Here is a 41939-nt window from a genome sequence, read left to right as displayed (position 1 = left end):
GGTAAAAGAGCGATGGTAGGAAATAACGTTTCTCACGCTATGAATAAAACTAAGAGAAAATTTTCTGTAAACTTAGTTAAGAAGCGTTTTTATCTTCCAGAAGAAGATAGATGGATTACTCTTAGAGTAGCAGCATCTACGATAAAAACAATTAACAAGAATGGAATAGATGCAGTTTTGAAGAAAGCGCAATCTAAAGGATTTATCAAATAATCTTTATCCACTATCAAATATAAAGCAAAATGGCAAAAAAAGGTAATAGAATTCAGGTAATTTTAGAATGTACTGAACACAAAACAACTGGTGTTGCAGGAACTTCAAGATATATAACTACAAAGAACAAAAAAAACACTCCTGATAGATTAGAGATTAAGAAATTTAATCCAGTTTTGAAGCGTGTAACTGTTCACAAAGAAATTAAGTAATAATTAAATATTTTTATTTTTATTAAAATTTAAAGAGAATATCTTAGAGGTTTAATAAAAATAAAGATTTAAATAACATTTGAATCATGGCAAAGAAAACAGTAGCATCGTTACAAACATCTTCTAAGAGATTATCAAAAGCCATCAAAATGGTGAAATCTCCAAAAACGGGTGCGTATACATTCGTAGAAACTATCTTAGCTCCAGAAGCTGTTGATGAGTTCTTGAAAAAGAAGTAATTAAAAGACATTATATAAAAAAGCTACTTTCCTATCGAAAGTAGCTTTTTTATTTTCTATCTTTAACTAATTAGAAATTATAGTAAGCAGTTGATTCACAATTCATTTTTATTATTAGTACTATGAGTTTTTTCAAAAAAATATTTTCATCCGAAAAAAAAGAACCTATCCTTAATAAACAGGAAAAACAATCATTAGATAAAGGTCTTGAAAAATCAAAAACATCTTTCTTTTCTAAGCTAGGGAAAGCCATTGCTGGAAAGTCAAAAGTAGATGATGATGTTTTGGATAATCTGGAGGAAATTTTAGTTTCTTCGGATGTTGGGGTAGATACTACTTTGAAAATTATTACGCGTATTGAAAAACGTGTTGCCGAAGATAGATTTCTAGGTACAGATGAATTAAACCGAATTCTTCAAGAAGAAATCGCTGCTTTATTGTCAGAAACCAATTCTGGTGAGGCAACCGAATTTGTGATTCCTGTTCAAGCCAAACCATATGTTTTGATGGTCGTTGGTGTCAATGGAGTGGGTAAAACCACTACTATTGGTAAACTAGCTTATCAATTCAAGAAAGCAGGTCATAATGTAGTTCTAGGTGCGGCTGATACTTTTAGAGCAGCAGCAATTGATCAATTACAAATCTGGGCAGATAGAGTAGGCGTGCCTATTGTTCGTCAAGACATGGGTAGTGATCCAGCTTCTGTCGCTTTTGATACTTTACAGTCAGCTGTGGCTCAAAATGCAGATATTGTTATTATTGATACCGCAGGACGTTTGCACAACAAAGTCAATTTGATGAATGAATTATCCAAAGTCAAACGCGTGATGCAAAAAGTAGTGGGCGATGCTCCTCATGATGTATTATTAGTTCTAGATGGTTCTACAGGTCAAAACGCTTTTGAACAAGCCAAACAATTTACTGCCGCTACTGAGGTGACTTCACTTGCTGTTACTAAACTAGACGGAACTGCTAAAGGTGGTGTGGTGATTGGTATCTCTGACCAATTCCAAATTCCTGTAAAATACATTGGCGTAGGCGAAGGTATTGAAGATTTACAAGTCTTCAATAAATATGAGTTTGTAGATAGTTTTTTTAAATAGACAACCATGAATTTTTTCCATAAATTGACGTCATTAAATCTTTATCTTTTAAGTATTTTGTGTTTTGTGGCTGCAAATCTGATTCGCAACAATAGTATTGAAGGCTATTATATGTTTTTAGTTTTCGGTGTTATCTGTTTTATTTTAGGTTTGACTAAAAGAATAAAAAACAAATAGGGTAAGCCTATTTAGTATAATTGAACTAAAAAACCTTAGCGTTTACTAAAACAAAATGTCCTTATTAACCTGTCAAAAGTTTTTTAGGATATATTTTGACATGTTGGAGTGATAATTCTAAAAATTAGTTAAAATAATGACACTTTAAGATGTTCTATTTTAGGTGTAGAACGTTTGAGTTTTAATTAATGTTTTTCATCTATCCTGTAGATGTAATGATATTTTAAAAAGTTGTAAAGGAATAAAAGTAAGCTTCATATATTATATATTATTGTAATTTAAAGGTGAGTAAAAATATTCAATTTACTGGTTTTTAATATGTTGTGTTTTTTTATTTTTTTCTTGGCAGTTTTTAAATTTTCTATTATTTCGCTATCACTTCTGATTTTAAAAACTTGGTTTATGGAATTTCACCTAGTGAAATTGCTGTTGTAGTAACTTAAAATTATTACGGTAAATTTTAAGACTAAATGGTATTTGTTTCATTAAATCTTTATGACTATATTAAAAAGATTAGCTTATTTTCTTTAAATTATCTTAAAAGGGAAGTAATTATTTTTTACTGTATGTTTTTATTTCAACGAAGCAATAATTGGCCTAATACAATTTAAGCTTGCTTCAATATTTTAATAATCTCCAAAAGAAGAATATCAGAATCAGGTAAACTGTCTAAATCTGATAGGAAATTATTTTTTAGGTATGTGATATCTAAACTCGTTTTGTCTCGGGCAATGATTCCTTTGTGTTAAAAACGTTCTCAAATGCTTTTATGTATTTGTTAGGATATGATATGTTTCTTTACACTTGTATCGGTTTTCTGGATTGAATATCTTGATGGAATCTTTTAAATCTCTTTAGTTTTAAAGGTTTTTTTAAAGATATGACAAACATTAGTTCTATAATCATATCCTTGATTTTCTTTTATCTAAATGTCTTTACTAGACGATTTTTCCATCAAAAAATGTTGGCTTTTACTCCCTTAGTATGTGATTTCCTTGTTGTTAACGTAAAATAGTATGTAAATAGGTTATTTCGAAAAAAGCTTTTACCTACTTTTTCAATATTATCTCATACAAAATATTATCGTGTAATATAGCTACAGCTTGTCCTGTGGATTTTAAAGTATTGTTGTAATAGAAGAAGCTATTTTGAAAACTAGGGTGTTTGGTGTTTAAAAAGTCACTCTTAAAAGTCGCTCTAATAAAAAAAGGACTTACGAAAAAACGTAAGTCCTTGTATTTTATGTAGCGAGAACGAGATTTGAACTCGTGACCTCAGGGTTATGAATCCTGCGCTCTAACCGACTGAGCTACCTCGCCAAATGCAGTAAGAATTATATCCCTCATTGCGGGTGCAAATATAAAACTTTTATTAAAGGAAACAAGTATATTTGAAAGAAAAAAAAATATTTTTAAAAACGTTTTTTTATCGGAGTTATATTCTATATATTCGAAAAAAATTAATAAGTCTCATGGATCAAAAAGTGCGTTACGAAATAGAGTTCCCTATCAATTCATCTCCTCAGTTATTGTACCAATATATTTCGACGCCTTCAGGTTTGTCAGAGTGGTTTGCTGATAATGTAAATTCACGTGGTGAGTTTTTTACTTTCATTTGGAATGATTCCGAAGAGAAAGCAAGATTAGCGTCTAAGAAAACCGGTGAAAAAGTAAAATTCAAATGGGTGGATAATAATAATAAGGATACTGATTTGTTTTTTGAAATTCATATTTTAGTAGATGAGTTAACCAAAGATGTTTCTTTAATGATAGTTGATTTTGCTGATAGTGATGAATTAGACGAAGCAAAATTATTATGGGAGAATCAAATCTCAGATTTGAAACATCTACTAGGTTCAGTATAGTAAAATAGTTTATTATAACATATATTTGCCCTGAACAAAATTCAGGGCTTTTTTTATGATTAATTTTAATGGAACAATAGTGTCTGAGGATGCTAATATATTGACTCAAAACCGTGCCTTTTTATATGGTGATGCTGTTTTTGAAACAGTAAAAGTGTTAAGAGGTACGATTCTTTTTCTAGAAGATCATTACTTTCGATTAATGGCTTCTATGCGTGTTGTTCGAATGGAGATCCCAATGAACTTTACCATGGAGTACTTCGAGGAACAATTATTGTCGGTAGTGACTTCAAATGGTTTTTTGGCTTCTGCTAGAGTTAGGATTACGGTATTTAGAAATGATGGAGGGTATTATTTACCAAAATACAATACCGTTTCTTTTTTAGTGCACGCAACTAAATTACCAGATACGCAATATGCCTTTGAGACAAAGGGATATGAAGTAGATTTATTTAAAGATTTTTACATTACCAAACAGTTGCTATCTTCTATAAAATCAACAAATCGATTATTGAATACTACTGCTAGTATTTTTGCCTATGAAAATGGTTTAGATAACTGTTTGCTTTTAAATGATAGCAAAAATGTAGTAGAAGCAATTCAGGGGAATATTTTTATGCTTTTGGGGAATAAATTAATTACGCCTCCAGTTTCTGAGGGTTGTTTGAATGGAGTGATGAGAAAGCAAATTTTGGCTCTAGCCTCAAAAATAGAAAAGCTTGAAGTAATTGAGCAAATCATCTCGCCTTTTGATCTTCAAAAAGCAGATGAATTGTTTATTACCAATGTAATTAAAGGTATTCAGCCGATTACAAAATACAAAAAGAAAAATTTTGAAACGCAAACGGCACAGTTGTTATTAGGAAAATTAAATGAGTTGTTGTTAGTCAAAAAGTAATGTCAATTAGAAAGAAAAAAGACTTGAATGCATTTGTAGAGATTGCGTTTAAGTCTTTTTATAATCGTATTAATTCAAATACGGGTTTTCAGGAGCATTAGACCAAATTAAGTAATCACCACCTAATTCTTTGATTTGATCTTTCCAAAAATGAGTAGGTGACTTACCTATAATTTTATTTTTGTAATTATTAGTAGTTACAATCCATGAGTTAGCATTCATTTCTGTTTCCAACTGGTTTTGATGCCAACCAGAATACCCTAAGAAAAAACGAATGTTATCTTTAGTAATGGTTCCCTCGTTAATTAAGTCTTTTGTAGATTCAAAATCACCTCCCCAATAAATTCCATTTGAAATTTCAATACTATTTGGGATTAATTCAGGTACATTATGTATGAAATAAAGGTTGTCCTGTTCAACAGGACCTCCATTGTAAATTTTAAATTTGGAATTAATCTCAGGGATTAAGTCACTAATAGTATATTTAAGTGGTTTGTTGATGATAAAACCTACAGAACCTTCATTATCATGATCCGCTAATAAAATTACAGATCTATTGAATGATAAATCTCCAATTATAGAAGGCTCAGATATAAGCAGTTGACCTTTTATTAATTTTTCTGAAATCATAACACTGTAGTTTTTTTATTAAATTTAAGAAAAAAAACAAAAAACACCCAAATTTTATCGTTTAAATGTAAAAAAAAACCCTCCGTAAGGAAGGTTTTGTTTCTTTTAAGGGGATAAACGTGTAATTAGTTTACTGCTCCTTCTAATTCTGCACCAGCTTTGAATTTTACAACATTTTTTGCAGCGATTTGGATAGTTTTTCCTGTTTGAGGATTTCTTCCGTCTCTTGCAGCTCTAGCTGATACTGACCATGATCCAAAACCTACTAGAGATATTCTACCACCTTTTTTCAAAGTTTCTCCTACGTTTCCTAAAAATGATTCTAAAGCTAATTTTGCAGCAGCTTTAGTAATTCCTGCATCAGCAGCGATAGCATCAATTAATTCTGATTTGTTCATAATAAAAGTTATTAATTTGTTGGTTAAAGAATTCTTGTACACAAATTTAGCAGGAAATCCTTACTGAGCAAGTGTTTTCTATGAATTTAAACTATTTTGTTGATAACTTAGGTTATTTGTTGATAAAACAATGGTTTTTTATTGGGAAATACTCCACCCTTACTGTTTTATGGGGTTAAAAGGCTTTCGCTTCAGGTGTAAAGGTAATTCCGTTTAATAATTCGGTAGTTGTCATTCTTTTTTTACCAGGAAATTGCAGACTTAATATCTGGATAAAACCATTTTCCACTGCAATTTTCATTTCTTTCTTAGTGCAAATAATGGTTCCTGTTACATGTTGGTGTTCTTCAATACTAATTTTAGAATCGTATATTTTAATGTTCCATTCTTCATTTTTGTCTGATACGTTGCACCAAGCCGCTGGATATGGACTTAATCCTCTAATGAGATTGTGAATGTTGGTTGCGGATTGTGTCCAATCAATTTTACAATTTTCTTTGTTTAGTTTATAAGCAGTTTTGATATCAGCAGAATCTGTTTGAATCGTAGTGACTATATTGCCTTTTTCTATCAAGGTTAATGTATCTATAACAGTAGTGCTGCCTATGTTTATTAGTCTGTCGTGAAGTTGACCTGCATTTTCATCAGGTACAATCTCTGTTTCTGAACTCAAAATCATAGCACCCGTATCTATTTTGTCGTCAATAAAGAAAGTAGTTACTCCTGTTTTTTGTTCACCATTAATGATAGCCCAGTTAATAGGAGCGGCTCCGCGGTAATTAGGTAGGAGTGAAGCGTGAAGGTTGAATGTCCCTAAAGCAGGCATTTCCCAAACAACTTTAGGAAGCATTCTAAAAGCGACTACAATTTGTAAATTAGCATTCAATGCTCTTAATTCCGTTAAAAAACCTTCATCTTTAAGATTTGTAGGTTGCAATAGCGTAAGGTTATGGGTTAAGGCATATTCTTTAACGGCTGAAAATTTTAGTTTTTGTCCACGACCAGCGGGTTTGTCCGCAGCGGTGATTACACCTACTACCGTATAGTTGTTTTGGATGATAGTATCAAGAATCCCTACTGCAAATTCAGGAGTTCCCATAAAAATAATTCGTAATTTTTCCATTATGATTTTAAAGTATAGGTGTTATTAGGATTCACTATTATAATTTCATTTTCTAATAGTTGTTGGAGTACAAATATAATAGTGTCATTGTTAGTATGGGTTCTGTTTTCTATTTCTCTTGAATTTAAAGCCTCTATTTTTAGTAATTTTAAGATTTGTTTTGATAGCGTTTCAATATTGGTTGTTTTTTGCTTATTACTAATACAATAAGAGCAGATACCGCAATCAGTTGTTTGCTTTTCGCCAAAATAACTTAATATCAATTTACTTTTACAAATGTTATTTTCGGATACATAATGTAAAACCGATTGCAATTGGTCTTTTTTAAGTTGGTTTTGATTCTCTAAATATTTAGCGACTCTACTAATGGTTCTTTCGTCTTCGCGAATTTCGTTAAAAGTAAGGGAAGTGTCATTGCCTTTAGAATGATAAGTAATGATTTTTTTTTCTTGAAGTTTTTCTAAAAGTTTCAATACTTCTTTTTCAGAATGATGTGATTTTTTAGCAATTAAAGCACTGTTAAAAGCGGTTTCTATTTCATAAATCCCTGGATAAGTTCTGAGGATGGCGAGAACAATTTCTTCGTCATATCTATTCATACTGATATAGCGTAATACTTCTTTGGAGGAAATAATAAACTGCAAACTGATTTTTTCTGAGAATTCTTGAGATAAACTAAGGACTCCTTGTCTATCTAAAAACTGGATAGCATTGTAAGCTTTTAATACAGGAAAATTATATTTAAGACAAAAGTGATTTAGGTTAAAAGAAAACGTTTCATTTATACCTTCGCCATATGCAATCTGAAAAAAACTATTCAGTTTTAAATAAACGAGGTTCAAAAAAGACTTATCTGGCAGCGTGTTTATAAACTGACTTTCCGCTTGAAGTTTGTCTGATGGACTGGTTAATAAAATGGCAAAAGCTTTGTTGCCGTTTCGTCCTGAACGTCCTGCTTCTTGATAATAGTTTTCTATGTTTTCAGGTAGTTGAATATGAATGACGGTTTTGACATTCGCCTTGTCAATTCCCATTCCAAAAGCATTAGTGGCAACCATAACTTGTGCTTTTTCTTCCATCCAGAGTGCCATGTTTTTGTCTTTTTCTCTAGAATGCAGACCGCCGTGATAATAAGTTGCTTTGAAGCCTAAATTTTGTAATTGAGAGGAAATTTCTTTGCAAGATCTTCTGTTTCGTACATAAATGATAGAAGACTGTGGGTTTTTCTTTAAAATTTGTTGAATTTTATAGATTTTATCCTCGGCTTCAAAAACCATATAAGCTATATTTTTTCGAGCAAAAGATTGGTGAAACGAAACTGGTTTTTCTAATCCTAATTCTTTTAGAATATCTTCTTTTGCGCGATCCGTTGCTGTTGCTGTTAAAGCAAGAAAAGGGACTTTTGGAAAAGTCGTTTTTAGATTGGATATTTTTAAATAAGCAGGTCTAAAGTCATGTCCCCACTGAGATACACAATGTGCTTCATCTATAGCGATAAGGTTGATATCGATGTTTTTTAGTCGTTCTAATATCCAGTCAGACTGCAAACGTTCTGGAGATAAATAAAGAAATTTATAATTTCCAAACTGACAATTGTCTAAAAGATCAATCATTTCGTTTGATTTTATTCCTCCTGTTAAAGCAATGGCTTTGATATCCCGACTTTGTAAGTTGGCGACCTGATCTTTCATTAAGGCAATCAATGGTGAAATTACCATGCAAATTCCTTTTTGCATCATTGCGGGAACTTGGAAACAAATCGATTTACCTCCTCCTGTTGGTAACAAAGCAAAAGTATCTTTTCCGCTCAAAACAGAATCAATGATTTCATTTTGTAGCGGTCTAAAACGGTCATGTTGCCAATATTTTTTTAGGATTTCTAAAGCTTCTGACATAGGGTGGAATCAATATTTAAGATTCTTGATGGATAGATTTTAATATAAATTGAATTCGGTTTTCGACACTGTCTCTAGGGACTTCGATTGGAGTGTATTGAAATTTTTTATAGGAATTAATAATGTATTGATGAACAGTACTAGCTTGTTCAAAATTTTCATAACGAACTTCATCACTTTTATAAATTTCTTCCCACGGAGGTAGAGAAAATACTTGAGTATATAGATTTTCTTCACAAGGTTTGGAGAAAAAATCAGAGTAATCTGTGCCTATATAATCTAAATAACCAGTAATATCTGGGAGTCCGCGATCGATAAAAATAAGATCAGTTGGTTCTTTTAAAGCATTTTCAAATTGCTCTTTTCTTCCTTTGAGTAATAATTCACTAAAAAGCAAAGGTCTTTGGAGGAATAATTGTTCAATTCCTTCTTTTTGAGCTTCTAGGGTAATGGCTCTCGAAATTTCAGGATAACAACAAAACCCCATGGTTTTCAGTCCATTCAGGATAGTCGTTTTTCCTGTTCCAGGTCCACCAGTAATTATAATTATTTTTTTCTGCACTTTATTTTCGATAGAATTCAAACTTACTGAATCTATTTGGCATTTTAAAACAAATGCTTCTAAATTAAACCAAACACATTGTTTTTTAAACCGCATGATACTTCACATATTCGCTACTGGATCATCAAAAATAAGTTAGTTTTGAATGTACTTAAGTCATCTTAAACTGAATGAACATAAACGGATTTATTACATAAATCATAATTCATAGTTTTAGTGAAAAAAAAATCTGCGAATTTGCGGTTGTTTTTTAATTTATGCGTTTGTCTTGTATGTCTAAAATATTATTTTGATTTTGGCAAAAAATCATATTCTATTAGTTACTATTTTACATTTGAAACCGTATATTTGCTTTTATTTTAATAGTAAAGATGGATAAGAAGACAGAAGAATTTTATGAAAGACTAAAGGGGGAGCTAGAGAAAAGTAATTCATGGCCTGCTTTATATTTATACAAATTTATAGTACCTACTGATAAGGAAAAGATTGAGCAAATACAAAAGGCTTTTGATTGTCTAGGAGCTGTTATTAAAACGACCCAATCCAAAACGGCTAAATTTACTAGTGTATCCGTTGATGTTCAAATGGAAAGTGCACAAGCAGTTATTGAAAAATACCAAGAATTGTCCACTATAGAGGGGATTGTTTCCTTATAAAAAGCATACTTCTTTGGCTGTAGCCAAATTGTTGATATTAGAAGAAAATGGGCATTCCCATTCAAAATATAATTCACTTATGAATTCAAAATACCAAAAAGAAAATGCCAATGATGTAGTACATCATATGGAGTATAATGCTGAAAGATCTCATTTAATCATTCCTGAGTATGGTCGTCATTTGCAAAAATTGATTGATCAAGCTACATTGATAGAAAGCGATGAAGAGCGTAATAAAGCGGCAAAATACATTATTCAGGTAATGGGAACTTTGAATCCTCATTTGCGTGATGTACTTGATTTTCAGCATAAATTATGGGATCAGTTGTTTATTATGTCTGACTTCAAATTAAATGTAGAGTCGCCTTATCCGATTCCTTCGAGAGAAGTATTGCAGTTGAAACCCGATGTATTGCAGTATCCTCAAAATTTCCCTAAATATAGATATTATGGCAACAACATCAAATACATGATTGATGTGGCTAACGGTTGGGACGAAGGCGAAATGAAAAATGCTTTAGTGAAAGTTATTGCTAATCACATGAAGAAATCGTATTTGAGTTGGAATAAAGATACCGTGAAAGATGATGTGATTTTTGAACATTTATATGAGCTTTCTGATGGTAAATTAAATTTGCTACAGAGTTCAGAAGAGTTGATCAATACCACTGATTTATTGCGTACTAACAAACGCATATCAAATAAAATTAATGTTGGTGCTGGGCAACCTAAGATTCAGAATAAAAAAAATACAATTGGTAAAAAACCATTCAATAAAAATAATAGCCAAAAATAAGTTGATTGACTTATGGAGGTATAAAAAGTACTAAAAACTAAAAACATAAATTTAACTCGCAAATTAATATGGGAATATTTAAAATAGAAGGAGGTATTCGTCTTAAAGGTGAAATTACACCACAAGGAGCTAAAAACGAAGCATTACAAATTTTGTGTGCAGTACTTTTGACTCCTGAAAAAGTAACTATAAACAATATTCCTGATATTATTGATATCAATAAATTGATTAAACTCTTAGGTAATTTAGGAGTTAAAATACATAAAAATGGTCACGGATCGTATGATTTTCAGGCTGATGAAGTGAATGTAGACTATCTTGAAACGGAAGCTTTCAAAAAAGAAGGAGGAGCGTTAAGAGGTTCTATTATGATTGTTGGGCCACTTTTGGCTCGTTTTGGAAAAGGATATATTCCTAAACCAGGAGGAGATAAAATAGGAAGAAGAAGATTAGATACGCATTTTGAAGGATTTATCAATTTAGGAGCTAAATTTCGTTATAATAGAGAAGATCATTTTTATGGTGTTGAGGCTTCTGATGGTTTAGTAGGGACTTATATGTTATTAGATGAGGCTTCGGTTACTGGTACGGCTAACATTGTAATGGCTGCTGTATTGGCTAAAGGAACAACAACAATTTATAATGCTGCCTGTGAGCCTTACTTGCAACAATTATGTAAGATGTTGAACTCGATGGGGGCTAAAATCACTGGAGTAGGTTCTAATTTATTGACTGTTGAAGGAGTAAAAAGTTTGGGTGGTTGTACGCACCGAATTTTACCTGATATGATTGAAATTGGTTCATGGATTGGATTAGCAGCCATGACTAGAAGTGAAATTACTATCAAAAATGTAAGTTGGGATAATTTAGGATTGATTCCTAATACGTTTAGAAAGTTAGGGATTACTTTAGAACGTAGAGGAGATGATATATATATTCCTGCTCATAATGATGGTTACGAAGTGAAAACGGATATTGATGGTTCTATCTTGACAGTTGCAGATGCACCTTGGCCTGGATTTACACCAGATTTATTGAGTATTCTACTAGTAGTGGCAACTCAAGCAAAAGGGGATGTTTTGATTCATCAAAAAATGTTCGAAAGTCGTTTGTTCTTTGTGGATAAATTAATTGATATGGGGGCTAAAATTATGTTGTGTGATCCCCATAGAGCAGTAGTTATGGGACACGATTTTAAATCAACATTGAAAGCGACTACGATGTCTTCTCCAGATATTCGTGCAGGTATTTCTTTATTGATTGCGGCACTTTCAGCAAAAGGAACGAGTATTATTCAAAATATAGAGCAAATTGATCGTGGATATGAAAATATTGACGAAAGATTAAGAGCAATTGGAGCTAATATTATAAGAGAAGAATAAAGCTTAAAACTTATTTTGTAAATCGTTTAAATATCCTTTTTTAAGTTTTAAAGAAGTTTGTTTAAACGATTTTTATTTACATGTAAGTATAATTTAAAAGTCATAAAGTCAAAAGCGCTAACATCATAATAAATAATTAAAATTCAATAATTTGATTTATTTATATGCAATTTTAAAAAATGACATTAAACGGCGTTCGTTACTTATTAAGTAGTGATTTTTTTAAAATTATATAAAATGATGAATTGTTGGTTTTAATCGACAATATTCTTTTAAGTTTATACTTACTATTATTGTATTTTGAAAATATTTATTGTTGATTTTAAAACTATACAATACTTTTTATTTTACGACTTTTAAACTTTAGACTTATTATATGTCAGATCAAAATAAAGCAATTCAGGCCACATATTTTAGCATTATAGGAAACACAAGCTTAGCAATTATTAAAGGATTCGCTGGTTTTTTTGGTAATTCTTATGCTTTGATTGCTGACGCTATTGAATCCACAACGGATATTTTTGCTTCTTTTTTAGTCTTATTCGGTATTAAATATTCTAGTAGACCTGCTGATAAAAACCATCCTTATGGTCATGGTCGTGCGGAGCCATTAATTACATTTATAGTAGTAGGTTTTTTGATTACTTCAGCAACCGTTATTGCTTATGAGAGTATTGTCAATATAAATACACCCCATGAATTACCTAAATCATGGACTTTATTTGTGCTGGGTGCAATTATTATATGGAAAGAATATTCGTTTAGACTTGTCATGAAAAGAGGGATTGAAGCTAATAGTTCTTCGTTAAAGGCAGATGCTTGGCATCATAGGAGTGATGCTATTACCTCAATTGCTGCTTTTGTAGGAATTACAATAGCTTTAATTTTAGGAAAAGGATTTGAAGCTGCTGATGATTGGGCAGCGCTTTTTGCTTCGGTATTTATTATTTATAATAGTTATATGATCTTTCGTCCTGCTCTTGGTGAAATAATGGATGAACATTTGTATGACGACCTAGTTGAGAAGATTCGTTTAGTTGCAACCACGGTTAATGGAATTATTGCAACTGAAAAATGTTTTATTAGAAAAGCAGGAATGAAATATCATGTTGATTTACATGCTATTGTTAATTCAACGATTACAGTAAAGGAAGGGCATGATTTAGCCCACAAATTGAAAGATACTTTGAAAAAAGAAATGCCATATATAGGAAACGTCTTGATTCATATTGAACCTGATTAGATTTTTGATTGAAGAGTAACGTTTTGGTGCATTAAAATCTACAATCAAAAATCATTCATCAAATAAATTTCAATTAAAGTTTTACATTAAAGGAAATGGACGAGTCCATTCTTAAATGGTCTTAAATCTCTTAAATGTTTTAAAATAAATGAGGTGCTAAAAAACTTAAATGGTTGATATGATTAAAAAAATCCCATAAAGATTTTAAAATCTACAATCTTTTTTATAAAAACGATTGAATCGCTAAATCATAACTTTTTAATCCAAATCCCAGAACAACTCCTTTTGCATTTCCAGAAATATAAGACTGGTGTCTAAAACTCTCTCTAGAAAAGGTATTTGAAATATGAACCTCAATCACTGGTGTTGTGATCCCTTTAATAGCATCACCAATACCAATAGAAGTATGAGTATAAGCCCCTGCATTTAAGATGATTCCATCGTAATTGAAACCGTATTCTTGAATTTTATCAATTAATTCACCTTCAATATTACTTTGGTAATAGACAAAATCAATAGTAGGATATTTTATTTGTAAGTTGGTAAAGTATTCTTCAAAAGTTTGACTACCATAAACTTCTGGTTCACGCTTCCCTAATAGATTAAGATTAGGGCCGTTAATGATGCATATTTTCATATTTTTTTTGTAAAAATAAAAAAACCGTTCCAATATAGAACGGTTTGTTATGAAATTTCTTTGAAGATTTTTAGAAAAGAAATCCAGCAGAAATTTGAAAATTTGAATTTTTAATTTCGGCATTTTTACTAGCTTCCGTAAGTCCGAGTCCGTAACGCGCTTGTAAAAATAAATTCTCAGTAATATTAAATCCTAGTCCTCCTACAACTGCAAATTCAAAGGTTTTTGATTCTTTATAGTCAAAGTTGTTTCGTTCACTCAATAAGAAAGACGCTTGAGGTCCTAAATCAAGAGTCAAACTCTTATTTAAAGAAAACTTGGCTAACACTGGGATAGATACATATCCTAATTCATTTTTAAATTCTTCCGCAGCATTTTTGTAGGTAGCTCCTTGAGTAGAATAGATAAGTTCAGGTTGAATAGCAAAATTTTCTAATAATTTGATTTCGGCTACTACCCCAGCATGGTAACTAGTAATTCCCTCTTCTATACTATAATTCTTTGAAGCGACAGTAATATCAGTTCCGCTTTGATTAGCAAAGTTAACCCCTGCCTTAACTCCAAATTTAACTAATTGTGCGTGAGTAATAGTGGATACTCCTAATAGTAATGAGGCGATTAAAATGGTTTTTTTCATGATGTTTATTTTTGAAGGTTTATTGAGTGCAATTTAAAACTCTTTATAGTGAACTTTGTTGTAATTTAATGAATTTATTTTATATAATATCCATTTATATAATCGACGAGTTTTTTTTGTTTTTAATAGTGAAGCATATTTAGTGCTGTTGTTAATAAGTCTGTTGACAATTGATTTTTAAGTATATTTATGATAATATGATAATTTTTTATATTTGATTATATTAATTTAAAAATTATTTAACATGAAAAAAATTATTTTAACAACTGTATCAATTTTTGCGTTCGGTTTTGCAAATGCACAAGAAGGAAATTTTAAGGTTGGAGCTCATTTGGGATTACCTATTGGTGACCTTAAGGACTCACATTCTTTGAATATTGGAGCTGATGTTGCTTATGTTTGGGGTATCTCAGATAAATTTGAAGCTGGTATTGCGTCTGGTTATTCTACCTATTTAGGGAAAACAATTGATATCCCAGGTGGAAGTTATAAAGTTGAAAGTATTGGTTTTATTCCAGTTGCAGCTACAGCAAAATACAATATTGCAACGGATTGGTTTTTAGGAGCTGATTTAGGATATGCAATTGCAACTAGTAAGGATGGTAAAGGAGGACTTTTGTACCAACCAAAATTTGGATATAACGGTGATACTTTTGAAGTATATGCAGGTTACAAAGGAATTTCTGTTGAAAATGGTTCAGTTAATTCTGTTAATTTAGGGGTTAACTTTAAATTATAAAATTTTTAAAACAAATAGGAAAGAGGTTATTTCACTGCTGTGAAGTAGCCTCTTTTTTATTGGAACTTTTATTATTATGTACATTAACTACATTCAATTGTTAATGTTTAGTTTTAGTTTGTTTTATTTAATGCTAGTTTTTAATATTTTGTAAGTTTTTTATTTCTTTACAGAAAAAAACATTACTTTTTTATTTTTTTAAATAGATTGATTTTTAGTATTTTATGTTTTTTAGCCATGTTTTTTATGTTAAAAAACAATCTCCTTTTACATGTAGTGTTATTTTTATTGAAGAATATTTTTACATTTGTTTCTTCAAACAAAAAAAAAGAAAATTTATGAAAAAAATTATTTTTACTGTAGCAGCTATTTTTGCTTTTGGAGCAATGAATGCACAAGATTTAAAATCTAAAAGAGGAGAAAACTTTTTACCAGAAGCTGGTGACTGGGCTATTAGCTTTAATGCTGATGGGATTTTTAGCTATGTTGGAAACTCTTTCAATGGTAGTGCTGGAAACGGTGCACCGTCAGTTGGTTTTGTTAAAGCTAATAGTTTTGTTGGAAAAAAATTCTTAACAGATAAGGAAGCATTAAGAGTTGTTGCTAATCTTGGTTTTGGATCAAATAATGAGACTGAAGTTGTAGGGGCAAATAATGTAGAAACTAAAACAACAGGTTTTGATTTAACAGCTGGTTTAGGTAAAGAATGGAGAAGAGGTAACACAAGGTTACAAGGTTTTTATGGTGCTGATGCATTAGTTACAATTAGCTCTAAAACAACTGATGCTACTACAACTGCTACTACAACTGGAACATTTGTTTCTAGTACAGAAGTTAAAGATGGTTTTGGATTAGGTTTAGGAGTTCAAGGATTTTTAGGAGCTGAATATTTTATTTTCCCTAAATTTGCTATTGGAGCACAATATACTTACAGAGTAGGTGTTGATTTGAAAGGTAAAAGCGAAACTACATCTCAAGTAGGAACGGCACCAGCTGTAACTACTGAAGGTGGTAAAAGTACAAATTTCGGAATCGGGAATGTTGGGATTACTTCAATCAATCTTACTTTGCATTTCTAGTATAAAAAATGTTATTTTATTAAAACCTCTCAATTCGAGAGGTTTTTTTTGTTTTTGGTCAGACTGAATTAAGAGTTATTTTTTTTTGATAAAATAAGTCTGTATGTTTATCAAAAATTATACTATTGATTATGAAGAAAATTATTTTGCCATTGTTCATTCTTGTTTTTACAATTTCTCATGCCCAGGATCTTAAATTTGGTATTAAGGCAGGTCTCAATACGTCTTTTTCTAGTAATGATGTAAAATCAAAGATTGGTTATCAATTTGGAGGTTTTTTAGAAACTAAAATAAATGACAAATTTTCAATTGAAAATGAAGTGATGTATCGCATTCAAGAAGTGAAAAAAGATAATATTCAATTAGAATATGGAGGCGTTAATTTTACGGGCGAAGGACAAGTTAAATTGTCCTACCTTTATTTCCCTGTCCTTTTGAAATATTATGCAACCAAAAATACTTTTATAAAGGCTGGGCCTCAAGTAGCAATTTTACTGAATGCTAATGCTAAAGGAGAAGTGTTAGGTAGTACTGTTGAAAGAGAGGTCAAACAAGAGTTTGAAAACTTGGATTTTGGTTTAGATTTTGGAGCAGGTTATGAATTTAAAAATGCTATTGCCATAGAAATTCGATATTATGTGGGGCTTACTAAAATGACTCATTCGGATTATGTTTCGGATTTTTACAATCGCAACAGTCTTTTGTCTTTAATGGTGGGGTATACTTTTAATTGATTTTATATCATTTATTTGTCCTTAAATCCTTTTCTTTGTGGGTATGAGTTGGACAACTTTTATTAAAAATTTTCAGTCGTACCTTAAAATCGAAAGAGGATTATCTAAGAATACCGTAGATAATTATTCTTTTGATATTGAACGTTTGTGTCAGTATCTTCAAGAGAACAATATTAATATCTCTCCTTTGAAAATAAATGAAGAGATCCTTCAGCAGTTTATTTACGCTGTTTCTTCTCAGGTAAACGCTCGTTCTCAAGCTAGAATTATTTCAGGTTTGAAGAGTTTTTTTAGTTATTTGATATTTGAAGATTACCGAACAGATAATCCTTTAGAGTTAATTGAAAGTCCTAAGATAGGCAGGAAACTCCCGGATACTTTATCATTGGACGAAATTGACGCACTTATTAGTGCCATTGATTTATCCTCAAATGAAGGAGAGCGCAATCGTGCTATACTTGAAATGTTGTATGGTTGTGGTTTGCGAGTTTCTGAATTAGTTTCGTTAAAAATATCTGATTTGTTCTTTGATGAAGGATTTGTAAAAATTACGGGTAAGGGTAATAAGCAACGCTTTGTTCCTATTGGTGATTTGTCTCAAAAATACATTGCAATTTATAGAGAAACGGTTCGTACGCATCTTGCTATTAAAAAAGGATGTGAGGATACGCTATTTTTGAATAGAAGGGGCAATCAGTTAACGAGAGCCATGATTTTTACTATTATAAAAAAACTGGCAGTCGAAATTGGTTTAAATAAAAAAATAAGTCCCCATACTTTTCGCCATTCGTTTGCAACGCATTTACTCGAAAATGGCGCCGACTTGCGTTCTATTCAATTAATGTTAGGACATGAGTCCATTACAACTACTGAGGTATATTTACATCTTGATAGGAAATTTTTGGCTGAGGTTGTCAATACGTATCACCCTAGAAAATCATTTTAGTTAAAAGCAGGGAGTTAGAATTTAGAAGTTTGTCTTTCGACTTCCAATAAAAAAAATCCAAATCCTAATAAACAAATTAGAACTTGGATTTTAAATATTTTAAATTTAGTTTTTACTTCGCAATATTCACTGCTCTGGTTTCTCTAATTACGGTTACTTTAACTTGACCTGGATAAGTCATTTCAGTTTGGATTTTTTGAGATATTTCAAAAGATAAAGTTGCTGCATTATCGTCAGAGACTTTTTCACTCTCTACAATTACACGAAGTTCTCTACCTGCTTGAATAGCGTATGCGTTTTTAACACCGCTAAAACCAAAAGCAACTTCTTCAAGATCTTTCAAACGTTGGATGTAAGAATCTAAAACTTGTCTTCTTGCACCTGGTCTTGCACCAGAGATTGCATCGCAAACTTGAATAATAGGAGATAATAATGATTTCATCTCAATTTCATCGTGGTGAGCACCAATAGCGTTACAAACTTCTTCTTTTTCACCATATTTTTCCGCCCACTGCATTCCTAATAAAGCATGAGGTAAGTCGCTTTCTGTATCTGGAACTTTACCAATATCATGAAGTAAACCAGCTCTTTTAGCTAATTTTACATTCAATCCTAGTTCTGCGGCCATTATTCCACAAAGTTTAGATACTTCGCGAGAGTGTTGTAGTAAGTTTTGTCCGTAAGAAGAACGGTATTTCATACGTCCAACTACTTTGATTAATTCTGGGTGTAAACCATGAATTCCTAAGTCGATAACGGTACGTTTTCCAACTTCAATAATTTCATCGTCAATTTGTTTTGCTGTTTTAGCAACAACTTCTTCGATACGCGCTGGGTGAATACGACCATCAGTAACTAATTTGTGTAGTGCTAAACGAGCAATTTCTCTTCGAACAGGATCAAAACATGAAAGGATAATTGCTTCAGGTGTATCATCAACAATGATTTCCACTCCTGTAGCTGCTTCAATAGCTCTAATATTACGTCCTTCACGACCAATAATGCGTCCTTTTACATCGTCAGATTCAATGTTGAATACAGATACACAGTTTTCAACAGCTTCTTCTGTACCAACTCTTTGAATCGTATTGATAATGATTTTTTTAGCTTCTTGTTGCGCTGTAAGTTTAGCTTCTTCAATAGTATCTTGGATATGAGACATTGCTGATGTTTTGGCCTCTGCTTTCAATCCTTCTATTAATTGATTTTTAGCTTCTTCTGTAGATAGTCCAGAAATAACTTCTAATTGTTGTAGTTGACTTTTGTGTAATTTGTCAACTTCAGCTTGTTTTTTTTCTAAAGTTTCAATTTTAGTACTAATTTCAGCTGTTTTATTTTCAAAATCGTCATTAATTTTTTTTGCTTTCGAAAGTTCGTTAGAAATTTGAGATTCTTTGTCTCTCGTTCTTTTTTCAACTTCGGCAACCTTTTTATCTCTAGCTAGAATTACTTGTTCATGCTCTGATTTTAATTCAATAAATTTTTCTTTTGCTTGAAGAATTTTATCTTTTTTTATGTTTTCTGCTTCAAGATTAGCGTCTTTTAGTATAGAAGTTGCCTCTTTTTTAGCATTTTTGATTAAATTAGAAATATTGCTTTTTTCTATGATTTTTGCGATGCTGAAACCACCTGCGATTCCTATTATCCCTGAAATGACGATTGTTACTATGTCCATGTTTGTTTAAAATTTATATATAAAAAAAGCCTACATTAATTGCTTGAATAAACTCGAAAAGACAAGTTTTGAGCTAACTCGTTGTTCAAGCTTCCAAACTGAATTGGCTTGCTATAGTAACGATGATTCGCTCATTCTAATTTGTTAGTGTTGAGTTTACCAAATGTGAACTAATGTAGGCAGTATCTTAGTTTCTGTAAAGAACGTTTAATTGTCGAGATATTGATCTAACAATGCATTGATTTTTTTAATTCGTTCAATAGTTTCTTCACCATTAATCGTATTATCAATTTGTTTCTGTTCTACTTGAGAGGCAAATTGTAAGGCACACATGGCCAAAACGTCTTGCTTATCACGAACAGCATAATTTTCTTCAAATTGCTTAATCATCACATCAATTTTCTTGGAAGCACTTCTAAGTCCTTCTTCTTGCGGGAGTTCAACCGTTAAAGGGTAAACTCGATCTGCTATTGATATTTTTATTTTAAGCTTATCGTCCATATTTATTATTAATCTGATAGCTGTGCTATGCAATAATCAATTTCCCGAATCAATGAATTTATTTTAAGCTTTGTATCTCTTTTATTTTCGTCACTGCCTAGTAATGAGTTGGCTAGTTTTAGTGTTTCATATTGTGCTTTTAAAGCTTCAATCTCAGTAGATTGATGTTCTATGGTTTGTGCAGATTTTGTTAATTCGATCTTTAATTCTTGAGAATTTTTCTCTAAATTTTGTATTTTTAGAATCAGTTTTCCAACTTTATTTTCAAGAGTATCAATTATTTCTACAATTACACTCATTCTATTTCCTAATTCATTACTTAATATTACAAATTTAGTATTACTTTTTATTATTGCAATATTTTATGGGTTTTTTTATTATAAAAATATCAAATTGTAGTTAAGTAGTTGGTTATGATTTATAAAAGAAAATTATAACACTAAATTATTTAATGTTACGTTTTTGTAATTCAAGATTTAAAATTTTTTATAATGCAATACAAATTACTTTTTTATCTTAGCAAAAATGTAAAGAATGAGATTTTATAGTTTATTGTTACTGTTTTCAACGGTTATTTTGGCTCAGACAAATTACCCGAAAGATTATTTCGGAGTGCCTTTGGATATCCCCATGTTGGTATCAGGTAATTTTGCTGAACTGAGACCCAATCATTTTCATGCTGGTTTTGATTTGAAAACATTAGGAAAAGAAGGAGCGGAAGTGCATGCAGTTGCTGACGGCTACGTTTCTAGAATTAAAATTTCACCTTTTGGCAATGGTAATGCTGTTTATATTAACCATCCTAATGGGTATACATCGGTTTATTGTCATTTACAACAAGCAGTAGGGGATATTGGTGACTATATTAAAAAAACACAATACAAAGAAAAGTCTTTTGAAATTGAAGTATTTTTAAAACCAAGTGATTTAGTGGTTACTAAAGGACAATTGATTGCTCTATCTGGTAATTCAGGTTCTTCCGAAGGGCCTCATTTACATTTTGAATTTCGCGATACAAAGTCTGAAAAAATCATCAACCCATTGCTTTTTGGTTATGATAAATATTTTAAGGATACAAAAAAACCGTCTCTTTCAGCAGTATACGTTTATCCGTTGGATGAGAAAACGGTTGTAAATCAATCCAAACGTCCTCTTTTACTAAATTTATCATTACAAAAGGATGGAACTTATTTAGCAAATAGAGTATTGGCTAATGGTAAAATAGGTTTTGGAATCACCGCCATTGATTATGATACTAATTCAAATAGTACAAATGGTGTCTATAAAGTGCAGTCTTATTTGAATGGAAAAGAAAGTTTCGGGTATCAAATGGACACTTATTCTTTTGATGAAATGCGGTATATAAATGCTTTAGTTGATTATTCTAAATACAGAAAAACGGGGCAACGCGTTCAAAAGTTATTTATGACGACACCTTATGCGTTAAGCATTTTGAAAACAGATGCAGCTAATGGAGTAATTACAGTAGTTCCTAATTTGAGTTCTGTATATCGCATCGAGATTGCTGATTTTTTTGGAAACACCACGATTGTGAATGTTCCGATAGGGTACGATGCTTCTACTCCAATTGTTGAAAAGGAAACGGTAAATTCTAATTATTATGTAAAAACCAATCGTGAGAATAATTTTGCTAAAAATAATTGGTCTGTGTTTTTTCCTGCTGGGACTTTTTATGAGAATTTTAATATCAATTTTGATGTACGAAATGATAGCTTATATCTTCATGATGGATATACACCAGTCCATTCGAGTTTTACGATTACGGTTGAAGATTTTAAATATACAGAAGAGCAACGGGATAAAGTATATATAGCTGATGTAGATTCAAAAGGACGCTTGGGGTATAATTATACAACAAGAAAAGGAAACGTTTTTACAACAAAAGTTAAATCTTTAGGAAAATATACTTTAGCTAGAGATACTACTAATCCTTCTATTTCGATTGTAAGTTCTATTGAGGGAAAATGGTTAAGTACCCAAAAAACAGTACAGTTGTCAATTAGCGATAGTGGTTCTGGAATTAAGTCCTATAATGGTTACTTGAATGGTAATTGGGTCCTGTTTGAATATGATTATAAAACTCGAAGAATTACTCATACCTTTAGTGATGGTGTAGTTGCCGAAGGAGCTAATGAATTAAAAGTTGTTGTGATGGATGAAGTAGGAAATTCAACTACCTTTGAAACGCATTTTTATAGAAGTCAAAAATAAAATTCTCACAATTTTGAATATTACTAAAATTTTCTTTGTTTTTATTGCTTTAGGACTAGGTTTCTCCTCTTTTGGACAAACTGCAGTTGTAAAAGGAATTGTTCTGAATAATAACAATCAGCCGGTTGTTAATGTCAATGTCACTTCGATGAATGCTAATACCTACTCGAATAACGATGGTTTTTATTCATTAAAAATACCAACGAATCAAAAAGTTACTATAGAGTTTTCTCATATTTCTTTAAAAAGAGTATCCGTAACCCTTAGTTTAAAAGCTGACGAAGAATATGAGTTTAATGTTGTAATGAATGACCAGCAGGAACAAATGGGAGAAATCATTATTACTAATTCAAACAGAAGACGGGTACAAGGGGTCACTTCGATAGAGCCTGAACTGATTCGGAAAATGGCTGGAGCCAATGCGGGTATCGAAAATATTTTGAAAACGTTACCAGGAGTTAATTCAAATAATGAACTGAGTACGCAATATGCAGTACGAGGTGGAAATTATGACGAAAACTTAGTTTATGTTAACGAAATTGAAGTATATCGTCCTTTTTTGATTCGTTCAGGGCAACAAGAAGGATTGAGTTTTACCAATACAGATTTGGTTCAAAATGTCGATTTTTCCGCTGGAGGATTTCAAGCTAAATTTGGTGATAAATTATCTTCTGTTTTAGATATTACCTATAGAACACCAACACATTTTGCAGGAACTTTTGAAGCTAGTTTTTTAGGAGGAAGTATGTCCTTAGATGTTATTTCTAAAAATAAAAAATGGACAGCAGTTACAGGTGTTCGTTATAGAAACAACAGTTTGTTAGTCAATAGCCAAGATACTGAAACGAATTATACCCCCTCTTTTGTCGATGCACAAACCAATGTGAATTATAATGCTTCGAATAAATGGAATTTTAACTTCTTGGGAAATATTTCTCAAAATAAATACAACTACCAACCTTTATCCCGACAAACAAAATTTGGGACCATTGACAAACCAATGGCATTAACCGTATATTATGAAGGTCAAGAAAAAGATAAATACGAAACGTATTTTGGTGCTCTCAAAACCACCTACAAAGCAAGTGACACGTTTACGATGAAATTTATTGGTTCTCTTTTTCATACTACTGAGCAAGAGCATTTTGATATTTTAGCCCAATACCGTTTGAGTGATGTAGATGCTGAAATTGGTTCAAACGCTTCTGAAAATGTTAGTTTCACTAAAGGTATAGGTTCGCAATTGAATCATGCTCGTAATGATTTGGATGCTTTGATTATCAATGCAGAAATAAAAGGATTTCACGATTGGAAGCAAAACTTAGTGGAATGGGGTGCAAAATTTACCCGAGAATCTATTCGTGATCGCGTAGTGGAGTGGGAGGTAATTGATTCAGCTGGATTTTCGATCAATCCGCCTAAAGATTTTGTCCTTAATAATCAACCAGAAACGGCGTATACAGGACCGTTATTGCCTTATCGAAATATTCGTACTCAAAATATTAATGCGATTAATCGTTTTTCAGGATACCTTCAATGGAGTCGTAAAGATAAAATAGGAGATATAGATGTTTGGTATAATGCTGGAGTACGTGCTCATAATTGGGCTGTTTCAGGAACAAATGCTAACGGAGATTCGCAAACAACAATTAGCCCTAGAGCACAATTTGCTATTAAACCTAATTGGGAAAAAGATATGATGTTCCGGATTTCTGGTGGAATTTATTATCAACCTCCCTTTTACCGGGAATTGCGTGATTCATTAGGAGTAGTACAGCCAAAAGTCAAAGCGCAAAAATCTGTTCATTTGGTTTTTAGTAATGACTATAGTTTCAAGATGTGGGGACGTCCTTTTAAATTAATTTCTGAATTGTATTATAAATCTTTGACGGATGTAAATACCTATACAATAGATAATGTCCGAATTCGATATGTAGCAAATAATAACGCTATTGCTTACGCACAAGGTTTGGATGTGCGATTGAATGGAGAATTTGTTCCAGGAACAGAGTCCTGGTTGAGTTTTGGTTATTTAAAAACAGAAGAAAATAGCGATGATAAAGGATATATTGCAAGGCCGACAGATCAAAGGTTAAAGTTCGCTGCTTTATTCCAAGATTATATGCCAAATATTCCTTCTGTAAAATTGTATTTGAATTTAGTTTACAATACAGGTTTGCCTGGAGGTTCGCCCTCTTATGTTGATCCGTATAAGTATCAAAATAGATTAAACGATTACCGTAGAGTTGATGTTGGTTTTTATAAGGTTTTTATTGATGAGACTAGAGCTAAACCAAAAAATAGGATGTTTAGAAATTTTAAAGAATTATCTCTAGGATTTGAAATATTTAATCTTTTCAACAATCAAAATGCCATTACTAATACTTGGGTAAGGGATGTTTATACTAAAGCGGAATATGGTATTCCAAATTATATGACCACTCGTGTGTTTAATATTAAGTTAATAGCGAAGTTATAGTGGTTTTTTAGTCAGTTAAAATAGGTAAGAAATGCCAAAGCATTTTTTAAATTCATTACATTTGGTTTTGTTTTAATATTTATAGGTTATGAAAAATTTAAAGATAGTGTTTTTGTTTGTTTCGGTTTTGATTCTTGTCAGTTGTAAAGAAGAAGTTGAAAAACCCAAAGTGATTTATGATGGAGCAAGTAAAGAGAAAACTTTCGCAAAAATTGATTCTACTCAAATAGCTATTGCTGATTTACCTATTCAAATAGAAGGGACTGATTATTTAATTCACCCGGTTGGGGATTTAAGAGTGTATGAAAGAGGGACTAAGTCTCGTTACGGTTCATCTAGCGTGATAGATTTAAGTTTTACTATTTCGAATTATAGTGAAAACGAAATTACAGGTTATTTACAAAATTTAAAATTCCAAAAAGTAAATTCAGACTCTATAAAACCATTGACTGATAAACAAGTATTGATTCAAACAGCAAGTTATTTAAAAGGAATAGCTGATAAAACGAGAAAGAAAATAATGGTTTATACCTTGTTTGATATCGACTCCAATAGAGATGGGAAATTAGATACAAGTGATATTAAAAGTTTGTATTTGAGTGATATTAGCGGAGATAATTTCACTAAAATTTCTATAAACTTCCAAGAGTTAATTGATTGGAGTTTGATTGAATCTCAAAATCGTTTGTACTTTAGAACAGTAGAAGATACCAATAAAAACGGACAGTTTGATAAAAATGATGTTGTTCATTACAATTATATTGATCTGTCTAATAATGATTGGAAAGTAGCTAGTTATGAACCTATTTAAATTATTGAATTTATAATTACTACTCATGAATACCTTTTAGTTATCGTAAATAAAATAATAAAAAAATCTGTTTAGCAAAGAAAGAATGTTAACCAAATTTTTTAAATTACTTAGAGCTAGATTATAAAATTTGTACCTAACTTATTTTGGCTGTGATCAGTGCTTTTAATCATACTTTGTCTAGTGTCTCACTACTCTATAAATGAATGCGCCAATGGTCATTGATAGCCATTAAATAATTTTCTTCGTCTCAAGTTATTTTCCTAAAATTTCCAGACTAGGAATAGTTGCAAGGAGATAATGTTTTAGTCTTTGGAGCATTTTCCAGCTATCATTCCAATCTTTTTTATCTTGCGAAAAAACAAGATAAAAAAGGATTTTCCCTTCTATCTGGGCTAGAATAGTTGTTTGTGAAATCAGCATTCCGTAAATCATACAAATTCTATAAAATAACAAAAAAAGCAACAAAATTTTAGGGTAAAAGCATGAGTTATTATAGCCTCAGATTTGCTAATTTTTAAATTTATCTTGATTGTAAATAGACCTCCTAAGTGGTATTATCCTACATTTATTTGCTACTACTAATAAAATATAAGTTAGGAAAAAAAATAAGCAAATTAGTAGTGATTATTTACCTCATGCGTTTTCCATGCCAACTTTATTGTTTTTAATTTCCGCATCAAGATCAGTAAAAGGGTAATGGTTTTATTTTTTTATTCTTTTTATTTATCAATTTTCTTTGTGCTCCAGAAAAGAATTCGGTAGTGGGACGAATAGCAGGAATAAGGCACTAAAAAAGCCAAGTCTTAGTGTGAAACCTTTAAAATAAAAACACAATTGGGGGATGGAATTTGTTTATTATGCTTAATTTTACAACAATGAAAATGCTTAACATCTTATTATCTCTTTATTTGGTTGTGCTTTCGTGTTTGCCTTGTGCGGACATGAAGGTGGATAGTTTGGCGCATCAAAGTGTAATTGAGAATGCAAATGATGCAGGACATGCACACGATACAGATAATGATTTATGTTCGCCTTTTTGTATTTGTAGTTGTTGCGGTTTTCATACATTAACATTTACGGCGACTGTGCCAATACTTGTTGCAGTGACTTATGAAGAGATACAATCTTCAAATTCCTTCTATACTTCAATTGCCAACTCTAATTTCTTTGGAAGTATTTGGCAACCCCCACAAATAGCGTAATAAATCCCTCTCAAAATTAAGATGATTGAACATTTTTGATCAACGAATTTTGATTTTAGATGTAAAATCTGAAATCAAAATTCGCTCTCTATTATTCGAAAATCTGTTTAATTTACTTTGTGTAAGGGGATAAAGTCATGTGGTTTCCACAACGATAGCAAACGCTTGTTTGCTGATTTTCTAATTCATGATATTCAAAAATGTTAGATAAAATAATACAATTCAGTATAAAGAATAAATTTATTATACTGCTTTTTACCCTTGTACTTATTGCCATGGGGAGTTATTCACTCAGTCAATTACCCATCGATGCTTTGCCAGATGTTACTAACAATCAAGTGCAAATTATTACCACGGCTCCCACATTGGCGAGTCAGGAAGTAGAGCAATTAATTACGTATCCATTAGAGCAGGAGATAAAAACGATCCCAAAAATAATTGAACTCCGAAGCATCTCTCGTTTTGGACTATCAGTCGTTACGGTAGTTTTCAAAGAGGACGTGGATATTTATTGGGCACGAGAACAAATTTTTCAACGCTTAAAAAAAGCACAAGAAAATATTCCAGCGTATGCAGGCTCGCCAGAATTAGCCCCTATTTCGACAGGTCTTGGTGAAATTTACCAATACGATGTCTATGCGAAAAAAGGCTACGAAGATAAATACGATGCAGTTCAATTGCGTACAATTCAAGATTGGATTATCGTTCCACAATTGCAAGGAACTGAAGGTGTGGCTGAGATTAGTACTTGGGGAGGAAAACTGAAACAATACGAAATTGCAGTAAATCCGAGTACCCTTAATAGTTTAGGAGTAACGATAACCGAGATTTTTGATGCTTTGCAAAAAAACAATCAAAATACAGGTGGTGCCTATATTGAGAAAGATCAATATGCCTATTTCATCCGTGGGGTAGGAATGGCAACAGGGATCAAAGATCTAGAAAATGTAGTGATTAAAAACCGTAATGGTGCTCCAGTTTTAGTTCGTGATGTGGCAAAGGTACAAGAAGGTGTTGCCTTGCGTTACGGAGCTTCCACCAAAGATGGAAAAGGTGAAATCGTTTCAGGATTAGTCTTGATGTTAAAAGGAGAAAACTCGAGTGGGGTAGTTAAAAGAGTCAAAGAAAAAATGGCTCAAATCAACAAAACACTACCTGAAGGCGTCGTTGCCGAAGCATTTATCGACCGAAGTAAATTAGTAGATAACGCCATTGGAACAGTGACTACTAACCTTTTAGAAGGAGCATTAATCGTGATTTTTGTATTGATTTTGTTCCTTGGGAATCTTCGAGCAGGATTGATTGTGGCTTCGGTAATTCCGCTGGCGATGTTGTTTGCGGTGATTTTGATGAATGCTTTTGGTGTGAGTGGGAACTTGATGAGTTTGGGGGCGATTGATTTTGGAATTATTGTCGATGGTGCCGTGATCATCGTTGAAGCTACGATGCATCATTTGCAAAAGCTAAAAAAGAAAAAAGAACTAACCCAAGTCGAAATGGATGCTGAGGTTTATGAATCGGCTTCAAAAATCAGGAATAGCGCAGCTTTTGGTGAAATTATTATTTTGATTGTTTATTTGCCAATTTTGGCCTTAGTGGGAACCGAAGGAAAAATGTTCCGACCGATGGCAATGACGGTAGGTTTTGCGGTTTTAGGTGCTTTTATCTTGTCATTGACCTATGTGCCGATGATGAGTGCGCTCTTTTTATCCAAAAAAACAGAACACAAACCCAATTTTAGTGACCGCATGATGGCCTGGTTGGAGAAATTATACACGCCTTTTTTAGAGAAAGCCTTGCAATTGAAAACGCTGGTTTTGGGAATTGCGTTCGCCCTTTTTGCAATTGCTTTTTTTGTGTTCCAAAATATGGGAGGGGAGTTTATTCCCACCATTGAAGAGGGAGATTTAGCTTTTGAAACTAGAATCATGACAGGAAGTTCTTTGACGGAAATGATTCAAGCAACTACGGCATGTGAGAAAATATTAAAAGCCAAATTTCCTGAAATAAAAACGATTGTAACTAAAATAGGAACAGGAGAAATTCCCACTGATCCTATGCCTATTGAAAATGGAGATCTTGTGATTGTATTGAAAGATAAAAATGAATGGGATAGTAAATATAAAAACTGGGAAGATATTGGGGAAGCTATGAAAGCAGAAATCAATAAAGAGCTTTCCTATGTTTCTATAGAAGTTTCGCAACCCATCCAGATGCGTTTTAACGAATTGATGACGGGAAGTAAAAGCGATATTGCGATTAAAATTTTTGGTGATGACTTAGAAATTTTGGCAACCAAAGCCGATGAATTGATTTCGAAAGTCAAATCTATTGAAGGTGTGGGGGATTTAAAAGCTGAAAAAGTGACGGGTTTACCTCAAATTACCATCAAATACGATTACAATAAAATTGCTTTGTACGGGCTGAATATTGTCGATATTAACCAAGTGATTCGGTCTTCCTTTGCGGGAGATGTGGCGGGTAAAATCTACGATCAAAGCAAGCGTTTTGATATTGTAGTGCGAATGGATCAAACGAATCGTACCGATATTAGTGATGTGAGTAATTTATTTATTCCGTTACCTAGTGGGCAACAAGTACCACTATCACAAGTAGCAACCATCAACTATGAGCAAGGTCCTGTACAAGTGTCTCGTGAAAACGGAAAACGTAGAATAGCTGTAGGATTGAATGTTCGTGGTCGTGATATTAAAAGTGTGGTCGAAGAGATTAAACTAAAATTAGACGGTAAATTCCAACTTCCTGCGGGTTATTATATTACGTATGGAGGACAATTTCAGAGTTTAATCGAAGCAAACAAACGGCTGTCAGTAGCTGTTCCTGTGGCTTTGGGACTGATTCTAGTCTTGTTGTATTTTACTTTTGACAGCATCAAACAATCGTTATTAATTTTTACTGCAATTCCACTATCCGCTATTGGTGGCGTGTATGCATTGTGGTTACGAGGAATGCCATTTAGTATTTCGGCGGGAATTGGATTTATTGCTTTATTTGGAATAGCTGTTTTAAACGGAATCGTACTGATTTCGTATTTCAACCAATTAAAAGCCGAGGGAATTTTGAGTCCGCTAGAACGTATTAGAATAGGAACTAAAACTAGGTTAAGACCCGTTTTGATGACGGCCGCAGTAGCTTCGTTGGGATTCTTACCTATGGCATTGTCCAATAGTGGTGGTGCCGAAGTTCAAAAACCATTGGCGACCGTAGTGATTGGTGGGTTGATGTCAGCGACTTTATTGACTTTGATTGTCTTGCCAATTCTTTATTTATTATTCGAAACATCCAAAAATACCCTTTTTTCAAAAAAAGAAGATACTGTTTTGGACTCCAATAAAAATTTATAAAATGAAAAATACAGATAAAATACAAAGAAATCCGTTCCAATTTTTATTCGGTTTTGTAATCGTGGTATTGGTGAACAGTTTTGCATTTGCTCAAAATAAACAGACCATCACGCTTGAAAATGCGATTCTTTTAGCCAAGAAAAACAATACAGATTTAAAAATTGCTGATACTGAAGTCGACAAACAAAGGCTACTCAAAAAAACAGCTTTTCAAGTTGATCCGTTACAGGTTCAATATCAAGGTGGACAATTTAATAGTGAGTTCTACGACCACAATATTGCAGTACAGCAGTATTTTCCCATTGGTACCATTACAAAAGCCAACCGACAATTGCAAGAAGCTTTAGCTAGTCTAGCCGAACGTAGAAGAGACTTAACGGAATATGAAATGGAGAAGGCCGTGACGTTGTCTTATTATCAATATTTGTACGGCGTTTCAATTCAGCACTTGAACAATGAGCTTCATACTATTTATGCGGAGTTTTTAAAAAATGCCGAACTCCGTTTTAAAACAGGCGAAAGTGGTTCTATTGAAGTAATTAGTGCCAAGGCTAAAGTGAAAGAGATTGAAACTCAAAAAGCACAGTTAGAAAATGATTTGGGAGTCTATCAAAAACAATGGCAGTTTTTCCTTCAAACCGATGAGAATGTGCTTCCAGACACCACTACAGCATTACAATACGAGATTATGACCCACACTAAAGAGAACCGAATCCAAGAATTAGTAAGTAATTATTACGAACAAGAAATATTAGTCTATCAAAAGGAAGCGTCGACGTACAAAGCTATGCGGACGCCTAAAGTGGGATTGGGGTATTTTGCACAAACCATTGATACCAAAACCCTGTTTCAAGGAATTACGGCGGGATTGCAAATTCCAATTTTTGGAGGTGGGAATACCGCCAGAGCAAAGGCTTCTGAGATGAGTGTCATGCAATCGCAATTGGTTTTGGATAAAAACACATTGATGCTAAAATTGCAAAAAGAAATTTTGATAAATGAATTCGAAAAGCAACAAAAAGCAGTGCATTATTATCAAAAAGAAGGCTTGAATTATGCGGATCAAATCATCAGGACAGCACAAAAAAGTTATGCTAATGGCGATATGAGTTACTGGAATTATATCAGTTTTTTGAATCAAGCAATTGATATTAAAAAACAAAATACCGAAGCCTTGAACGCCTATAATCAAAGCGCAATTGCGTTACGATTTCCTTCTTTTACAAATAATTAACCAAATCAAAAATGAAAAATAAACAAATAAATATAGTCTCAAAATATCATTTTACTTTTTCAGTAGCTTTGCTTTTTTGTTGCAGTTTGCTCCTTTTTTCTTGTGGAGAAAAGAAAACGGAAGAACAACATGAAGAAGAGGAAAAATCAGAAACCGAACTGGAATTAACCGCTACCCAATACCAAACCATAGGAATTGAAACAGGAAGTATCGAGATGAAAAACCTCAATACGATCATCAAAGCGAATGGCTATACCGCTGTTCCGCCACAAAATATGGCAAATATTTCAACCTTAATTGGTGGAGTAGTTAAAGATATCTTTGTTCTGGAAGGGACGTATGTGAATAAAGGAAAAACGTTGGCAACTATTCAGAATTTAGATATTACCCAGATTCAAGAAGAGTACAGCTCCGCAATTGCAAATGTGGAATACTTGCAATTAGAATACAACCGCCAAAGAACCTTGAGCGAGGAAAATGTTAATCCGTTAAAGACGTTTCAAGAAGTAAAATCAAAATTAGCAGTGGAAAGAGCGAGAGCCAAAGCTGCCAAAACCAAATTACATGCTTTGAACGTGAGTTTGTCTGGTAACGGTTCTTTGATTCCTATTTTAGCACCTATAAGTGGCTATGTGGGGCATATTAGTATTACCAAAGGGGCTTATGCTGCTACTGGAATTACCCTTTTTGAAGTGGTGGATAATAGTCAAATGCACTTAGATTTGAATGTGTTCGAAAAAGATTTGAGCAAAATTTCTATCGGTCAAGTAGTGGATTTTGTATTAACGAATCAGTCGAACAAGTCTATTAAAGGAACGATTTTCGGGATTAATAAATCCTTTTCTAACCAAAGTAAAACCGTAGCTGTTCATGCCAAAATCAATTCTGCTGATACTAAAGATTTGATTTCAGGTATGTATGTGGCGGCAAATATCAACATTACAAACCAATCAGTTCCTGCTTTGCCAAAAGATGCTATTGTGAGAAATGGCGATAAATATTTCATCTTTTTAATCGATTCCAGTCCTAAAGAAGCTGCGCATAAAGAGGAGGGAGCTGCTTCTCACCATGAGGAAGGCGAAGTCCATTTCAAAGCTATCGAGGTCGTTCCTGGTACCACAGATTTAGGTTATACCGAAGTAAAACTATTAGAAAACATTCCAGCTGATGCTAAAATAGTGATCAAAGGTGCTTTCTATCTTTTGAGTACTGCTAAAGGTGGAGGAGAACATGAACATTAGTTTTTTTTAGGAACGACCGTTCCTACCCTGCTATATTCTGAGGGGTATAAATGCTAGTTCAGAAAGATGCTACTCCCATCGGTACCTATTATCTTTGTTAAAGATTAAAAGTTGTAAAACACTTGTTTTTTAATACATTATAAATTAATAAGTAAAGTGAAATTATCTTTGTATTAGCGTTAAATTGTAATGGGGGTAACTCTTTAGCCCCAGTAGTAGTGAAAAGCCTTTACGATTGAAAACCACTTTTTCTTGTGCTGGCAGAGCGACCAGAGGAAGCTCCTGCCAGTACTTAGAAAAAGGGTTTGAAACCGTGAAGCTTGAAACGGATGATGGGAAATAGCTCCATGAAAAACTTGGAAATTTAAACTTGAAACTTTAAACAAAAAAGTTGTATTTTTGCACTCCAATAAAGGAATATATAATATGTTAGATAGACTTCAAATAGTAAAACAGCGTTTTGATGAGATTTCGGATTTGATTATTCAACCCGATGTGATCATGGATCAAAAACGTTATGTGCAATTGAATCAAGAATATAAAAGTTTAAAAGCACTAGCTGAAAAAAGAGATGAATATGTGCTCTTGATGGCGAATATTGAGGAAGCAAACGAAATTATCTCCGACGGTAGTGATGCAGATATGACCGAAATGGCCAAAATGCAACTCGATGAAGCTAAGAATAGATTACCAGAACTAGAGGATGAAATCAAATTTATGTTGATTCCTAAAGATCCTGAAGATGCTAAAAATGTCATGGTGGAAATTCGTGCCGGAACCGGTGGAGATGAAGCAAGTATTTTTGCAGGTGATTTGTTCCGTATGTATACTAAATATTGTGAAAACCAAGGTTGGAGAACATCAGTAGTAGATATGAATGAAGGAACCTCTGGTGGTTTTAAAGAGGTGATTTTTGAGGTAACTGGTGAGGATGTATATGGAACATTGAAGTTTGAAGCGGGAGTACACCGTGTGCAACGTGTGCCACAAACAGAAACACAAGGACGTGTGCATACATCAGCGGCTACAGTAATGGTGTTGCCAGAAGCGGAAGAATTTGATGTGCAAATTGACATGAATGATGTACGTGTAGATTTCTTTTGTTCGTCAGGACCTGGTGGGCAATCGGTAAATACAACTAAGTCTGCCGTGCGTTTGACACACATTCCTACTGGATTAGTGGCGCAATGTCAAGATCAAAAATCACAACACAAGAATAAAGACAAAGCTTTCATCGTATTGCGTTCTCGTTTATACGAACAAGAATTAGCTAAAAAACAAGCGGAAGATGCTACTAAACGTACGTCACAAGTAAGTTCAGGTGACCGTTCAGCTAAGATTCGTACGTATAATTATGCTCAAGGGCGTGTAACAGATCACCGTGTAGGATTGACGTTATATGATTTGGGAAATATCATGAATGGTGATATTCAAAAAATTGTTGACGAATTACAATTGGTTAATAATACGGAGAAACTAAAAGAAGCAAGCGAGATCTTCTAAGATTTAGTGTAAGAAAATAAAAACAGATGCCATACTATTACAAAATAGTATGGCATTCTTATATAGAACGTAATCGTTAACGTATAAATAATAGGAAAGTATATCTTAAATACTCTTAAAATTTTATTATTTTTGCTAAAAACTTAAAATTAATCAGAGTAGTAATTAATTAGATGTAATATGAAAAAAGGTTTATTAGGAATACTTGTTCTTACAAGTTTCGTTTCGGCAAATGCGCAGTCTTATCAGGGCTTTACTCATGATAATTATGCGGGAGTTCAAGGAGTATTGTTTAACCCTGCATCTATCGTAGATTCTCGTTTCAAAACTGACATCAATTTGGTTTCTATTAGTGCATCAGTGAATAATGATGCTTATGGTGTGAGTATTTCAGATGCATTAAAATCAGATTTTGATTTTGATAAAGAAGGAAAAAAATCGTTTACAAACAATAATAATGCTGTAGTTAATACAGATGTTATGGGGCCGTCATTTATGTTTAATATTGCTCCAAAACATTCATTAGCTATATTTACAAGAGCTAGAGCTTTTGTGAATGTACTTAATATAAACGGAACAGTAATTAATGATCTTACAAAAGAAAATCAGACTACTTTTCCTTCTGCAACATTAGGTAGTCCAAATGCAGTTGGGAATTCTTGGGGAGAGATAGGTCTTTCATATGCTGCTGTATTGTATCAAAGAGGGCAGCACTTTTTAAAAGGAGGTATTACTGCTAAATATTTACAAGGTGTAGCTAATTACCATTTTCAAGGAACAAATGTTTCTGTTGCGTATAATGATTTAGGAAATCCTCTATTAGACAACTATACTACTTCTGGTACAGCGACCTATGGTTCAAGTCAAGATTTTTCTAACGATTCTGAAATTAATTTTGATGCTAAATCTAAAGGTATTGGTTTCGATTTTGGATTGGTTTATGAATGGAGACCTGAATATGATGCTTCAAGAGATGATATCAATTATCTTAAAGAGGTAAATAAATACAAAATTCGTTTTGGTGTTTCGGTTACTGATATAGGATCTATGAAATATGACAAAGGAATTCGTAATGGTTATGATTTAAATAAAACTTTTACTAAAGATGATTTTGATAATGCGAAGAACTTTGATGATTTTATGAAAAAAGAGTTTACTTCAACATTTACTGGTGGAGATGTAAAATCTAATTTGCCAACAGCTTTACATGCTGATGTAGATTGGAATATTCATAATAAATTTTATTTGAACTTAAATGGAGACATTAATGTTGTAGGTAAAGATAAAGTAAGTCAAAATAGTATTTCAAATCGTATTAGCTTAACGCCACGTTTTGAATCAAAATGGTTTAGTTTCAATGTTCCTGTTTCTTACATGGATTATAGCAAACAAGCTCTAGTAGGAGTAGGTTTACGTACAGGTGTTTTCTTTATTGGTTCTGGCTCTGCAATTTCTAATCTTGTTTCCAAAAACTCTAGAGCAGCTGATATTTATTTAGGTTTAAAAATTCCAGTGTATCAAAAACATAAAATTATTGATGCAGATGGTGATGGTGTTTTTGATACTGTTGATGCTTGTCCAGATGTGGCAGGTCCTGTTGAAAATAATGGATGTCCATGGAAAGATACGGATGGAGACACCATTTTAGATAAAGATGATACTTGTCCAAATGTTGCTGGTCCAGTTGAAAACAACGGATGTCCATGGAAAGATACTGATGGAGATTCTATTTTAGATAAAGATGACTCTTGTCCAGACGTAGCTGGTCCAGTTGAAAACAAAGGATGTCCATGGAAAGATACTGATGGAGATGGTGTTCTAGATAAAGACGATAAATGTCCAAATGTAGCTGGAACAGTAGCTAATAAAGGTTGTCCTGAAGTAGTTACGGTGATAACTACTGAAGTGATTAAACACTTGAATGATTTCTCTAAAGAAGTGCTATTTAATACTGGGAAATCAACTATCAAGCAGGAATCTGATGCTAAATTAGATGAAATTGTGAAAGTAATGAATGAGTTTAAAACTGCTAAATTTAAATTAGAAGGATATACAGATAGTACAGGTAGTGTTGCTAAAAATTTGCAACTATCAAAAGAAAGAGCAGCTGCTGTTAAGGATTATTTGATCTCTAAAGGAATTAGTTCTGATAGACTTAGCTCAGAAGGTTATGGAGTTGAAAGACCAATTGCAAGTAATAAAACTGTTGATGGTAGAGCTCAAAACAGAAGAGTTGAAATCCTATTAGTGCAATAATAACATAAGTTAAAATAATTTTATAAAGATGAGCTCGATTGATGTCGGGCTCATTTTTTTTATGACCAATTTGTGAGTTATGGTTCATTTAAAATTACTTGATAAATAGCTATCAACGACTATTGTATAGAAGTGTTGATGGGAATAAAGCATACATAAAAACAAAAATGAGGCTGTAATGCCTCATTTTTGTTTTTAATTATAAAGGAATGGAAGTTCTAGGTTATCTCTTAGTTGCTTTTTTGAGTTCTTCACCACCAGGAATTCTCATTTTATCTGTTAATACTGCTATTTCATTCAAATTGAAATTTCCAGTTAATGACATTAATACCGTTTCGTTATCTCGGCCGTTACCTTCAATAAACATTAGTAATTCCTTGATTTGTGAATCTGCAGTTCCTGATTTTACAACAATTCGAATGTTTTTGCCATTTTCATTTACTTTCATCAACTCTTCTAGGCCAACGGTTTTAATGTATTTGTCAGCAGTTGTTTTCATGTCTAACGCTGCTTTAGCATTAGTTGTAGAATATACTTTAAGGTTGTCTAATTTTTTGATTAGGCTCATGTATTGCTGCATTTCCTTATCTGAAGCATCTACTTTTACTTTACTCATCAAATCAAACATTTTTTTATTTACTACAACAGCAGTAATTCCATCTTGGTCGTTGAATTTGTCTAAAGTATTATTTTGTGCAAAAATTGAAGTTGTGAATGTTATTAGAAATAATAATATAAAGTAGTTTTTCATTTGGTATAGTATTTTTGATCGATGAATATTTTATTTTTTGTTTGTTCGTACTCCTTTATATGCAGTACAGTTTTCATGCCAAGATTCAATTGAATAGATAGTGTTGATAAGGCTTTTTGAGTTTCTTGAAGTGCTTTCTCAGGGCTTTGATATGTTCCCAATTCGTTTTCTGAAGTCTTGTAATGATATAAAATGCATATTCCAACAACTATAATTAGTAGTAAAAGGGAGCTTTTTGTAATTATTAATCTCATGATCATCATCAATTATTTAGGTTCAAAAATTAATTAATTAAAACTAAAGATAGTATTTTTACGTTAATGATCTATATAAAACACCATTATGAAAATCAAATTTAGATTTATACTTTTCCTTATTCTTACAGGTTTTGTTTTTCAAAATTGTGAAGATAATGATGATATTCCTCTTCCGCAATCTCTTCAAGTAAATGATTTTATTTGGAAAGGGCTCAATGTGTATTACTTATGGCAAGCTGATGTGCCTGATTTAGCTGATGATCGCTTTGCTAATCAAGCACAATACGCCAGTTTTTTATCAAATTATACTCCAGAAAATTTATTTGATGCTTTGAGAATTGATAAGAAGATAGATAGATTTAGTTGGATTGTAAGTGATTATACTGTGCTTGAACAAACCTTGCAAGGAACAACAAAAAATAATGGTATTGAGTTTGGACTTAGTCTTAAAAGCATAGGTTCCACAGAAGTAGTAGGTTATGTACGCTACATAATTCCAGATTCTGATGCGGCTGCCAAGGACAAGGATGTTAAACGTGGAGATATTTTTTATGCAGTGGATGGTGTACCTCTTTCTATTACTAATTATACTTCTTTATTATATAGTACTTCTGAAAGTTATAAATTGAGTTTTGCTGATTACAATGGAACTGATTTTGTTCCAAATGGAAAAGTGATTGATTTTACAAAAACAATTTTGAATGAAAATCCTATTTTAATCAATAAAATCATCGAACAGGGAAATCATAAAATAGGTTATTTAATGTATAATGGATTTTATTCTAATTATGACACTCAATTGAATGATGCTTTTAGTGATTTGAAAGGGGTAACAGATTTTGTTTTAGATTTGCGTTATAATGGAGGTGGATCCGTATTAACAGCTACAAGATTGGCAAGTATGATTACGGGACAATTTACGAATCAAATTTTTACTAAGTTGACGTACAATTGTAAAAAGAGTGGTAATAATGTTGATTATTTATTTCCTGATAAAATTGGATCTGCAACAATTAATAGTTTGAATATATCTAAAATTTATATTCTGACAACCAAGAGTACTGCTTCGGCAAGCGAATTAATTATTAATGGTTTAGCTCCGTATATCAATGTTGTTCAAATAGGAGACGTAACTTATGGTAAAAATGTGGCTTCAGTTACTTTATATGATTCGGCCAATTTTAGATCCAATAATAGGAATCCAAATCATAAATATGCTATGCAACCTATAGTGGCTAAATCAGTCAATAAAAATGGTTTTGGAGAGTATGAAACAGGGTTGGTTCCTTCTTATAATTTAAAAGAGTCATTCCTTCGTTTTGGAGTATTAGGTGAAGCCTCCGAGCCATTACTAAGTATTGCAATTGAGAAAATTACTGGTGCCAATAAAATGGTAAAACTAAACCTATCGAATCAAGCTGTTGAACTTATAAATGATTCTAAAACTTTAAATGGAAGAAATGAAATGCATATAGAATAAACGTTTTAATTTCTTAAATCATAAAAAAAAAAGACCTCGTTCTGAATTTCAAAACGAGGTTTTTTTGTTTTTATAGCTTTTCTCAGTTTCTTATGAAGTTAAAATAGCAAGATTACCTATTGCTAATTAACTTTTTTTAAAGTTTTTTTTAAAGCAAGGAAGCCAATGGTACCTGCTGCAAGTGAGGATAATAATATTACAAATTTGGCATTATTAATAATCTCTTGATTATCAAAAGCAAGTAAAGTAATGAAGATTGACATTGTAAATCCAATTCCTCCTAAAAAGCCCACAGAGATAATTGTTTTCCAGTTTAAGTCAGCTGGAAGTTTGCAAAAACCTATTGAAACGGCTAGAAAACTAAAAAGTGCAATTCCTATTGGCTTCCCTAAAATAAGACCTACAGCAATTCCTATGCTATAATGTTGTTCTAATGTTTCTCCAATATTAGAACTTAAAACAATTGCTGTATTTGCTAGTGCAAAAAGAGGAAGAATGATAAAACCAACAGGTTTGTGTAAAAAGTGTTGTAATTGATAAGAGATTGATTTTTTCTCTCCTCCTTCAAAAGGAATAACAAAAGCCAATAGTACTCCTGTAATTGTAGCATGAATTCCTGAGTTCAACATGAAGTACCACATGATAACTCCACCAATTAAATAAGGCCATAATTTTACAACCTTCATTCTGTTCATGATAAACATGACTAGAAGTATACCTAAAGCTGAAAGTAAATTAGTCCAAAACAACGTTTTAGTATAAAAAGCGGCTATCACTAAAATAGCACCTAAGTCATCAATTACTGCCAATGCAGTAAGGAATATTTTGAGCGATAAAGGAACTCTATTTCCTAATAAAGAAAGAACTCCTAAAGCAAAGGCAATATCGGTGGCCATAGGAATTCCTGCTCCTGATCGAGTAAAATCCGCTTGATTTAATAATAAATATAATCCTGCTGGGACTAACATTCCTCCTAAAGCTGCAAAAATAGGAAGTAAGGCATCCTTTATGTTAGATAATTCTCCTATGTATATTTCTCTTTCTAGTTCTAGACCTATTAATAAAAAGAAGATAGCCATCAAGCCATCATTAATCCAATATTCTAATGATTGTCCACCTATAGGAGTTAACCACATATGATGGTATTGTGATCCAAAAATAGAATTGGCTAAAACTAATGAAACGATTGTGCAAGCAATTAATACCAGTCCACTTGACTTTTCATTGTCAAAAAATTCTGTAAAGAGATCTGATTTATAGATTTTTATTAATTTTTTTTTCATAGAAGCTTAATTTCTTAAATACAGTTTAAAAGTAAACAGTATCTTTTTTAATTTTTTTTCAAAAATACCGAATTTACTATTAATTCCATAACTAAATTGGACTATATTAACTTGAATTTATGGATTAGTTTAGGTTTATGTAAAAAAAACGTTATTTTGGAATATGATATAAAACATTTTTGATTAGATGGTTTTTTTAAAGTGATGTATTACTAGTGAATTGTGTTTTTTAAAGATTTTAATTTTTCTGTTCAATAAAATCTAAATCAGTATGGAAGGTTTCTTTAAGTTTCCAAAGTGCTAGAATTGCTATTGCAGAAAGTAGGCAACCTACTACCATCCCTGCTTTTAAGATATCGCCATTTAATAAATCGTCTCTAAAAAACGTATAGGTTAAAATGATAAGAGGTAATAGTCCTCTAACAAAATTAGGAACTGTTGTGGTAACGGTTGCTCTAATATTAGTTCCAAATTGCTCTGCTGCAATAGTAATAAATAACACCCAATAGCCTACTGAGAATCCCATGGCAAGACAAATAAAATAAAAAGCTTGTACTGATATTCCAAAAGAGTTTAGAAATATAAACACCATGGCTAGATTGAGTACTAAAAATAAATACATTATTTTTTTACGACTTTTAAACCACTGACTCAATAAACCACTCGCAATATCACCAAATACTAATCCTGAATAACACCAAGCAATCGCTTGACCTGCTGAAATTGTATCTGCTCCTTCGACGTTTAATGCTTTTGCAAATTCAGGTGAGAAAGTAATCAAAACTCCTACTAAAAACCAAATAGGAATCCCAATAAGAATACATTGTAAATATTTAAAAAATCGGTTTTTATTGGAAAACAAGGAAAGAAAATCTCCTTTTTTTTCATTGCTTTCGGCTACTTTTTGAAAAATTCCAGATTCGCTTATTTTAATTCTCATAAACAATAATAGTACACCAAGGATTCCTCCTGCATAATAACACAAACGCCAATCTTGGAATATTTGATAAACTAAGAACGCAGCAATTGCTCCTGAAACTCCAATAGAAGCTACAATCATCGTTCCATATCCTCGTTTTTCTTTAGGTAAACTTTCGGTTACCAATGTGATTCCTGCACCTAATTCACCAGCAAGTCCAATTCCGGCAATCAAACGCCAAAAAGCATAGCCGTCAACAGTAGTTACCATTCCATTAGCAATATTCGCTATAGAATAAATTAAAATGGAACCAAAAAGCACTGATATCCGCCCTTTTTTATCTCCTAAAATTCCCCACAATATTCCTCCAAAGAGCATTCCGCCCATTTGCATACTAATAAGGTATTCCCCTTGGTTCCGAATTGCATCTCCTACAACTCCTAAATCTTTAAGGCTGTCAGTTCTTACAATTCCAAATAATAGTAAATCATAGATATCTACAAAATAACCCAAAGCAGCTACAATTACGGCAGCATTAAATATTGAATTGGGTTTTGTTTCTAGCGAAGTGTTTATGGTCATTG

The 41939-nt window shown here is 32.4% G+C and carries 38 protein-coding genes, 1 tRNA gene and 1 other RNA gene; 24 read left to right on the top strand and 16 right to left on the bottom strand.

The features are described 5' to 3' along the window. The 4 genes from rpmB to ftsY all read left to right on the top strand — a co-directional run. The coding region (gene rpmB, locus WBQ70_RS11655; protein WP_423914354.1) for a 50S ribosomal protein L28 at positions 1-213 on the top strand (213 nt) is incomplete at its 5' end. Between the two features lie 29 nt (positions 214-242). After that, the gene (gene rpmG / locus WBQ70_RS11650; protein WP_108740707.1) at positions 243-425 is read left to right on the top strand and encodes a 50S ribosomal protein L33; all 183 of its coding nucleotides are present in this window, start codon (positions 243-245) and stop codon (positions 423-425) included. Between the two features lie 86 nt (positions 426-511). Beyond that, the gene (locus tag WBQ70_RS11645; protein ID WP_220764364.1) at positions 512-664 is read left to right on the top strand and encodes a DUF4295 domain-containing protein; all 153 of its coding nucleotides are present in this window, start codon (positions 512-514) and stop codon (positions 662-664) included. A gap of 122 nt (positions 665-786) precedes the next feature. Continuing rightward, positions 787-1767 (top strand): signal recognition particle-docking protein FtsY, encoded by a 981-nt coding sequence (gene ftsY, locus WBQ70_RS11640; protein WP_423914352.1) that lies wholly within the window; start codon positions 787-789, stop codon positions 1765-1767. Between the two features lie 1422 nt (positions 1768-3189). Here ftsY and WBQ70_RS11635 read toward each other — a convergent pair. Next, positions 3190-3263, bottom strand: a tRNA-Met gene (locus WBQ70_RS11635). A 152-nt stretch (positions 3264-3415) separates the two neighbouring features. Here WBQ70_RS11635 and WBQ70_RS11630 point away from each other — a divergent pair. Both WBQ70_RS11630 and WBQ70_RS11625 read left to right on the top strand, forming a co-directional pair. After that, positions 3416-3808, top strand: coding sequence for an START-like domain-containing protein (locus WBQ70_RS11630; protein ID WP_423914349.1), 393 nt, complete (start codon positions 3416-3418; stop codon positions 3806-3808). A gap of 55 nt (positions 3809-3863) precedes the next feature. Next, positions 3864-4706: an aminotransferase class IV gene (locus tag WBQ70_RS11625; protein ID WP_423914347.1), complete on the top strand. Its 843-nt coding sequence runs from the start codon at positions 3864-3866 to the stop codon at positions 4704-4706. A gap of 69 nt (positions 4707-4775) precedes the next feature. Here WBQ70_RS11625 and WBQ70_RS11620 read toward each other — a convergent pair whose 3' ends face one another. From WBQ70_RS11620 to WBQ70_RS11600, 5 genes are all read right to left on the bottom strand, one after another. After that, positions 4776-5336: a YqgE/AlgH family protein gene (locus WBQ70_RS11620; RefSeq protein ID WP_423914345.1), complete on the bottom strand. Its 561-nt coding sequence runs from the start codon at positions 5334-5336 to the stop codon at positions 4776-4778. Between the two features lie 125 nt (positions 5337-5461). Further along, positions 5462-5734: an HU family DNA-binding protein gene (locus WBQ70_RS11615; protein ID WP_320891725.1), complete on the bottom strand. Its 273-nt coding sequence runs from the start codon at positions 5732-5734 to the stop codon at positions 5462-5464. Positions 5735-5909: 175 nt separating this feature from the next. Further along, positions 5910-6857, bottom strand: coding sequence for a methionyl-tRNA formyltransferase (gene fmt / locus WBQ70_RS11610; protein ID WP_423914343.1), 948 nt, complete (start codon positions 6855-6857; stop codon positions 5910-5912). Beyond that, complete coding sequence (locus WBQ70_RS11605; RefSeq protein WP_423914341.1) at positions 6857-8752, bottom strand: RecQ family ATP-dependent DNA helicase; 1896 nt, start codon at positions 8750-8752, stop codon at positions 6857-6859. Before WBQ70_RS11605 ends, fmt begins: the two co-directional genes overlap by 1 nt. Before the next feature lie 16 nt (positions 8753-8768). Beyond that, the gene (locus WBQ70_RS11600) at positions 8769-9314 is read right to left on the bottom strand and encodes an AAA family ATPase (RefSeq protein WP_423914357.1); all 546 of its coding nucleotides are present in this window, start codon (positions 9312-9314) and stop codon (positions 8769-8771) included. 371 nt (positions 9315-9685) lie between these two features. Between WBQ70_RS11600 and WBQ70_RS11595 the strand changes: the two genes are divergently transcribed. The 4 genes from WBQ70_RS11595 (at position 9686) to WBQ70_RS11580 (ending at position 13391) form a co-directional block, all read left to right on the top strand. Continuing rightward, positions 9686-9970, top strand: a complete 285-nt coding sequence (locus WBQ70_RS11595) for a DUF493 family protein (protein WP_423914340.1) — start codon at positions 9686-9688, stop codon at positions 9968-9970. Positions 9971-10049: 79 nt separating this feature from the next. Continuing rightward, positions 10050-10766, top strand: coding sequence for a DUF4290 domain-containing protein (locus WBQ70_RS11590; RefSeq protein WP_423914337.1), 717 nt, complete (start codon positions 10050-10052; stop codon positions 10764-10766). 68 nt (positions 10767-10834) lie between these two features. Beyond that, positions 10835-12148, top strand: coding sequence for a UDP-N-acetylglucosamine 1-carboxyvinyltransferase (murA, locus tag WBQ70_RS11585; RefSeq protein ID WP_423914334.1), 1314 nt, complete (start codon positions 10835-10837; stop codon positions 12146-12148). Positions 12149-12524: 376 nt separating this feature from the next. After that, positions 12525-13391: a cation diffusion facilitator family transporter gene (locus WBQ70_RS11580; RefSeq protein ID WP_423914332.1), complete on the top strand. Its 867-nt coding sequence runs from the start codon at positions 12525-12527 to the stop codon at positions 13389-13391. 223 nt (positions 13392-13614) lie between these two features. Here the strand turns inward: WBQ70_RS11580 and WBQ70_RS11575 are convergent, their stop codons facing one another. Both WBQ70_RS11575 and WBQ70_RS11570 read right to left on the bottom strand, forming a co-directional pair. Then, positions 13615-14028, bottom strand: a complete 414-nt coding sequence (locus WBQ70_RS11575; protein WP_423914330.1) for a type II 3-dehydroquinate dehydratase — start codon at positions 14026-14028, stop codon at positions 13615-13617. 70 nt (positions 14029-14098) lie between these two features. Further along, positions 14099-14665 carry a porin family protein gene (locus tag WBQ70_RS11570; protein ID WP_423914328.1) on the bottom strand — a complete coding sequence of 189 codons (567 nt, stop codon included), beginning with the start codon at positions 14663-14665 and terminating at the stop codon, positions 14099-14101. A gap of 244 nt (positions 14666-14909) precedes the next feature. Between WBQ70_RS11570 and WBQ70_RS11565 the strand changes: the two genes are divergently transcribed. The 4 genes from WBQ70_RS11565 to xerD all read left to right on the top strand — a co-directional run bounded on the left by WBQ70_RS11565 (position 14910) and on the right by xerD (position 18163). After that, complete coding sequence (locus WBQ70_RS11565; RefSeq protein ID WP_423914327.1) at positions 14910-15404, top strand: hypothetical protein; 495 nt, start codon at positions 14910-14912, stop codon at positions 15402-15404. A gap of 338 nt (positions 15405-15742) precedes the next feature. Next, a complete protein-coding gene (locus WBQ70_RS11560) occupies positions 15743-16483 on the top strand; it encodes a hypothetical protein (protein ID WP_423914324.1) in 741 nt (246 codons plus the stop codon). A 131-nt stretch (positions 16484-16614) separates the two neighbouring features. Further along, entirely contained in the window at positions 16615-17217 is a 603-nt protein-coding gene (locus tag WBQ70_RS11555) for a porin family protein (RefSeq protein WP_423914322.1), read from the top strand. Between the two features lie 43 nt (positions 17218-17260). Then, the gene (xerD, locus tag WBQ70_RS11550; protein ID WP_423914319.1) at positions 17261-18163 is read left to right on the top strand and encodes a site-specific tyrosine recombinase XerD; all 903 of its coding nucleotides are present in this window, start codon (positions 17261-17263) and stop codon (positions 18161-18163) included. A gap of 112 nt (positions 18164-18275) precedes the next feature. Here xerD and rny read toward each other — a convergent pair whose 3' ends face one another. The 4 genes from rny to WBQ70_RS11530 form a co-directional block, all read right to left on the bottom strand. Then, a complete protein-coding gene (rny, locus tag WBQ70_RS11545; protein WP_423914317.1) occupies positions 18276-19838 on the bottom strand; it encodes a ribonuclease Y in 1563 nt (520 codons plus the stop codon). Between the two features lie 49 nt (positions 19839-19887). Further along, a non-coding RNA gene (ssrS, locus tag WBQ70_RS11540) (6S RNA) lies at positions 19888-19994 on the bottom strand. Positions 19995-20045: 51 nt separating this feature from the next. Then, the gene (locus WBQ70_RS11535) at positions 20046-20339 is read right to left on the bottom strand and encodes a cell division protein ZapA (protein WP_423914315.1); all 294 of its coding nucleotides are present in this window, start codon (positions 20337-20339) and stop codon (positions 20046-20048) included. Between the two features lie 8 nt (positions 20340-20347). Continuing rightward, positions 20348-20638: a hypothetical protein gene (locus WBQ70_RS11530; protein ID WP_423914312.1), complete on the bottom strand. Its 291-nt coding sequence runs from the start codon at positions 20636-20638 to the stop codon at positions 20348-20350. 235 nt (positions 20639-20873) lie between these two features. Between WBQ70_RS11530 and WBQ70_RS11525 the strand changes: the two genes are divergently transcribed. The 3 genes from WBQ70_RS11525 to WBQ70_RS11515 all read left to right on the top strand — a co-directional run bounded on the left by WBQ70_RS11525 (position 20874) and on the right by WBQ70_RS11515 (position 25861). Further along, positions 20874-22571 carry a M23 family metallopeptidase gene (locus WBQ70_RS11525; protein WP_423914310.1) on the top strand — a complete coding sequence of 566 codons (1698 nt, stop codon included), beginning with the start codon at positions 20874-20876 and terminating at the stop codon, positions 22569-22571. 13 nt (positions 22572-22584) lie between these two features. Next, the gene (locus WBQ70_RS11520) at positions 22585-25050 is read left to right on the top strand and encodes a TonB-dependent receptor (RefSeq protein WP_423914308.1); all 2466 of its coding nucleotides are present in this window, start codon (positions 22585-22587) and stop codon (positions 25048-25050) included. Positions 25051-25138: 88 nt separating this feature from the next. Beyond that, positions 25139-25861, top strand: coding sequence for a hypothetical protein (locus WBQ70_RS11515; protein ID WP_423914306.1), 723 nt, complete (start codon positions 25139-25141; stop codon positions 25859-25861). A 255-nt stretch (positions 25862-26116) separates the two neighbouring features. Here the strand turns inward: WBQ70_RS11515 and WBQ70_RS11510 are convergent, their stop codons facing one another. After that, positions 26117-26296 (bottom strand): hypothetical protein, encoded by a 180-nt coding sequence (locus WBQ70_RS11510; RefSeq protein WP_423914304.1) that lies wholly within the window; start codon positions 26294-26296, stop codon positions 26117-26119. A 443-nt stretch (positions 26297-26739) separates the two neighbouring features. On the opposite strand from WBQ70_RS11510, the gene WBQ70_RS11505 reads away from it, so the two are divergent. The 6 genes from WBQ70_RS11505 to WBQ70_RS11480 all read left to right on the top strand — a co-directional run bounded on the left by WBQ70_RS11505 (position 26740) and on the right by WBQ70_RS11480 (position 36665). Then, positions 26740-27066, top strand: coding sequence for a DUF6660 family protein (locus WBQ70_RS11505; protein WP_423914302.1), 327 nt, complete (start codon positions 26740-26742; stop codon positions 27064-27066). 200 nt (positions 27067-27266) lie between these two features. Then, a complete protein-coding gene (locus WBQ70_RS11500; RefSeq protein WP_423914299.1) occupies positions 27267-30431 on the top strand; it encodes an efflux RND transporter permease subunit in 3165 nt (1054 codons plus the stop codon). 1 nt (position 30432) lies between these two features. Further along, the gene (locus tag WBQ70_RS11495; RefSeq protein WP_423914297.1) at positions 30433-31665 is read left to right on the top strand and encodes a TolC family protein; all 1233 of its coding nucleotides are present in this window, start codon (positions 30433-30435) and stop codon (positions 31663-31665) included. Positions 31666-31676: 11 nt separating this feature from the next. Further along, positions 31677-32906, top strand: coding sequence for an efflux RND transporter periplasmic adaptor subunit (locus tag WBQ70_RS11490; RefSeq protein WP_423914294.1), 1230 nt, complete (start codon positions 31677-31679; stop codon positions 32904-32906). A 426-nt stretch (positions 32907-33332) separates the two neighbouring features. After that, the gene (prfA, locus tag WBQ70_RS11485) at positions 33333-34409 is read left to right on the top strand and encodes a peptide chain release factor 1 (protein ID WP_423914291.1); all 1077 of its coding nucleotides are present in this window, start codon (positions 33333-33335) and stop codon (positions 34407-34409) included. Positions 34410-34589: 180 nt separating this feature from the next. Next, positions 34590-36665: a DUF5723 family protein gene (locus WBQ70_RS11480; RefSeq protein WP_423914289.1), complete on the top strand. Its 2076-nt coding sequence runs from the start codon at positions 34590-34592 to the stop codon at positions 36663-36665. 223 nt (positions 36666-36888) lie between these two features. Here the strand turns inward: WBQ70_RS11480 and WBQ70_RS11475 are convergent, their stop codons facing one another. Then, positions 36889-37416, bottom strand: a complete 528-nt coding sequence (locus WBQ70_RS11475) for a DUF4252 domain-containing protein (RefSeq protein WP_423914287.1) — start codon at positions 37414-37416, stop codon at positions 36889-36891. A 342-nt stretch (positions 37417-37758) separates the two neighbouring features. On the opposite strand from WBQ70_RS11475, the gene WBQ70_RS11470 reads away from it, so the two are divergent. Further along, positions 37759-39153: a S41 family peptidase gene (locus tag WBQ70_RS11470; RefSeq protein ID WP_423914284.1), complete on the top strand. Its 1395-nt coding sequence runs from the start codon at positions 37759-37761 to the stop codon at positions 39151-39153. Between the two features lie 122 nt (positions 39154-39275). On the opposite strand, the gene nhaA is transcribed toward WBQ70_RS11470, so the two are convergent. Further along, positions 39276-40436 (bottom strand): Na+/H+ antiporter NhaA, encoded by a 1161-nt coding sequence (gene nhaA, locus WBQ70_RS11465; RefSeq protein ID WP_423914282.1) that lies wholly within the window; start codon positions 40434-40436, stop codon positions 39276-39278. Between the two features lie 238 nt (positions 40437-40674). Next, entirely contained in the window at positions 40675-41937 is a 1263-nt protein-coding gene (locus WBQ70_RS11460; RefSeq protein WP_423914281.1) for an MFS transporter, read from the bottom strand. Between the last annotated feature and the right edge of the window lie 2 nt (positions 41938-41939).

It is taken from the genome of Flavobacterium sp. (assembly GCF_049590715.1).
Classification (GTDB): Bacteria; Bacteroidota; Bacteroidia; order Flavobacteriales; family Flavobacteriaceae; genus Flavobacterium.
The sequence above is the reverse complement of the archived record's forward strand: the minus strand, read 5'-3'. Positions and strand labels throughout refer to the sequence as shown.

Coding starts and splice junctions, on each gene's coding strand:
- WBQ70_RS11555 (WP_423914322.1), top strand. CDS start 16,615: ATGAAGAAAATTATTTTGCCATTGTTCATTCTTGTTTTTACAATTTCT.
- WBQ70_RS11590 (WP_423914337.1), top strand. CDS start 10,050: ATGAATTCAAAATACCAAAAAGAAAATGCCAATGATGTAGTACATCAT.
- rpmG (WP_108740707.1), top strand. CDS start 243: ATGGCAAAAAAAGGTAATAGAATTCAGGTAATTTTAGAATGTACTGAA.
- WBQ70_RS11570 (WP_423914328.1), bottom strand. CDS start 14,665: ATGAAAAAAACCATTTTAATCGCCTCATTACTATTAGGAGTATCCACT.
- WBQ70_RS11510 (WP_423914304.1), bottom strand. CDS start 26,296: ATGATTTACGGAATGCTGATTTCACAAACAACTATTCTAGCCCAGATA.
- WBQ70_RS11470 (WP_423914284.1), top strand. CDS start 37,759: ATGAAAATCAAATTTAGATTTATACTTTTCCTTATTCTTACAGGTTTT.
- fmt (WP_423914343.1), bottom strand. CDS start 6,857: ATGGAAAAATTACGAATTATTTTTATGGGAACTCCTGAATTTGCAGTA.
- WBQ70_RS11595 (WP_423914340.1), top strand. CDS start 9,686: ATGGATAAGAAGACAGAAGAATTTTATGAAAGACTAAAGGGGGAGCTA.
- WBQ70_RS11645 (WP_220764364.1), top strand. CDS start 512: ATGGCAAAGAAAACAGTAGCATCGTTACAAACATCTTCTAAGAGATTA.
- WBQ70_RS11580 (WP_423914332.1), top strand. CDS start 12,525: ATGTCAGATCAAAATAAAGCAATTCAGGCCACATATTTTAGCATTATA.
- WBQ70_RS11620 (WP_423914345.1), bottom strand. CDS start 5,336: ATGATTTCAGAAAAATTAATAAAAGGTCAACTGCTTATATCTGAGCCT.
- WBQ70_RS11495 (WP_423914297.1), top strand. CDS start 30,433: ATGAAAAATACAGATAAAATACAAAGAAATCCGTTCCAATTTTTATTC.
- ftsY (WP_423914352.1), top strand. CDS start 787: ATGAGTTTTTTCAAAAAAATATTTTCATCCGAAAAAAAAGAACCTATC.
- prfA (WP_423914291.1), top strand. CDS start 33,333: ATGTTAGATAGACTTCAAATAGTAAAACAGCGTTTTGATGAGATTTCG.
- WBQ70_RS11535 (WP_423914315.1), bottom strand. CDS start 20,339: ATGGACGATAAGCTTAAAATAAAAATATCAATAGCAGATCGAGTTTAC.
- WBQ70_RS11575 (WP_423914330.1), bottom strand. CDS start 14,028: ATGAAAATATGCATCATTAACGGCCCTAATCTTAATCTATTAGGGAAG.
- rny (WP_423914317.1), bottom strand. CDS start 19,838: ATGGACATAGTAACAATCGTCATTTCAGGGATAATAGGAATCGCAGGT.
- WBQ70_RS11605 (WP_423914341.1), bottom strand. CDS start 8,752: ATGTCAGAAGCTTTAGAAATCCTAAAAAAATATTGGCAACATGACCGT.
- WBQ70_RS11490 (WP_423914294.1), top strand. CDS start 31,677: ATGAAAAATAAACAAATAAATATAGTCTCAAAATATCATTTTACTTTT.
- WBQ70_RS11515 (WP_423914306.1), top strand. CDS start 25,139: ATGAAAAATTTAAAGATAGTGTTTTTGTTTGTTTCGGTTTTGATTCTT.
- WBQ70_RS11530 (WP_423914312.1), bottom strand. CDS start 20,638: ATGAGTGTAATTGTAGAAATAATTGATACTCTTGAAAATAAAGTTGGA.
- WBQ70_RS11565 (WP_423914327.1), top strand. CDS start 14,910: ATGAAAAAAATTATTTTAACAACTGTATCAATTTTTGCGTTCGGTTTT.
- WBQ70_RS11615 (WP_320891725.1), bottom strand. CDS start 5,734: ATGAACAAATCAGAATTAATTGATGCTATCGCTGCTGATGCAGGAATT.
- WBQ70_RS11480 (WP_423914289.1), top strand. CDS start 34,590: ATGAAAAAAGGTTTATTAGGAATACTTGTTCTTACAAGTTTCGTTTCG.
- WBQ70_RS11625 (WP_423914347.1), top strand. CDS start 3,864: ATGATTAATTTTAATGGAACAATAGTGTCTGAGGATGCTAATATATTG.
- WBQ70_RS11560 (WP_423914324.1), top strand. CDS start 15,743: ATGAAAAAAATTATTTTTACTGTAGCAGCTATTTTTGCTTTTGGAGCA.
- WBQ70_RS11460 (WP_423914281.1), bottom strand. CDS start 41,937: ATGACCATAAACACTTCGCTAGAAACAAAACCCAATTCAATATTTAAT.
- WBQ70_RS11505 (WP_423914302.1), top strand. CDS start 26,740: ATGAAAATGCTTAACATCTTATTATCTCTTTATTTGGTTGTGCTTTCG.
- nhaA (WP_423914282.1), bottom strand. CDS start 40,436: ATGAAAAAAAAATTAATAAAAATCTATAAATCAGATCTCTTTACAGAA.
- WBQ70_RS11630 (WP_423914349.1), top strand. CDS start 3,416: ATGGATCAAAAAGTGCGTTACGAAATAGAGTTCCCTATCAATTCATCT.
- WBQ70_RS11525 (WP_423914310.1), top strand. CDS start 20,874: ATGAGATTTTATAGTTTATTGTTACTGTTTTCAACGGTTATTTTGGCT.
- xerD (WP_423914319.1), top strand. CDS start 17,261: ATGAGTTGGACAACTTTTATTAAAAATTTTCAGTCGTACCTTAAAATC.
- murA (WP_423914334.1), top strand. CDS start 10,835: ATGGGAATATTTAAAATAGAAGGAGGTATTCGTCTTAAAGGTGAAATT.
- WBQ70_RS11500 (WP_423914299.1), top strand. CDS start 27,267: ATGTTAGATAAAATAATACAATTCAGTATAAAGAATAAATTTATTATA.
- WBQ70_RS11475 (WP_423914287.1), bottom strand. CDS start 37,416: ATGAAAAACTACTTTATATTATTATTTCTAATAACATTCACAACTTCA.